This is a genomic window from Nostoc sp. UIC 10890, from assembly GCF_054786515.1.
Map to the genome: position 1 here is coordinate 1 of NZ_JBSGKF010000002.1, position 57,671 is coordinate 57,671.

The following is a 57,671-nucleotide window of genomic DNA, read 5'->3' on the forward strand; positions in this document are numbered from 1 at the left end:
ATACCATTGCGGATGACATCGCGGCGGCGCTGCTGTCTTGCCATGCTGTATCGGATATTGGGATGTTGTTCAAAGTACTGCCGCATTGAGGCAACAAATTCAGGAGCAATGCTGTTGTCATCGTCCAGGTATGAAACAATGTCACCACCAGCTGCATCTAGTCCCAGGTTACGAGCGTAGCACAAGCCAAAGCCACTGCTCGGTAATGGGTGTTCCATTTCAATGTAATTGATGGGGAAATCAGCTTTTGCCCTAATGCTAGAGATAATATCTCTGGTATCAGGATTAGCCCCATCATTGATGACGATCCACTCGAAATTGCGGTCAGTTTGACTTTGAATGCTTGGCAGTGCAGTAGATGCAAGCTGCATAGGTCTATTGTAGGTTGCAGTGATAATTGATAGTTTCAAAGCTCTATACCTCTATCAGTTGATTGCGTTATTGTTGAATCGATCGCAGTTTGAATTTGCTGCCATTTTGCTATATCCTCGTTTGTTATACCCCTGGCGGTTTCTATTTGATTACTTGCAAGAGTTAGCCGAATCAGCGTTAGCTTTTCATTGGTTCTGGCAACAGTTAAACTTTGCGTGGTGCTATTGAAGCTGATCTGGTAGTTACTGCCTTCCAAGACAAATAGGTTTTCTTTTTCTGTGCGAATGGATTGAGGATAGGCAGTTGCTTGCTGCCCAAAGAACACTCTAGCTATGGGGGCAATTATAGTAGCGCGTTGCATCTGTTCTTGCTGTAATTGCTGATAGTCCCATTTCCCAAGTTCTATGCCCAAATCCATTTTTACCAAACGTTCTGCTAAAATTGCCATTTCTATTGGGCCAACACCTCCAGGGACGGGCGTAATGTTCTGGGGGATTCTGTAAGCACTGCGGTCTACATCGCCAGCAGCACCAGAAGCAGTAGGTGTAAAGCCACCATCGACAACCAAGCGATGAGAGGGGAGTACATAGTCCGTGAAAATTCCTCGTCTTCCGGTGACTGATACTACAATGTCAGCATCTTGAGTTCTAGTCAGGTCATCGCCGTCTTCCAAACAGAAACAGCTGATTCTACTTGCTTCTAAATATTTGATGACACCATTGCCCACAAAGCCACCTCCGCCGACAACTGCAACATTGGAATCTCTTTGTGCGTAGGATTCAACAATTCTGGCGATTCCTTCAGCAGTAGCACAACTTTCAAAGAAATTGTTACTTTGTCTGCGGACGATATCTATATCTTTTTGTGGTTCTAATGCCTGAATTGAACTTGTAAACCTAGCTGGAATTGGGTATTGAACAATAGCAGCAGTTACCTTCCTATCTTCATTAATGGATTGGATAATGTTGTCAAATTGCTCTACTGCGATATTAGGTGACAGCACAATATAATTGGGAGTAATGCCAATAGCGTTGAACGTTGCTACTTTTTGTTCTGCTGAAATTCTGGCTGCTTCGTATCTAGCTCTTAATTCATTGCTGGCATTTTCTGAAGACTCAAATCTGATGATTGCTACTTCTTTTTGAGATGCTTGAAATATGGATTTGTATTTTTGACATTCTTGCTTTACATGTTCTCGTATTAACTGTCCATCTATGAGCGTCATTTAATATGGCGTTAAATTTGATGAAGAAAATTGTCTGGTACAAACAAGTTTCTGAATTTTTACTAGGATTTGTTGGAATTAGGTAGGGCGTTTGGTGATTTCACCAACTTCTTGGCCATTGCAGGAAACCCAGTTAGTGACATAGCGTTCAGTGTCATGGAAGCCACTAAATTCAATACTATTATCAGAACACTTCTCTTGGAACCATTGTTGTGCTTCTTGTTCTGTATTGAATGTTCTAGCGGCGACTTCTTCTACTGGAATATTCCAGTTTGTATTGCCATACAAATCGCAAACATAATGTGTCATATCTGTTACTCCTTTAACAATATTTAAAAACCACTATGACAATTTTAAATCAACAACAGCAGGCTGAATTAATTATCCAACAAGCTTGCAAGGAAAATTTTACTGATAGCGAGAAAGTTATTTACGATGACTTTATTCTGGAAGCGGGGGTAAAAAACCCAGCCAAGATGACTGAGGCTACCGCTGATGCTTTAATTAGATACCTTAATGGCTGTGAAGCATCTAACGAGTTTGTTGCTAATGTAGTAAATCGCCTCGCGCAAGTTGCCCCTGCTCATATCATGACCAAGATTCTTTTTAGTGATAATGACGGCGATGGTGTGCCTTTATACGAGGAATTAAAACTTGGAACAAAGGCTACCGAATTTGATACCTCTTTTGAAATAACGGCCGCAAGACAAAGGCAATATCAATTTTCTCCAACTCGGAATTGCGATATGGAGTTATAAGTATAACCCACTACTAAATAATCATCTGTAGTGGGTATGAGATTGTTATTCTATAAAACGACTGAAAATAGAAATTAACCAGTTGCTACACCGGCGTAGACGCTTACTCTTAGCTCGAAGTAAGTGTCTCAGCGGCTTTCCTCAAACATCGCCATCTTTCCCATACTCAAAATTAACCTTCGGGATACTGGGTGTAAAAAATGCGCTACTGTTAATCGTAAGCGCATTCCCGATCATGTACTGCGATCGCAATACTCCCAGCCCAAATAATCAGGCGATTCCCCTGTAAGTTTAACTTTGGAAAATTACCCCAGTGTCCTGATCTTCATCCCAAAACCACCAACCTTGGGATAGTTCAGAAAGAACGCGCATTAGTGCTAACTGTTGCTGTGTGATTTCCCCACCGCCGTAGCTGACGTTGCTAGTGCCATCCCATGATTTAAGAATTGATTCTAAATTGTATCCATTGCCCATAATCCAACTGGCATAGAAGCAGTCTTTGGATATTTCTTCCATGATGGCTAGCAGTTCAAGGGCTGCATCAGGATTGGGTGATTTTAGGGCTTCGAGTGCAAGGCGGAGGTTTTCTTCCCTGTCTGCAAGAAATTCCGAAAAAGCTGCTCTATTTGATGGTAAATTCTCCTTTTCAAGTGTAATTAATTTTCCATTTACAATCTTGACTGGAGTTATATTTGAGTAGTCAGTTCGGTCATCTTCACTTGCCTTTACTTTTATAGCTAAAGGATGCCAATGGATGCGTTCAATTTTATTGGTCTGAGGATTTGTCCATGTCCAGAATAGTTTGTGAGATGCAGCACCCTTAACTGTCAGATAAGTTCTTTTATGTCGAATGGGATAGTCTACACCTTCTTCTTTTTTGGCTTGCAAAAAGGCTTCTATTGATAGACATTCTTCATTAAGGTATGCCATTTTACGTGGTGCTGTCGCATATGTATAACCCGATATGCTGCTGCTATCACCATCTTTCAAGACTACCAAATTCCATTTGTCGTTTATTGGATTCTGTATCCAAAACTCAACTGATATTGTTTGTACAAACCGATCTAAAATTTGGACTACACAAGGATAGTAAAGTGTGAGTTGTTGGTTGCTATTAGTCATTACTATTCCATCCATTCGATTGGGGATATGGTTTCCTTTTTGGCGGGAAGTATTTTGACTTCGTAGCCATAAAGAATTAATTCATACAGAGTTTCTAATAGTTGCTTGGGTGATATACTGTCCCATTGCTTGCACTCTAAGATATGTTTCAATACTTGCTCTGGAGCATTAACTACCCAAAGACTGTGAATTTTTCTGTTACTAAATCCCGCACATAATTGAACAATTGGTTGTAGCTCAACTGTTGTTTTTGGTATGTGTATAATTGCTGAACTTATAGGGATTGTTGGTTTTACTTCTAGATTTTTGGGTGGTAAAAAATCGGGGTCACTGTACCACTGTCCGTCGATTTGGTATGCAATCATTAGGTATGGCAATGCTTTAATCGCATTTATAGTTCCCCATCTTGCAGTTTGTCCTGCGTGAAACCAGATGTAAGAGCCGTTGTGTATTATCATGTACAGTCTTTATGATTTTGACTTGAGGTTTTGCTTGCCTAGCTAGTTGATAATTTCGTCTATGGGAGAAAATCTAGCTAATTTTTCTAGCTAGAGAATAATTTCGTATTTGTATGAACACTTAGTTAAAACTCGCCCTTATTAGCCATGTGCAGTCAACTTCATGCTCAGGTAAAATACTTTGGATTTTATTGATTGCTGAATTACTCCTAATAACTACCTTGACAAGGTATGTAATAACTGTGGTGATTAATCTATGAACAGATTAATATTTATTTAAATAAAATATTAAATGAATTATTGAAAATAAAAAGTACGTCATCGATTAAAATGGCGCACTTTTATTAAAAATAAATTTATGATTTAAGCGTGGTGAAGGATAATATTTATTGCGTCTTGAGTGCTAATTTTATATTGTGTAGCAAGTTTATTCATATTGGCTTCACCATTTGCATGAGCTTTGACAATTGCGCGAATAATATTTGGTGAAACATTAATCTCATAATTTGTAACAACTGGTTTGGGTAAAGTTTGAGAAATGAAGAATTCTTTTCTTCTTAAGAAATGTATTTGACGGTAATGCTCTTTTCTAGGTATCCATTGACAATTTCCGGGAGCAAAGTCACTCTCTAGATCAATACGTGCTATGACTGTTCCTTCGGGTGCTACTCCCATATCTTTTAAGAACTGGGTAAAGTTATCGCGCCAGGATGCATCAACTTCAATTCCGCACCCGCCATGATACTTGTACTGATGGTGGTTCTTGTTATAGCAGATGCGCTTGATGTGTAACCACGAGTTATACTCGTGGCTTTTGCAGTGTCCGTGGACAGTTTTATCGCTCTTGAGGGTTTCGCGCTGCAAGCATCCGCAGCTTTGTGTAAGCCCTCTTTTTAAGCTATTTTTACTGATATACTTTTGGGTTCCGCAGCTGCATAGGGTAAGGAGTAGTAGTTCACCCCTTTTCCCCTTAACTTCTATATCGGATATAACTTTTAGTCTCCCGAAGTTTGCCCCAACTGGGATGGATTCTTTTCTTTTTTTACAACCGCAATTGGTTGACCGACCATTGGTGAGGGTGTGACTGTAGACAAGTTTTTGGGTTCCACAATCACACTGGCATAATACTTGCTTTCCTTGTTTGTCTAGTATAATCCAGCTACCGAATTTTTCACTTATATTAATTACTCGTTTTGTAGTATCCATAAATCATTTTTGTGCTATTACTGCTGGGTTATATATCTAAAACAAGCTGTTTTTCTTGCTCCAGTTCCTTCTTTATCCAGGCAAGTTGCTGTCCAATGGCTAGGTGCTGCATTGGTACTTTTGTCTCATATCCCTTTGCTTTTAAAATGGGCGTTACCTCCTGTCTGTAAAGCTTGCCCGTCAAGAATACAAACTCTATTTCCGGGGACGCAACTTGTATGAGGTTTTCTGCTACTTGTTGCGCCCATAGTATACGTTCCTGATGTGATAAGGAATAGGGGGATTTGTCGTAGGGTTTGATGATTGCTTCTGGGTTAATAACTTGATGTAAAGGTGAGAGGATATACCATCTTGACTCTTGTTCTTCTACGTAGCGACGGCACGCTTGAAAGTGCTGGGAATAATATAAGTCTTTGGCGGCAGCAGGGTAGGTAAGCTGCTTGCCACATCCAGCAACCAGGTAGACTTTTTCCTTGGGAGTGAACTTTCTGTAGGTGCTGATCACCAGATTGAGGTTGTGGGCGATTCTTCCCATAGTATGCGTCCGTCCTTTGTTTGTCAGCCGAGGGTCAATCCTATGTCGGTTGAGAACCCTGCAAACATGACAGTTGCACTTTGGCGCACAGTGGGTTGGTATCCGAATTAATTTTTCCTCCTGGCTGACGAACATCCCACCGCCTAGTCCTTCCCGGATAAAAGTTGAACCATCAAAGGATAGTCCCATCTGAATAAAAGCTTTGGCATACTGGGGCGAGCATAATCCAAAAACGTGTAGATGAGCATTTGGCTCGTGCAATGGTGCGATGGCTACGGCGGGCGTAGCCATCGCATCCGCTTTCGGCAATACTCGTTCCGAGTCAATTAGCGATGGCGAAACGCCCGCCTTCGGCGATCGCACAACTTGAGTGATTGTTTTGATAATGTGTAAGTTAATCGAATACTCTCTCGCCTGGGAAACAAGCCCACCGATGCCGAGATGACGGTATCCCAGTCCCAAAAGATATTTTGCTACTTCAAGGCGTTCACTGAGAGACTGCCCGTGGATGACTGCTAGGGGTATTCTGTTGGGAAGATAACTTTTAGCAAGTTGGATAAATGTTTCTGCTTGTTTAAGGTTGTATTCTTGCCGTTCCCTGATATTTTCTCCAACAAGTAAATGGTCGGGACAAACAATAATATCGCCGACCTTTGAGCGTTCTCGATATCTATGAATAGACCAGTAAGCATCAACATATTTACCGTTTAGAGTGGGGATATCTTGGTCACGGTAGTTAAATGATCCACAGTCATGAACAATGGGACTATCTGGAACAATTTCTGCTTTGATCGCGAGTGAGTATAGCCAGCCTACCGGCTGATACTCAAGCAACTGCCAGATTGGGATTTTTTTACCCTTGCTTCTAACAAAATCGCTCTTACCCAATACTGGATAGAAACCTAATTTCATAGTATTTAAACGAGCAGAAGTTGATTTACATTCGTTAAGTTAACCCTCTGCTTGGAAAGGGCTAACTAGTAGATGTCTGTATTTATTTGCAATATTTAGAAGATACTGCCGCCAACGGTTAGATACTCTTGTAGTAAGAGTGCTAATATCACTTGCTGGAATTTCTTATGCTTCAGTTTCAAAAGCATATCAAAGTGAATCTTGGCGTGATACTTCATACCATCGAAGTGGATATTGAAACTAGGATTGAGTTGAAAGTCTTGAATCATATTTTTATCCTTACTGGGGAAGATATAAACACTTGTTTTGTTCTGCTAGCCTATTTGTGTGATAGTTATCAAGAATCATTTTCTTAAATTCTTCTCTTGTTGCTTGCAAGTCGCGGAATATTTTGTCAGTAGGATAGAAGAATACCGACTGTTGGCGGCTGTAAAACCAGACCAGTTGATTGATACTATACGTATCATTACTATCAAGCAGGACGTAACTAATTTGTTGGTAAAAATTTTCTAGAGAGAAAGGACGCTTTTTGGCAGTTGTTCGTACATCGATGAGAGTATTTCCAGCAATTATCTGGCAATCAGCACCTCCAAGATATTCACTTAAAGGGTATGAAGCATTGCAGGTAATATTCCCACTTACTTGATTAGCTACTGTTTGCCAGGTACAGGGTACAATACCGATGATTTGAGATGTATCTTGGATACTAGGAAGCCATTTTTTGAAATATTCTGCTTCAAGCTGAAGGGATTTTTCTCCTTGTAGAAAAGGTTGAATAATTTCATGAATGTTGCGGCTACGAGCATAATTTTCTAATGCACCCAAGAGCATACACTTTAGAGCTTCTTCTTCAAGTGAATTGGAATTTGTAATGCAATAATCGAAGGCATATTCTATTTTGAGGGCTTTTGCTCCAATCTGGGCAAGACAATTAGTAAACCATGTTTTATCTTCATAGATGCTTCCTAAATACTTGGCAATGGCTTTGGCGATCGCACTTCCTACTAAGGGAAAATCTACCCCATCAATCGGTCTGATAATTTCTTGATTTTCTAATAGCTGGTTATGGTTAGCGATCATCTTGATGACTGTCTTGTTGAGTCTAGAGTCAAACCATCTCCTGATAGGTGAGTTTCTATTTTTTAGTTCGGATGTTAAGCTCACTTTTTGGTTTTCTGCTTGAGATACTACATTGAGTATCTGCGTGAGCTTTACGTAGTAATTTTTGTTTTAATCGCGTTACTGATTTAAGTAAAGAGACTAATCATTCAAAATAAGTTAAAAGCTTATAAGGTAAGCTTTTTAAATTTCGTAACTCGTACAAATTTGGATAAATTCTCAACCAAAGTTTTTATATTGTCAATGCGACTTTGTAAACTTGGTGCTAGACAATTTGGTAATAGCTAGTTTACAACTCAACCTCTCTAGACTTGGTATTAGACAACTTGGTGATAGTTAGTTTACAATTCAACTTCTCTCGACTTGGTTTTAGATGCAGCCGCAACAGTTTGCCGTTGAAGGGAGGGTATGTGTTCAGTTGGGGTATATTGCTGCCGAATTTCTTCCCCTCGCCATTGTTGTAAGTCGCTCATAATGTCTTTGAGGGGAACAAAATCGACGACTGTTTCTCCTTTCTTTTCAGCTTCATTTGTCTTATGGTTTAAAATCTTGAAGTACATTTCCCTCTGGTCGGCAATTGGTAACTTGCCGTCATTCTCATTTATCCGTTGAAGAATCTCTTCATTACCCTGGTTCATTGCCTTTCCCCAGTCAGGGCTACCATGCTTGACCATGTTCGCCCATTCCTCAGCGATATATGGGTGAACTTTCACAGGCAGATCGCCAGCTGCTTGTATTACTCGTTCTTTGGGTGCAGCTGCGGCTGTGGGTGTAGATTGTTCATTACCAAAGATTTGTTCCAAGTTGAGTTTGCTGGCGCTCTGGGCAATAAACTTGACTTGGTTGATGTCGTAGTCAGAGATGTTCATCTTGCTGACCTCTTTAGTAATCCCAGCTTCGGTTTTAGTTAGGTCAAACCGGACAAGTTCCTGAGTACCTTTCTCTTCAGTAGTTTTAAATAATTGCAGGCTGGCTCGATTATTTTCGGGTTCACGAGTCCGCTTGATAGTAAATTCACCTACTGTAAGTTCTTCCTTATCAGCCTGGATGAGGACGTTATTGAGGGTATGCAACATCTCGTTTTGTTTAAATACTTCCAGGGTTTTAATCGTGCCAGCGGGTGCAAGACTTCCCAAGCTATTTGCTACATCACGGATATCGGCATTGTTGAGGTCAGGGAGCTTGCCATTGTCGCCCAAGTACTCTGCCACTATCAGAAACTCCTGACGTTCAACAGGTAACATCTCTGTAGGTTTTTTCGTGATTTTGGGTTCCTCTTTTTTGTTGAGTTTAAAATCTATTAAGGAGTTTTCCCACCCAAAGAGTTCATCACTGCGACGGTGAATGCTAACAGTGTCTCCCTCTTGGCGAATCACAAATGTATCGCTACGGTAAATACGTGACCCATCTTGTTCAAGAGTGCCGTATTTTTTTAACATTGTCGTCGCGGTTTCAGCAATGTCTTTATTTTCCCCGTTGTAGCGTTCCTCCCGCGCTTGTTTATTATTAATTTGATAGATAGGTACTTCAACTTGACGCGTCCACTGCTGCGCTGCTGACTCTACACCTTGGGAGTTAGCTACTTCTTGATAGCTAAATTCAGGTGCATATTTGTTTCGATTATTAGTTTCTAGCTCCTCTGGCTCTTGTCCAAAAAACTGATTGCGAGTTCCATTTTGATTTACCTCTCCTTCAGTTTTATCTTGAGATTGGTAGTTACTAACAACTATCTCTCTGATTTGAAGAGTTTCTTTGGACTGTGCTATTTCTTCTTGAAGATTATTGACTACATCATCTCCAAAACTCTCATCTGCTTCTATTTCAACAGATGAGTTTATTTCTTGAGTTATGAGCGAACTATTTTCGCTGTTTTCATCTTGTAGTAACTTATTTATAGTCAGCTGACTCTCATCTAACAGTGGACTTTCTTCTATAGCAGTGAAATTCTCATTATTAGATAATAACTCTTTTGTCTCTTCAGAATTTTCAATAATTTCAGCAGATGGAGGTAATAGCTTAATCAGTGGTTCACTTGCTACATCTATTATTTCATCTGGGGTAAGTATTTCAGTGACGAGATTAGTTGTACATTTACCTTCGCTATCTTGTTCATAGATAACGATTTGTTTTTCTGAACCCTCTGACTCCAGATAAGCTGTAATTTTCAGAGCGATCTCACCTGTTTGCTGATAATCACTATTTAAATTGGGTATATCTTCTACTAATCTGGCAGCAATTGTTTGTGCTTGATAGTCTGTAAAAGGTTCAGTTTCTATTGTGTATTGACCTTCTATTAATACATCTGGGATGAACACAATATTAGTTTCTTGATTGCTTTTTATACTTTGGCTGGTTAAATCTACCTTTTCCCATTTATATGCACCAGGGGTAGATTCATCAGATACAAGATTGTAAATGTCTTTGCCAACTTCAACTGCAATTTTACTTGCTTCTTGAGCTTCTTTGAGTTTTTCGAGAATTACTTTAGTTATCTTAGTCAGTGCATTGATGAGGGTTTTACTTAATTCCCGACTTGTTTTAATTGCAGTATCAGCTGTATTTAAATATGATTCATTAATTTGAGTTTGTCTGGGGTCAAACATATCTTACTTTGAAATGGGTAATTTTTTATGGAATCTGACTGAAGGTGAGGTAGTTTTATTAAATAAAATTTTTAAACTCTTCAAGTGATAGAGAGGTTGAATTTCCATTTTGATGTTTGTTTTGACTTAGTTCTATTTGGCTATTTTTGAAATTTTGATTTATTTCGCTTAGTTGTTCGCTTTGGTTAGCAATAATTTTTAACATTGCTTCTAGCTTGTCATCTAGTCTGGATATTTTAACTTCCATTGATGTTAGTTTTTCTTTTGCTATAAATATTTCTTGATTGATTTGTTGGTGCTGTACATTAATATCCTCACAAGTTTTATGCCATTTTTCTAAGAATTTGGTTAATTCTATTAATAGCGTTGTCGAGTTGTATGTCGTAGTTTGTGACTTTTTCAGAATATTCAATAAGTCGTCTAACTTTCCGTTCAATATCTCTTCTATACTCAAGTTTTTGTTTTTCTGCTCTGTAATATTCATTGATAATTGCCTCGTAAGAGAGTTTAACTTTATATTCTGAATTCCACATACTATATTGAGGGAAACTAATGTCAATTAAGTTTCCTTGGGTTCCTGTGGCACGGTTGAAAATAATATGTATGTTTACTCTTTGATAAGGAAGTAGATATGCAACATATTGTTGTTGTTCAAAACCAATTAAATTTATATGATGTTTGATTAATTCACCATAGTTGTTAGCATTTATTTCAATTTCGATTTTATCGATTACAATCTGTCTATGTAGCCCATGAAGTTTTACTCTTGGTCGGAGGATAAACTGTTCCTCAAAAGAGCTAATAATTGAATGTGCATTCTTGCTATTTACTTGATGTGAACTAATTAATTGACCTTTTTGGTGATAATTATTTATTAGCTGAATTATTTTTGTCTGAGTGATATTTTCGTCTTTGACGCTACATTGTATCATTTTTAGAAAAAGCTCTTGTATGCATCAACAGGTAACGGTGCATTGCCTGCTTGTATGGGTGCTTGTGGGATAGGAAACTTCCGATCTACTTCCTTGACTCGCAAATCTAAATCTTCTTGTGTGGGTTTTTTCTGGGTACTTTTCCTAGCAAGCTCCTTAATGACTTTATCCCACTTAGTATCGTTTTCTTGTTCGAGTCCGATAATATATTTCGGAATTTTGATATTTTTTAATATTGGTACTGAACCCTCATTTTTATTACTGTAAGCAGGGTTAATAAGTAGACATTTACCAGGTGGTAATTTGAGGAATTGGGCAGGCTCGAACAGCTTCCGAGTCCGTTCTTGCTCACTGATAGACGTGCTAGCCCTACCCCCTCCAGTTGAGCGAGATTTTTGTTTATATTTAATTTCCTCTTCACCTAAATATGCAGAAAATAGTCGTGCTGATTCTTCTTCACCAGGATTAAAAACAAATTTTGTGCCGCACGCACCGAGGATGGCTTTAGAGATTTCCCTACCATAAATCTTTTCAAGCTGACCCATGTTTTGCCAACCCAGGATACCGCAGAATCCTTCGGAACGAGATTCGTTAAGCCATTTAAATAAATCTGGAAGGAAGATACTTGGCAACTCGTCAAGACATACTACTAATGGGCCATCTTCCTTGCGTTTTTTGGCGATACTGCGGGAAACTACCATGTGGAGAATGCTGGTCATCAGGGGGCTGACAGCATCGCGGCGTTCGCGGTCTAACCCGAAGATAATCATCTGTTTGCGTTTTACCTCCAGGGGGAGGGTTGTTTTACCGACAAAGCATCCCAATGTACCCCTTGCCATGAACCGGGTGAACATCAATGAAGCGCTACCAGCGATACCCGCCACGGTTTTTTCGGAGCCAGCTGAGCTAAATAATTGACCAAAAGCTATCTTAATCCAGGGGTTTAGTGCTGCTGCCATCAAGCGTTCGACCATCTTCTCGCTGGAAAGTATTGCCGCAGCCGTCATAATATCAGCGCGATCGCCAAACTCTTTGGTTAGCATTAAGATAGCCTGCGTCAACTGATCGCCCGCAGGGCCGAAGAATGCATCCTCAGACGCATTACCCAACAAGCGAAAGTTCTTGTTAATAACTGTAGCTAACTGCCGTGCAGTCTCAGCATCGCTACTGTCGCGTAAAAAATCGATTGGGTTACATACCTCCGATTCGGGGAATCCTGGTGCAAATACGTGTACGTCATACCCCTTTGATTTGGCATAACTGGCGATTTTGGCTTGACTGGCATACTTGAAGTCGTATAGTACTATACCAAAACCTTGGTCAATTGCTGAGTAAATCATCGGGTTGATAGCCGAGAATGATTTACCGCTACCAGGTGCGCCAATTACAGCAGTTCCGCGTTGGACATCGGGTACATAAACTGGTACTCCCCCACTCCCCTTGGGTAATTTTTGACCCTTGTATTTGTGTATTCCAATATATAAACTGGCACTATCACATTTAGGAGCGACGATTTGCTTGAGGGCTTTTTTCTTAGCTTGGGCGGTTTCCTTTGCTCCGCCCCAATAGCTAGTAGCAAGCTTGCCTTTTTTACCATTACTAAAAAGCTGTAAAAGCAACAATAAGCCAATTCCCCCTGCAAGTAGTAAACCTTGAGGTGACATGAGCTTATCTGTATATTTACTAAAGTCAGTATTACTATTTTTATGAGCAGCTTTTACTTCTCTAACAGTCTTAGTTTTAGCAGTTGCAAACAGATAATTATTCATATTAATCTGTGTTAATTTGGTATGAGGAAATCGAAGAAATATGCAACTTCACTTAATTGCATATTTCTTCATTAGTTATCTGGTGTGTCCTCTCCAAGTCAAAAATTAAAGAGGATAGATTCTTCTATGATTGCCTTTTTACTTATTACTTCTTCGGTACAGTGAGAGGTGTACCAAGAATAATTGGGTCTATTTCGCGGTAGGTGAAGAAGGGAACAGGGCCAATGAAGTAGGGCGAGCAGCCCAAGTCAACCCATCCCCGCTTGCAAATACGGAAGAACATCGCGGTGGTGATACTGCCGTCAGCTTCGTTAATATCCCAGATGACTTGTTTAAATGATTTCCCAAAGGGATGACGACCTGTGGGTTCTTTGCCACCGTTGAGGCTGCCCAAGATGCCGAATCCGCCTTTAACGTTTTGGTCTTTGCCGGACATCCATTGTGCGCCAGTAACGGTATCGCTACCCGAAACTTCGATGTGACCGCACTTTTTCTCGCACGGGACATTAAACCCAGCTTGATAGCTACCGCTTATTGACTTCCAGCGTCCGCTTTCAAGCGAACCGAGGGGTAAGTCTACTTTGCCGATAAAGCTAACATCGGGAATTGGTACACTGGGGAACTGGTCAAATGGAACATCAGCCAATCCCGGAACTTTACTAATTGTTGTGTTTTGCCAGTTAGTAAAGTCCTTTAGCTGTGCATCCTGAATACCAGGGATGCTGGTTAGTTTATACTTATCGAGTTTGACATACTTACCAAGTTCCACTTCTCCCAGTTCGGGATAATTGTCTAGCACTTCACCAACAGTTTGGTAGCTTCCGGTGCTGCCTGTTACTTTGGTCACTAGTTCTTGAATTGGTGGGATGGCTCCGACTTCTGAATCTTCAAGCTTGGGAATTGCTTCGGCGAGGTCTTCGAGTGTTTGCCACTCTAGTGTCTCAAAATCTGACAGTTTGAGATTTTTGAGGTTAATTCCCGTGATGCTGGCGATATCTTCAAGCGTAAAATCTTCAATATTGAACTCAGTTGCTTCAAAATCGCCCAGTTCCATGACTTCGGCAAGGCTTTGTCCGGTACTCCAGGTGCGTGTCTCCTTCATACCAGGGTTTTTGATATTAGGGAATTCGACGCTGCCAGCACCGCCAAATTTCATATTTCTGAACGTGATACTGCTCCAATCGGGTGTGGGTGCGCCATTGACGTATTTAGTTGCGACTGGCTGTTTGGTTTGTTTTGTTTTATCTATCGAAGTGTTCAAATTTGAATACTTCGATGGAACTGTTTGAGCTACTGCTTTCTCACCGAATAGGAGACTGCCGATATTGTAGCTACCTCCAAACCGGATTAACCCGTGTAGGGCAAGTCCTGCAATAAGTCCTGCTACCATCAGGTAGCGTAAGTTATTAAATTTTTCCATCCGATACTCAAGCGCTCGGTTGGTTTTTTTGTGAGTGGTTTCCTGACTTGCAGCTCTCACTGGTACAATCGCAGTTACCTCGGTTGTGATATCTAAAATTTGGTTGTTGGAGGCCAGATTTTCGTTATACATCACTGGTTATTTAAAAATTAATGATTTAAGAGAAAGTTTGTTTTACCTGTATTTGGTGTTATGGGAGGGTTATTGCGCTGTGGCGGTATTTCTAACAAGCGTTTTCCACCTAGCAGCATGAGTTTTTCAACCAACTGCATTGATACTCCGGTGGTGCTGGCGGCCACAACAAGTTCCTCTCCTTGCGATCGCAACTCAACAAGTTGGTTCAGACGCTTCCAAAGCTTGCTATCTGTAGTAACCCACTGATTTTTAAGGGCAACTTGCATCCCTTTAGCGATATGTCTGCTATCAGATAATGCGGTGTAACTGACTTTTGGTTTTACTTCTTCAGGTTTGCTGGGAGTATCGCCAATAATCTCAATTTGGCTGTACTCTGGTGTGCCACTGCCCGCTACAATCCGAAAGTGATAGCTTTTCCTTGTTGACCCAGATTCGGTAATTACTGTCATGTGCCCCCCGTAAGAAGCTTGTGGTAAACCGGGGATTTTGACTGTCTCGATGCGGCGAATGTGAATTAGTCCTGCGCCCGTACTGTTTCCAGAACACTTACCTAAACCTTCAAGACATCCGTCTACATCAAAAACAAACCTAGATGGGTCATCCAGCCAGATTTTCTTGATGACTTCTCTGGTGTTGTAGAACGATATTGATACCCCATGTCCGGGCCAGACCTTAACTGTCTGCAATTGGGCATTTTCCCCTGACACCTGGGACGCTGCAACTTGACGGATAGTATTTGCCAGTACAAGTTGGTTTGGTGCAAGCACAGAGGCGATGGTGAGGCACCCGCCAAAGGCGATCGCGCAGGGCATCATTAAACTAAAGTCGGCTATATATCTGAATTTCACAGTTTGATTGACCTATCGACTTTGATAGTGATTTTGGTGTCTTTAGGCACATACCAGACATTGGGACGGCGGTTGATTTCGTCAGTGGCACGTTCTGTCCGCTTGCTGACTGTTTCGCCAAGTTTGCCAAAGGCACCTTCAAGAAAGGCAGCTCCCAGGTTGCGGTTGTTATTGCGGCTGCGGGTTCTTGTCCCACCTAAAGGCAAATCTTCTGTAACTTGTTCATCTGGCTGGTTGATAATTTCCCCTACCTTGGCAATACCAGCTATTGTTCCTAAAGTGGTATCGTATTTGGCAATTTCAGATCCCTTGTTGTCGTAGGGTCTGGCGGCTAGGGGGGAACCTGCTTCTCCCAGGACTGATATCGTTCCGGGTGATAGGGGGTATTCGGTTCCGTCTTTGAGGATGGCCGTGACTTCGGCACGCACGCCTGATGTGCTATCAACCGAAATCATGGCGATAGTTACCTGTGTTCCTGCTGGAATGGCTATTTCGCCAGTATTGCTGTAAAGCGGCTCGTTCAACTGGGCGACAAACCGTAACGTATTTGTCTGCTCTTGGGAACGACCGTTATTGTTGATTTGGGGCATCACGAGCGGAGTTACGAGGGTTGCACTTGCAAACGAACCGACAACTAGATACTGTGGTTGTGTTTCTTGAAGTATCTGTGCTTCTTCTGGCAAGTAGTTATTTGCAAGTCGTTCGACTTGCTGAGTGGGGTTGTTTTCTTTATTACCAGCAAAACTGGATTCTAAGGTTTTTTCTTTGCCAAGTTCTGAGCTAGTTTGTGGTTCTTTTACCGAGAAGCTATAAATAACTGGTACGGCTTGATTGTTCTCTTCGTCACCAGTATTGCTATACTCTGGAGTACTGTCGTTTGTGTTTACAGGTTCCCAACGCGGCCGTAGTTCTTCAATTTGACTGGGAGTGTTGGTAACTGTTTCGGTATTCTCGCTGCGGCGGTTACGGCGACGACGGGAGCGACTGGTATTTTGTTCTGCTGGGCGTAATGTTTCTTCAGTTTTAGCTGTAACTTCTTGTGCTGTTGTGCTTGTAGGTTCACTGACAGTGGTACTGGCTAACATATAATCAACCCGACCAACTGAACCCAGGCTACGCAGGCGTTCGAGTTCGGCTATTGGGTCTTTGGCGACACTCTGGTTGCTGGCAACTATTTGTTTGGCAAATTTTGGCAGAGGAGCGCTAGGACGCAGGGGTGGTATTGGCTGTGAAGCGACTTCTCTAGGTCTTGGTCTAACAGTTTCGGGTGCTTCTCGGTATACACGTCTTCTGGAAGTAGGGGGAGTTTCTTGAGAGACTACCCTTCGTTGTCGAATAGAACGTGTTTTCTCTTTGTTTTTGGATTGTTCTTCTTCAGTACCTTCCTTTTTCTCTTCTTTGTCTTCCGTCTTGCCTTTACCGTTTAGTGCATCAAGTTCTTCCTGTTGCTTGGCAAGGGCAAGCTTGGCATAAACATCCCCATCTTTTTTCTCAGATGCCGCAACTGTGGGAGTGGGCGTAGGGGTTACTTCTGGTTTTTTGGCATTTTTACCACCCCCATTCATCATGCCGTTGAGGACAACAAATATAACTAAAAACCCAGCACCGAATGCACCACCAATAATTCCTAATCTTGACCAGGGGGATGTGACAAAATCGTGTTTAGTTTGTATTAATGCGGGGTCTTCTACTTCCAGTTCATCTTCTTCAGCCACCTCATATTGTGAACCTTCCAGTTCATCTTCTACAGGTTTTATATCTTTACTCTCGATTGGTAAAAGACTATCTACGGAAGATAATTCATGCTTATTTGAAGCCTCATATTGTAGCTGTAACATATTTTGGTATCTAATTACTAATTATTTTCTTTTTTGCCGAGATTATAATCAACAATTTGAGTAATTTCTAAACCTGGCTCTCGTACTAAATAAATTTTTTTATCAAGTTCAGTTGGCTTGGCTGGTAACTTGGGAGTATCGATAGCTTCGACAGTAATTGTTTTGTTAAAGGCGATTCCTTTACCTTGATTTTCATTTCTATCAAAGCTTACGAGCGTACCGATATAATCAACCTCCCACTTTCCATCCTTGATTTTTCTGGGTTCAGAGATATGGCGGGTGACGAGTGAGACTTGAACCTCACCGTTAAATACGCCATTTGGGACAATTTCTGCTAACTTTTTGAGGAAGTTTGCCCGAAAATCTTGATTTTCAGATAGTGCAAATGCAGCTTCCCAAGCTCTAGTTGGAATTCTTTTTCTACTATTTTTTGTTGTTTGAACATCTATTCCTTTATCAGGTTTGGTAACGTTTTCGCCATTCTCTGTTGCTTCGATTATTCCGTTCCAACCGAACATTTTAATCATGCTATCTGAGATAAAGCGTTTGATAGTTTCATCTTCGCGTTCGTTAGGAGCAGCAAATTTACCAGGTGAAATAGAGCCATCTTGGAGTTGAACAACCGTCATGCCTTTGACATGACGATTTGTACTAGAACTCATACCAATATTTACAATTTGTAATAGTATAGATAAGATAGTTCCTCCTGCTGTTATGGTGATTGCCATTGCAATAGGTGTAGAGGTAGATTGACCGTAACTGAGGAGGCGGGCTGGTTGAGATTTAGACTTAGGTTTAAGCATATATTTCCGATTTAGGGAACTTACTAGTAAATTGATATACTAATAAAACAAACTGATGTGCTTTTTGCCAAACTATCAAATCTTGAAATGTCTTAGCTGACTCCTGAATTCTGACTTCTGAATTCTGACTAATTACTTTTTAACTTTAATTTTGGAACTAACAAATTTGGTGGCATTGACAGCAACCGTTGCAGTTGTACTTGCTCCACCAGTAGCGATTCCTGCTGCAATTTCAGATCCAAATGCTACTGTTTTACCTAATCCTGTCCAAACAGCTATTCCACCACCTGCGGCTAATGCAGATGAAAGGATAGGAGAAACCAACCCAACAAAAAGGAGAAATATCATCGGTTGGTTTTGTTCGGAATTAGCAATAAGTTGTCCGCACAAACCAATAATCATGTTGAAGCAAAGTTTTGCCATTCCAACGGTGAAATAACCAGTTAGCCAAGCGAAAATAGGTTTTGCGCCAAAGGGGAGTAGTGAACCGCCTATTGCCAATGGGCCAAGTAGGGCAGTTAAAAGCATCGTGAATTCGATACCCCACTGGTAGGCGTTATTGAGGGCGAGGAGGATGACTGCGACAAATCCGGTAATCATTGAACCGATTGTGCTGGTGATAGAATTACCAATCTTTTCGGCAATTTGACCGGGGGAGAGGTCGTCGAGCGCATCTTTGGCATCAGATAAAGCCTGAAGTGGGTTAAACTCCCAACTACCGCTATCGGGGGCTTCTCCTTTAAATAGATCGGGCGCAGAGGTTTTGAGTTCTGCTTCTGCTTGTTGCAAGCAAGTGATTGAATCTTGCGTGTTACCTGGGATTGAGCGGCATCTTTCCATTGCCGCCCCTACTTGCTGCTGGAGGGCAATATTACCGACTGCTCGGTTGAATGCTACTTCTAGGTTGGCTCCGGCAGCAGTAAACTCAAGAATGTCATTATTGACAGTATTAATGTATCCTCGTATGGCGAGTGTTCCACTTCTGAGTAAAGTGCCATTGTTAGCTAGTAGCCCGATAACCAGGATGGGCCATATCCAACTGGAGAGGGCTTTCATATCCTCTTGATTTATCCAGTTTTTGCCTAACTCAACCATAAAAAGGGTGAGAGTTGCGATCGCAAAAAACTGACCAACTTTGCACATTGAGCCATATAAGCTGCCGTTGAGGGTTTCTTGCCAAAGTTCATTGAAACCTTCAGCTACTAATTGCGCTCCGGCGGCGGCATTTTCTAAAATGTCTTGTCCAAAAAATGGGTCGGTTGCAATTATGAGGTGTTCTAACATAGCACTTGGTTAACAGGCGTGAAGGTTTGGTCATCTCTGCAATTGAGATGACCAATTGATTAGGGTGAATTATTCACCTGCTGTAGTTTTTAGACTACTAAACCCACTGATTTCGATATACTGGGCGCTGATACCGTCCATCATCAGGTTTTGACGACGGCGATCGCTTGCCCCCTGTTCGGCAAGTTGACTTAGCATCAGGTTAGTTTGCTGGACATCGTGCCGTGCTTGCAGTCCGTCGGTGCGGGATTGCCCCAACATTGAGACAATTTGCGAGTTTTGGGCAGCAATTACCTTGAGAATGTTTTGTGAAGCATCCATTGCCTGTGCAGATTCCGCGAGTTCTTTGGCCTCGGCTACAGTTTGTTCAGTTGCTTCTATTTCATTTTTGGTACGTTCCTGACCGACTTCCCCTAAGACGCTGGCGATCGTAGCGCGGGTGGTTTCTCTCTCCAGTTCGTTAGCTGCACCTACAGCACCTTCAACTGTGTTACTTTCATTCCAGTTACCCTTTTCCTTGAGTTGCTCTTTGAGCTTTTCGGCTGAATTTACTGGGTCTGGCATATCCATACTGCCAGTCTGAATAGCAGTTTTAGCTTCGCCTTTCATCCCACCCCATTCATTAGCTGCTGCGGTGAGTTCGTTTTTGGTTTCCTCAAAATAGTTATTGAATTTGCCTAAAACCTTGAAAAAATCGTCAATTGAAAAGGCATAACTGGGTGCTGTACCGAGTAAAGTAACCAGACCAATGATTGACCCGATTATTACCCCTTTCTTAGTAAACTTGAACTTTTGCTTCATACTTTTTGTGGATAAAATAACCAATGTGGCAATTAAACTTAAGCCACTTTTTTATGATTTATTGATTCTTCTTTTTCCCAGTCCAGATTATTTGTTAGTTTGTCTTATATAATTTATGCTGACTTTAATTGCTTATTGTTATTGTTATCCAGTAATTGTTGTGCTTCTTGGCTTAACTCATCTCCCCGAAGCATTTGTATGTATGCCTCAGAAAATCTCACCATACCCAGCATTGGGTTATCGGCATATTTATTGAGAAATAGAGTGCGTAATTCTTGCTCATTCGGGTTATTTGCTACAGCTGCAAGTAAGCAATAAGCAGGATAATACCTACAGAAAGTAAGTTTGCCATTATCGTCAAGTAACCACTGTGAATAAATATTTTCGCGTTTTGGAAAGAATGCTTCGGTACTATTACGCGAAATAATTTCATAAGGGTATTTAAACCTGTTCACAAATGGGTCAACTGCCGATGTTTGAATCCGACCAATCAGGCGGGTCGTGATGTTAGCAAATATTTTGGAGGCAGACTTACTTTGGAAAATACTTTCTGGTTCTTGGGCAGATAAAATTACACGTATACCTGCTTTTGCTCCGTTGGCACAGAGTCTACCAATTAACTCGGCTATGCTGTCAAAACTGAATAAAATCGGCGCTTCGTCTAAGAAAAATATTGATACTTTGGATGATAAAGCTCTACGTAATGCTGCGGAATAGGCACTAAGGGCAAGGACTGCTGCATCAGCTTCACTCCCAAGCGATCGCAGTGCGAATACCAGTAGTCGCGCATCAGTTTTAAAGCTAGATGGATTGGCAATTGATTGTCCAACTCGTGAGTTTAACCAGAACTTTAATCGCAATCTGATTTGGTCAAGAGCATCAAGAATTTCTTTACTATTATTGGTGATTGAATCGAGTTTGATAAACCCAGGCGAACAATAATTATAGAAATCTTTAAGTGTGGGAATATCTGCCCATTCAGGTGTTCCTAATCCATTTTCTAGTGCTAGCTTGTACCGCAGCTTGATATCCTCATCGTTGTAGAAAGTTTCAATTGTGATTGTAATGATACTCTCGATATTTGATATCATTGTCGGACTTACCCCGACAGGATTTGTCCCAAGTACCATTATCATTAATGTTGATTTCAAGAATTCCTTAAAATCGGTCATCCTCTCCTTAATAACTTCCGGCTCATACCCCCTTAAATCAGGTAATTCAAATAGATTGTTCGATTCTTTACTAATATCGAAATACGCCCCTTCTTCTCCCATAAATTTGGTATAGTCGGTAAACGTGCTAGTACCATCGGGTTTAGGATAATCAAGTGCAATTACGGGAATGTCTTGAGCCAAAGCAGGTGTTAATAGACCTGCTACTAAGACAGATTTACCAGCACGGGTAGTACCAAAAATGGCGAGATTTTTGTGCTGCTTGTACAAGTCGAGATGTACTGGGGTTCCTCCCTCTTCAGCAATTAGCTCAAACCCGGATTTATCTCCCGTAGCCGTTCTAACTATCGGCATGAGTCCGGGAACTTCTGATGAGAAATAGGGGAGGCGACGGTTAAAGGGTCTTGTAAGTAGGTTTTCCCAGACAATAGGTACACATTGTAACCATGTTTTCCAGGCATACTCGATTTCTCTATCAACTACAGCAGGTCGCAAGAAGCAGCTAGAAAGGTATTGGCAAGCTTCATCGAGTTTTTGACGACTATGACGATGAACACAAAAAACAACAGCAGTGTGGATGGGGAGACTGCCTCTGAGGATAGTTTCTTGTGCCTTAACTGCCTCCTCGATGTTCATATTGGCTTTTACGTCAATTGATCCCTTCTCAGAAGACATCGCGCTGGAAGTAATTGACTGTTTCGTAATCCGTTGAAGGGCAGTTTTAGCGAGTCCCTGGTTGGCTTTAGATAGCTGGCAGATAATCTCAGTATCAGAGATTTTTTCTTTGGATATTACCTCCCAGAGGTATCGAAGCTGGGCGTATTCGTCTACCCAGCCTTGGGGCTTTTCGCTAAACTGAAGAACGCCGATATACTTGTCTTGCAGTCTTACCCAGCTGCGATCGAGAAAGGGGACAGATTTTTCGTTCTCCAGCATCAGGTGGCGAATATGGAAATCGCTGGTTTGAACTTCTCGAAGCCCCTCTTCATCTAATATGAGGGGATTGGGAACTTTGGGTGCATCGCTACGGTTAAACTGACTCCAAAGAATCGACCATACTTCCTCACTTGTGACTGCTCGTACTGAAAGCCCCATTGAGTTTGTAAAAAGTTGTTCCCACCGTTGAAACCCAGAGGTAAAACTATCCCGTAAAATTGTTTCGATTCGTTCTTGCCGAACACCGTGAATTTGACCAGTAAATTGGAACCAGGCATTTTGCAATTGTTTGATAGTTTTTTCAATTGCATCATTTGAGCGACTGTCTTCAGAAGCCAGGACACTATAGGTACACCAGAAACGTAAAAACTTATTTTTACGAGTTCCTGCTTCGGTGAGTTCTCTTGCTCGCAGACGTTCCGATCGCACTAATAAAGTTAATTGCTCTAAATCGCATTTATCCTCTATCTTTTTTAATTCCTGCTGCCGGAGAAAATCATCAGTGAACGAACCAAGGTGAATTGTTAAGGTTTCTCGTTCGGGAAGTTCTTTGAGTCCGCCTTCAATATTTTCAAAAATGGGGAGAATCTGTTCTTCCGGTAAAGACGGGTGGATTCCTTGTACGTCGAAGCAGAACTTGATTTGAATATCCTCTTTTTTCTGGAGGATGAGTGCGCCGATATCTCTACGACCAGCAAGCGAGATACTTGCAATCCCGGCTAAATGGGTAATATCCTCAAACGGTGTCAGGTTTTTGACAACACCTAATTGTTCGGTGTCGAGAGATTTTTTACCAATTTTGTGCTTTATTTTCGTTGAGGTGGTCGAACTCATAGCCTGTAGTTTTGTTCGCTGGTATTAATTGAGAAGCTTTATCTGCGTTTTTTCAGCTGGCGCTTTTTCTTGGGTTGAGGTTGTAGAGGATTAACGAGGGAGACAAAAGGTTTGTAACCACGGGTGATGCGGGGCGTGCCGACAAACTTACCGAAAAAGGCTTTGTTGGAACTTACTGTCCACCAGGTTGCCCATCCCCAGGCGGTTACAATTCCGGTTGCAAGCCAGGAAGCTTGCATAAAACCCTTGACTACCATGTAGGAGATGAGAGCGATCGCACTCCAGGGAACAATTTGGTCGGCGGGGAATGGCCCGAGGCGTGGTTGGTCTCCTAATACGCGGTTGACAGTACGAAATTCCCGAACTCTTGTCATTATTACGAAAGGCAAAAGTCAGCTTTTGAAATCTTGATGAGTGGCACTTTGAAGTGTGCCACTCGTGGTGGCTTTTTTGACGAGTGGCTCCTCAGCCTGTTACCAGTCCTGCAAGCAAGTCTCCGACTACAACTGTGAGGGCAACGATAATTGGTGTACGGGCGATCGTTTGCCAATCTTCGTCATTGCGGGCTGCTTGAACGACGCGGATAAGACCAATTCCGAGGTAAATTAGGAACAAACCGCGCAGTACTGCGAATACGTATCGAATGATTGTTTCGTCAATACCTTCAAAGTATTCGGTAAAGAAGTCCTCTGCGTTTTGCATAAACTGGGCGTTTGCAGGTGCAGCGGCGATATCCAACATAAATACTACACCTACTAAGCAGAACAAGACGGTATAGATATTGATGCCATACTTGCGCTGCCATTTCTCGAAGTTGGAAAGTAGCAAGTTTGCTTCCTTGGGTAGTAACGCTACAATGCCAGTTCCAAAGGCCAGCGATGCCATTACCATGTGATGAATCGAGATATCTGCAATCATCAAGCCAGTACCAACTGCCATTAGTCCGGCAATGCTGGCGTTTTCTTTCCAGTTGCGACGGCGACGGGTGGGAGCGGGGTATCCGTATTCTTCGTAGGAAGGAATGCGATCGCGGTCATTGCTAAAATTAGATTCGTAGTCTGTTCTCATAAAAAAAGTAGATGATTTTGTAAATTACTGGATGAAACTTTGTAGGGGTAATTACGACTGAATTACTGCTTTATTCTGTTGGCAGAGTCTGCCCCTAGTACATAGTTTGGATTGGAGTAAATCTCTGCTCCAACTTCTCGCTTGTAAACCTATTTTATGAGACTAATATCCGTAAAAGCATCTAAGAATTTTCCATTTTTAAACACTATGATTTTCAGTAAATCATTAGTAAAAAATTAGAAAAATTTGCTTGACAACTTCCAATATTTAAATCAGTGGTTGATTTCATAATGTTTGACCCCCGATATAGACTATATCGGGGGTCAGTAATTGATATGTGAGGTAGTGTAATTACGGTAGCTTACCGTTAATTTACCCAGTGAAATAAATTGTCCGTCAACTAATTCTGCGTTTGATTTGGGTTGAAGTCGAGATGGAGCTTCTTGCCTACTTTGAGGTTGAGGGTTTTGGTACTGTTAGCAGGTAGTTCGATAACTTGGTTAACAGGATAGACTGAATCGTACTTAGGACAGATTTTGGTATTACAAGGAGGAGCCGCTTCTACGATTGATTTAATAACTCCGTCTTGGAGAAATATCATATCTAAAGGAATATACGTATCCTGCATCCAAAGTTTAACTTTTTCAGGTTTGTTAAGGACAAATAGCATTCCGTTATTTTCGGGAATAGAGTCACGAAATTTGAGTCCGTGGGCATATTCTTTTCTATCATCTGCTAGTTCTAGTTGAACTGTTTGATTATTACTGGTAAAGGTTGCACCAATAGGTAGATACTGGGGCTGGTGAGTCCAAAAGTATAGTGGTAGGGGTGATAGAGCAGCAGTAAAACCAGCAATTGGCCCAACGATATTGAGAATTTTGAAAAATAAGCTTTTTTCTGGATTTTGTGCTTGTTTAGTTTGAATGTTGGTTTGAGCGGTTTGTCTTGTAACTTCCATAGTTTTAGATAAATAAAGTAGTAGAGTGGTTAGAAATGGCAAGCATTACGATCTGTTGAAATGTTTTGGCTACATTTGCTTTCGTTCAAACATGATGAAACTTTGAATTGATTTATGATGTTTACAAAGAAGTAGTCAGAACTCAGAACTCAGGAGAAAGCTTGCGTAAGGCTTGAGGACTTTGTACGAATGACTCTTAACTGTTGGTTTAAAGCCTCATCAGAGTTGTTAAGCAAAACAAAAAAGTTTTTAACCACCAGCGCGAAACTCCTTGCTTTATGGCTGGAGTTCTTCTGACTCCTGAATTCTGTATTCTGGCTCCTTTCATTAGCTAAAAATCTCGATGTTGCCAACAGCAAACTTGCTTTCATCGAGGGGACTACTAGGTAAAGCTTGTTGGTCAGCTTTGTTACGCATCGACTCGACTTTATCGGCTTCGCGGATGGCAAGCGGGTTAATCTGTCGGCGTTCTTCTAGTAATGCCTCGATTGTTAGTTCGAGTGCGGGGAGTTTGCTTGATGCGTAGGTATCTTCTATTACTGTTTCGCAGAATATGGTACTAGCGGCGCGTTCTACAATTGTCTGGATTTCTGCACCTACACACCGATTGGTGGCTTTCAGAATTCTGCGCCACTGTTCCTCGCTCCAGGGGTCGCCGCCATTGCGAAAACGTTCGTCAAATCGGGCAGCGTGCAGTTTGAAGATACTATATCTTTCCCCATTATTGGGCAGGTCTACCTTAAATAAATAGTCAAACCGTCCGGCACGGGTGAGTTCGGGTGGCAGCCATTCCATTCGGTTGACTGAGGCGATGACCAGTACATCTGACGTGCGCTCTTGCATCCACGTCAACAGCTGGCCAGCAAGCCGTTTGGCGAGGTCATCCTCCCCGGCGAAGCCTTTATCAAAGTCGTCAAAGTACAAAATTACTTGGTTGAGCCTATCTGCCAGTCGCAACAAGCGTTTAAGCTTCATTTCTGCTTGGTTGCCAAAACTTCTAAAGTTGCCCCAATCGACCATGATCAGGGGAATACCCATATTCTGGGAACAGGCTTTTGCTGAGTGTGATTTTCCTGTCCCCGGTGGCCCCACGAGCATAATCCCTTTGGGTACACGCAGATTATATTGTTTGGCACGCGGGGTAAGCAATCGCTTGAACTTTTTGAATGACTGCTGCATGAGTTCCAATCCACCAAGTTGGACTTTTGGCGGAGGTAAGAATTCGATGTCATACAAGCGGTTGAGCAGTTGAATTTTTTTTGATAGCAGAAGCTTGGCTATCTCACTGGAATTTCCTAAATCATGATTTTTACTAATATCGTTTAGGCAATACATAATATCAGAAATATACAAACCAGCACTAGCGTTAGCAATTTCTAAATAGTCTTGTTCCGTATATGTGAAAGAAAAATTTTTGCTTTTAATTAAACTATCAATAATTTCTTGTGCATCTGGTAGTTCTTGACTCCATAGGGGAATTTCTGCCGCTATTTCGCTTGCTATCTCGGCGTTGGCTCCTAGTAATATAGTAGTTTTACCACTATCTTTGGTATAAAATTTGAGATTGATTAACGACGACTTCATCCATTCTGATATAATAAAATCGGTTTCTTTCGGTGTATCTTCTTTTATCCAAGGGAAGATATTCTCAACGATTAATACTCCAGTGCCAGAATAAACCTTCCAGAAATTGAGTACTTGAAAATAGTCTTCTTTATTTTGTTTTATGGAAGGTTTATAGTCGTCAAACTCTCGAAGAACCAGATTTTCTTCGGCGCTGACGGCTAGTTCTTTAATACTGTCCTCGCTGAGATTCCAGATGTAGACTTTTTTGCCTGCTTGCTGACAGTAAGTGGTGATCCGGGTGAGGAGGCGGTGACGTTCTTGGAGGGGAGATTCGCAGGCGATGATTGGATAGTTGTCCGCAAGAAGGTCTTCTAGATAGTCAAAGCTAGACTTCATAAAGACCTCCGAGAAACTGCATCCCCTTGTGGGTGCAGAGGGATAGAAGCACTTGCTGAGTGGGGTTCTTGAAGTGTACCCCTTTGGGGAACGATGCCCTCGAAGCAAGCAATAGGTTGTTGGCTCACTATCAATCCCTTCGCTCTGGCAAGAAGCTGAACTTTGGAGGCAGTAAACTGACCTAAGCGTTTCCAGTTCACATCGCTAACAGAAATCTGTTTTTGGGTGTCGCCACTCACCCACCCAATACAAACCCGACCTGCCATTTCAGCGCGAACAACATCACCTTTTCTGACTCCATGACGAGTCGTTGTGCCGCCATATTTGCGGCGTACTCCCCCCTTGGCTGGAACCATCAAGTGAAGCTGTCTGCGAGAAATAGGAGGTCTGCGAATGACTCGAAAGAGTGAAGGCGTTAATTGTACAGAACCCGTCCAGGTATGACCGCGAGTGTTCGCAGTGTGGAATGATTCGTATCTGACGAACTCAGAACACGCCAAAGTCAAACCATCAACGGCATGACTTTCGGGTGTTTGAGCCGATTTGTTTTTGGACTTAATCAATCCGAGTTGATTTCTAAGATTGGCGGTTTCGTAGCCAAACTGCGTTTCGACTGGGGCAAGTTTTGATAACCAGTTCAGCATTACTCGCTGCCCTACCATCACAGGAGAGAAGGATTTTGACCCTCTTGCCTCCACGTATTCATAGACAATCTTGCTGACTGGGAACAGTCTGCATAGTTCGGTTACGACCCGCAACTCAAGCTGACGATTAGCCCGAATACTGGGAGGTAGCTTGTTTTGCCTGCGGTTGTCAAACCGCTTTTGACGATGGGCGCGTTTGGAGTAGGCAACCTTGCGGTTAATCCGTCTCCCCCTACGTCCACGCCGCATGATTCGACGCTGTTCCATCCGGTCTTTGACCGTCTGAAAGGGCAGAATTAGGTGAGCCAGAAATAGAGTTGCTTTTGGCGATTGCACACCAATCCCGGAATACAGTTTGCCAGGGTCAATCCCAACCGCTACGGGTTGAGTCTTTTCCCCAGATGGTTGGTGAATTAGTTGGACATAGAAGATGCCCAAATCTGACCACTTGCCCACTGCCAGTCCATTCCGCATCCAACGACGGGCGCGGCTTGCTTTGGTGGGCATTAATGGCTTGCTATCAGGCGATAGAACTGGAACTTTAATCATTGAGATAATCCTCTTTCGAGTTATTTGTCCCTTCGGGCAGTTAGTTCAAGATGTCTTGGCTTTCCCAACGCCTCTAACCAGGAGGCTTGCAGATAATCCGAACTAGGGAGACATTCGGAAGTGCGTGCCAGAACTAACCTCAATGCCCTAGTCAACTCTTAGATGGTTCCTGGCTGTTCCAAGCCCCGTCCTTGTGGGCGGGGTAGTTGACCTTAGTTGCTTGTAGCGTACTCAGAAGTAATCTTATCCAGAAGGGATGCTGTACGAGAACTGATAATTTTCTAATTCTTGCGTCCATAAATTAGAAAAAAGTTGGTTGATTTTCAGTATTTTGTTGATTGTGTAATCGCGTTATTAATTTAGATAATTGCAGTATGAAGAGTTAGTGCAAGTATGGCAAAGACACCAGAATATCCAATTGTTGTTATCCCAGAGTTAGTTAAAGAAAAAAAACAGTTTACCCCTTTAGTTTTTCCTTCTGGACAGGGAGATGCACCAATCGGGGCAAGTGAGGGGCTGTTTGAAAATGTTCTCAAACACTATTTTGGTGAAATTGTTTCTCCCCAGCAGGTGATGCTTCCTCCAGGGCATCGACTACCATTTACGGCTGATTTTCTGATTATTGAACCAAATACTGGCTTACACATAGATTTGGAGGTCGATGAGCCAATTTCGTTTGCAACTCTTAAGCCTACCCACTGTATCGGGGAGGATGACTACAGGAACAAGTGTTTTGCCGATGCCAACTGGCTTGTCATTCGGTTTGCAGAGGAACAAGTCTCGTCTCAGCCAGAACGCTGCGCTCGATTTATTGCTGGTGCGATCGCTCAACTGACAGATAATAATACTTATCGCCAGAAGCTACTTCATGTAGAGAAAGTTACTCCTATGCGTCAGTGGTCTGCACGTCAAGCTTCCAAATTAAAGAAGAGTGATTACCGCCAAGGCTATCTTGTCCAAAGGAGGAACTAAGGATGTGAATATTCGATACAACAATACTAGTGAGAGCGATTAGCATTCTGTAACTTACACTATAAAAAGCGATCGCCCCTTGAAGTCACAAATCCCACGCCCGGATAAGAAAATGTTTTAAAACCTTCTGCCTCCTGCCTTCTGCCTTAAAGTGCGTAACCTTTCATCATCACCAAAATCTGACAAGAACCATTTTATGCTTCACTACTAATGCAACAGAGTAATTAACCTTGAGAAAGTCGAAGTTTAGGGTGAAGATGTTAAGGGTGGGGAAACTCAGTTAAGGTGTCCCTAATGTGGTGGTGAGTTGACAGCAAAAAAGAGCTATGAATTTATCAAACTTATCATTAGAATTAGAGTTGGCTGTTTGCGCGATTGCAGCGCAAGCCTATGCACATACTAGATACAAGCTGATTGTTAAAATATCTGAGGATTTTATTACCATTGAATTTCAAGGATATTTTACTGAACAATTTAACCCCAAAAATCGCCCTGACCCAAATCCTAATAGCAATTTATACCGAAATCCGAGAGTGGATTTTTCTCTTAATTACTTTAAAGATGAACTAATTCTTGGAGGATGGTGGCGTGGAGCAATATTATCCTTGTATTATTCTCCAAATCAGCATTTTTGGCTGAATGAAGATGGAAATGAGATTGCCAGACCCTATCCAGATGGGGATAAATTTGAATCTATGGCTGCACAACTTTACCCACTTCTCAAGCAGCATTTTAATTAGGCTCAACTTAGATTTCTGCAATGCTTTAGCTACTAAAAATCAATTAAAATCCTTACTTATCCTTTAGTTTAGTTGAGAAAAAATCTGGCTTTCAAATACAAATTAATTCCCCAATCAAATTCGCCGCTCGCTCTCCATATTTTTGCTTAACAGCACTGCTATATGGCAATTTAGCTTCGCTCAAAAAGTCGCGGATAAATAGAGAAAAGTTAAATCCTCTCTTCGAGTCAACATATTCTACTAGTTCAATATTAAATAATGCTTTGAATTCGTCTTCTCTTTGTTTGAGCGCTGAATATTTAGTTAAATTGTTTGAAGAGAAGATTGGGCTGACTGCCTCATTAAACAGTTTTTCCATTAAGCGATCGCTCATATTTTTCTCTACACTTCTTTCCTAAGTTTTACTTCAACATAACTTCAAGTTGTGTAACTGTGCTTTGAACTAAAAAATGAGAAAATTTTTAAACCATAAACAGAGCAAGAGGCAACGTAATTTCGTACTTGAGCGCCAATAATGACATAAAACTTTGCATCTATGCTCTCTTAAAAATAACCGCAAGCTAACTTAAAATCTACTGTTTATTCCTATTGTCCAGTAATACCTTAATCTAAGTCTATTATCCACAATCCATTATCCCATTTCCAACCCCAAGAATTCATATTATAACGTTCAAGCTCTGACATATTAGTATAAGTTTTCAAAGATTTATCTTCTACATAAATGATACCCGGCTCGTTTATCTCTGAGCCAATACCAACATTGGCTGATTCATCGTACTTAACAATTAGGTTTAATCCGTTTGATAAGCGTTGGATTGTTGACATAATTTACTACTGTTTATCTAACTCAACCATTTCTTCAGTATATGGTTGCATTTGCTCCATTCTAAGGGAACAGGTAAGTTTTTTGGTATCATCACCGGGGCGAATGCACTTCAACTGACATTTAGAACAATGCCAGCCCACAGATTGTTTGACATCAAGAGTGATAGCTGACCAGTTTTCTGGATAACGTGACTGGGATTTAGAAGGCATTTCTGATTCTCAAAATGCGTAGCGATTTAATTACCAGTACTTGGATTACGATTAATCTACTATAATTAGTCGATTTATTAATTTTTCTCACTCGGAATTCTTCAACATTCCCGTCAACAATTTCGACATTTCCCAGAGGTCTTTATTTCGGTCCAAAGCGATGGCATAACATTTCAATAACCGCTTTGGGACATGATTAACCCAAAGCGGTTGCTACCGTATATTCGTTTCTTCTATAAAAAGAGCCAGTGATTTACGAGATATGACTCACTCTCGATCTGTTTCACAGAGATGCTTTCGCCAAAGAGTCGAAACCATTACAGACCCTAACTTTATTGTGCATAATGCCGAACCCCATGACTGTACGGCAGACTCGACATCACAAGTAGAGGTTTCCGTGAACGGCTTGTTATCAACTGGGGGTATAGAAATTTGATTTTGGGAATACTAAAAATAGTACTACTTAATAAAGTACAGTCTTGATGCTTCAAATAGTTGGTTATACAGTTGAAATTCCTCTTATAGGATTAGGAATTAGCCAACAACTAGCTTGGTTTAGTAATTCTACGTCTAATTGAAGTATAACGACTCTGGCACACTTGACCGCATAATCACTTAATAGTATCATTGTACTACTTAGACATACTTCCTTAGCTGACCATTATCCCTACCAATTCTGTGGGGTTATTTTTGATTTTCAATTCCATGTTTTCTAGTAATAGTACGGGAATTATTAAAGTTGAAAATTTATAAAATGGTACGTTGACCTCGAAACTTGATCTACCATAAGCAATCCCAACTCATGAATGAAGAAATAGAAAATAACGAAAGCGGTGAAATAGGTACTCCACGAGAAAGCTGGTTTGAGAGAAGAAAGGCTTTGGAGTATATAAGCCACTACTTCCAAACAGCTAAAAAAGAGATTCGCATCGCTTCTGGATTCTTTACCATCAGAGGTTGGGGGCTAGTTCGACGATACACAAAAGGCAAGCGCGTTTATATTTTAGTTGGTCTTGACGACCCCGGAGAGGAACGAGCGCGACAAGCTCTAATTGATGAAATATTACGCGACCTGCGAACAGGTCTGGACAGAGAGCGGCGACAGACAGTACTGGATTTAATAGAAAAAATGCAACAAGGTAGATTACACCTTGTAGATGCTAGAGCTACAGACCATCATGCCAAGCTATATATTGTTGATCGCAAAGTCGCAATTATGGCTTCGTCAAATCTTACCCAACGTGGTTTGAGGGAGCAAGTTGAGGCAGGGAATATAATAACTAAACACCGCGAGGTTGTGGCACTGGTAGACGAGTTTGATACATATTTTGCTGAAGCGAAAGACATTACCCAAGAATTATTAGAAGTCTTGCAGCGCTGGCTTAACTTTGTGCCACCGTGGGATGTATACCTAAAGACTATGTTAGCGCTGGAAGACATACAACCAATCAAAAGTAATTATAATAAACAACCTGTTTCATACCAGGTGGATATGATTGCTCAAACACTGCGGCAGATAAAAGAGTTTGGCGGTTCAATGCTAGTAGCTTCTACTGGACTTGGCAAAACAGTCGTAGCAGTTCACGTAGCTTTACACCTTCGCAATGATGACCTAATTGATAATATTATGGTTATTGGGCCAAAGGCAGTCCGCAGTAGTTGGACACGCGAAATGCGTGATGCTGGTCTACCTTGCGAGTATTTTGTTTATCAGGCTTTAGATAAGAGTGGTTCGGAGCAGGATGGGAGCTTAGAATTGTTTGAAGAAATTCAAAGAAATCTTCATGAGCAACGATGGTTAATTATTTTTGATGAAAGTCATTATTTTAGAAACCGTTTCAAACAAGATTTATTTAATATGAAGAAAAACCCCGCAGAGCGTCGGGCTTTTCTCCGTTTAAAAAAATTCTTGAAAAAGAGCAGCAATACGAAGGTCTTATTGTTGACTGGTTCCCCTTATGCTAGAGATGAAAGTAATTTAAATAATCAGTTATATTTATTACCACATACTGCCGAACTTCATACTTTGCTGGATGAAGATTACGACGATAACGCCCGTGCATGGCATATAGAGCAAACCGAAGATTTTGTTAATCTATCCGTAGCTTCTCAACTAACTACACCTCACGTAGCTAAATATTACAGTCAATCAGAAAATCAAGAGAATTATATTCTTTTTGGAACAGAGAAGAGATATATTCCCAAAATTGTACTATACAGTGTCAATTTTCCTCTCTTACTAGATAAGGAACTGATAGATGCAATTAAAAAAAGATATTTTGATTTAGATTCACGTAATCCTATGTTTCGAGAATGTATCAGGAGATTGGTAAAAATTGCTTGGGCAAGTTCTCCATTGGCTCTTCGTGGAGTTCTTGAAAGCGTTGTTGATACTCCTGGAGGAAAGAACGAGTACAAACTTGGGAAATTAAAGTTTGTGTCGGAGCAACAAGAAAGACAATCTCTTTTAAATCCTCTAATTGAAACGTTGACTAATTTGGATTTTGAAAGTGACTTGAAGCTTAAAGCACTTTACATAATTATTCAAGAACTTAAGCAGAATTCCGAAAAAGCAATTATATTTTGCGAACGCCGCGCTACTGTTGTTTACTTGGCACAGGCATTCAAACAAATGTTCCCTGCATTAAAAGTAGTTGCAACTATCGAAGCGAGTGAGAATGAAGATAAATATCAGATGAAAGAAACCAATGAAATAGAAAAACTTATCAAAAAGTTTGCACCGATTTCTAATAATGCTGAAACCATTTCTGAAGAAAGCTATGATGTGTTTATTTCCACAGATGCTCATGGAGTTGGGGTTAATATGCAAGATGCATCTGCTGTTATAAATTATGATATTGATTGGACTCCTATTGGCCCTGTTCAACGAGCTGGACGCATATTGCGTTTTTGGCATTCTCCACGAACAGTCAAAGTATATACCTTTGTTCCTAACCTGACACAAGAGACAGACCTTAAGTATGATTTAGTCAGAATTAGACAACGTTGGGAAAATCTCATGTTGCGTCATGGAGAATCTAGAAAGCTGACGGACTTACCCGTTTTAACAATTGCCAATTCCCAAGAAATTAATCTGCCTGAACTAGCGTCTCAAGTAACAATAAAATCAGGTCAATTAGACTTAGACGCGTTAGCAGATTTGGACATTTCTCCCTTCTATCAACATACAGCAAAATTACAAATGCATCGGGATTATGCTAAGACTATTCTTAGTGATATTGTCAGTGCAAAAATAACTCAGGACTCGGAACCATCAATTTATGTTTTACTAAATCATAATAAAAAGTATCATGCTCTTGTATATACTCCCAAAAATCAACAAGTACGTGAGCCGGATATTATCAAACTTCTCAATTTAATTGCGTGTAATGAAGATACTGAAATTGCTGTAGTTGATTATGGCTTGGTTGAAGAATTGAGCGATGCTTGCATCAAAGCTTGGTGCAACAAGCAGAGTATATCACCAGAAGAAGTGGAAAGAATTTGTACTTTGTATCTCAAGCCAGAAAGTGAACCTGATGAACTTGAAAGTTTGTTGAATGCACAATAAATAAAAAGTGATTGGTCAGTTCTTTATGAGTGCCAAGTAATCGATTGAACAACTGAATTTGCAAGCCTCTGTACACACCCCCTGACCGACGGTTCAGGAATAGTAATATCGCAAACTTGCTTGTGAACTACTTCTTTTATGGTTCGTCAATATCAGTTGGAAGAAATTGATAAGAATTTTCCAGTGAAAATAGCTTGGCAAGCATGGAATGAGTCAGGCTTAGGCGAAGCAGAAAAATACTTAATCAATAATTTTCAACCTTTATTAAATGGAACAAGAGTTGAATTACCTGCTGTTATTCCATCAGAAGTTATCCTGAGAGATTTTTTGAAAGCTTTCTCCAGGCGTTTAATTATCATTGGGAGAAAATCTCAAACAGCCTCGGAATTAACAAACGTTTATTTAAAGTATGATTGGACAGATTGTTCGCCAAAAGGTACAGCCGCAAAGATAAAAATTTTTATTCGAGAAAACAAATATAAAAATACAAGTTTAAAATTTAAATGGCAGAAATATGTAATAATGCGTGGCATACTTTTTCGCCCAGGAAGTAGAGAACAAAAAGCTAATGCTCGCCAAAATCGTTCGTACAATAATCATTGGCAAGTTGCTTGTAATGGAGTTATTCTCCATATCACACCAAGTAATAACTATAAAGAATTAAAGCTAAGTACGGATTCTAAAGAGCTTGCTGGTATTAAACTGCAAACGCTCACTAAAGTTGCTTTATCTGAAATGAGTAGCAAATATCCTTATGAATATTCTGGGATATCCTATTTAGAAACCGATCCAATTCCATTACTTTGGGTTATTAAAAACTGCGCTCGTTAACGTGTATCAGTAAATCAAATGTACAATACTGAGCACGTCGTATTTGTTGGAGATAACACACCTACTAAAGCATCATTTGGGAATATATATCGATTGCATCTACCCAGGAATCCTACAAACCAATCATGATTCAAGAAATTTTAACTACATTTACTGAAATAGTTGCCTTAAGTGGGCTAGGTCTTATCTTTGTATCAGCTTTTTTAACTGATATCCAAAAATCCCAAAAAATTGTAAATTCTTTACAGGATGGAATAGCCAATGATTCACCTAATGTGGATCAAGAATTTGAGCTAGAAGAAGAATTTACCCAGCTACCTTTTCTTACTGCTTATGAAATGGCTGAAAGATTTGGGGTGAAAGTTGACACAATAGTTGCTCATGCAAAGCAATGGCGAAATGGGCAACGTTACGACTACAGCTTTGAAGAATGGGCATCTGATTTTGACACCAAGTATCGCTGGCATTTCTTTTGGAACGCTGACTATGAGCCAGTGTTTTACCCAGTTTCATCTAAGTTGTTCACCAAGCACTTACTGAGTTATTGCAATAAACAATAGTTAAATGGGTTCTAAATTTTGACCAAAATAGTACAGATAAACTATATGGTGTTCGCGTTTATCCTTATTATCTAGCATTCCTTGTCATAATTATTAAAATGACCAAGTATTAGTGCCAGAGAAATCTACTTCTGTGACCTGAAGCGTGATTTTATCGGCTACGGCATTGCTCACTCCCAGACTTAATAAGTTTCTGAGGTTGTATGAAGAGCAGGCTTTATCAAAGTACCAGGGAGCGAGATTGTCAATCGGATAGGTGGAGTATCGTTTAGTATGGTGTGCGAGTTGGAGTAAAGTCGCCAAATCATCGGTTTCGGCGGTAGCCTAAAGATGATCTGTTAGTGTTGATTGACTGGCAAAACCAGATGATTTACCAGACTTACCAACCGCGATCGCCACTCTCGCAATTTGTTGAACTGCTCTGGAGTCGAGAAGGTGAGAACTTACCTAAAGCGCAGTCTCGATTATTGCCGATCGGTTCGATGGAGTTGGTTATCAATCTACATGAAGATAGGATTCCACTATTCGATAGCTCTAGTCGATCGCAAATCGGCAGCACCAACGGCATGATGATTTGCGGTACCCATTCTGAAAGCTTCATTATCAACAATGACAGCAAGATATCGATGATGGGCGTACATTTCAAACCTGGCGGCAATACCCCATTTTTTACGTTGCCTGCTGGGGAATTGCACAACCAGAGAATTTCATTAAATGAATTATGGCAGGGTCGGGCGGTTGAACTACGCGAGCGCCTTCTAGAATCGCCAACAGTAGCAAGCCGCTTTTGGGTTTTGGAGCAATTTTTGCTGATGGTAATGAAACCGCTAGATCGATATGCCGCCATCGCTATGGCATTGCAAGAGTTTAGGAGATATCCAACCACCAGAGTGAGCGAAGTAACAGATAAAATTGGCTTCAGTGCCCGCCATTTCAACCAACTATTCCGAGATCAAGTGGGGCTAACCCCCAAGCTATTTTGTCGGGTTCGACGCTTACAGCAAGCCCTTGACCTAGTATCCGGTAAAGATCGGGTTGATTGGGCGGACATTGCGATCGCCTGTGGTTATTTCGACCAGGCACATTTTATTCACGATTTTCGGTCGCTGGCCGATTGCACGCCCACTGAATATCTAGCACAACGCGGCTTTCACCCCTGCCATGTTGTTCTGCTCGATTAAGGTCAATTTTTTACAATCCTTGCCAATCAATACTGCATCATAATTTATTAGTTTGTACCATGGTAATTTATGCAGATTACTGCTTCCGCCATCTCACTCAATGTCGATGATGTCACCGCATCAGCTACCTTCATTAAGCAACATTTTGGTTTCCATGAAGAGATGTCCGCCGATGGCTTTGTATCGCTCTCTAGACCGGATGCTGGCTTTAATCTTATCTTTCTTCAAACTGGACTGGCAAGCTTCAAACCTATCCAGATGCGAGGACATCGAGCGGACGGTTTACTTATTGTCCTTGTGGTAGATGACATCGATCGAGAATATATGCGAATCCAAACAGAAGGTGTACCCATTACAACTGCGATCGAAACAGAACCTTGGGGAGAGAGATTCTTTCAGGTGACAGATCCGAATGGTGTCGTCATTCAACTCGTCCAGTGGGTTACGGAAAACACAGGAGAACTAAGATGAAAGTACCTTTTACAGGTGGTTGTTTATGTGGAAATATCCGCTACGAATGTTCGGCAGAGCCAATTGTCATGGGCAATTGCCATTGTCGCGATTGCCAGCGGGCAACTGGTAGCGCATTTGCGTCGGCACTTCTGGTCCCGCGCGATGCCGTCATGATCGCTGGAGAGGTTAAATATTACGAGGTCATTGGCGATAGTGGAGCCACAGTCGGTCGGGGATTTTGTCCCAACTGTGGTTCTCGATTATTTAGTAAACCGCCGAATCCCGAACTGATAGGCATTCTTGCAGGCAGCCTTGACGATCCAAGCTGGTTTCAACCTGGAATGGATTTTTATACCGCTAGTGCCCAGCCGTGGGATTATATGAACCCAGATTTACCCAAGTTTACCAAAATGCCGTCAGCCAATAATTGAAGTCTAGCCGACTAGATCGCTAATTTTTTAGAGGAGAATTTATATGTACAACAAAGGTTCATGTCAATGCGGCTCGATCGCATTTGAGTTTGAGGGATCATCTTTTTTGACGTTCTGCCATTGTCGAATCTGTCAGAAGCTACATGGGTCTGCATTTGCACCGATCCTTCATGCAGAATCGAAGACGTTTAAATGGTTGAAGGGTGAAGAGTTTCTGAGTTATTTCAACTCTTCGCCACAGCTAAAAAGAGCATTCTGTAGCAAATGTGGTTCCAATCTGCCCATAGTCAGTCACCAGCTAAATCACATTGCTGTGCCAGCCAGTGCGATGGATACACCTGTTGAGCAGCAGCCAGTGGCACATTTTTATACGCGATCAAAAGCAAGTTGGTTTTGTATTAACGATGACACGCTGCAATATGAAACTATCCCGAAGGGAGGGATTGGCGAAGTCTATGAACATTGGCATCCTGAAAACGCGATCGCATCGCGGTAGCGGCAGCTAGCGAGCAATGGCGCAGAGCGCCCAGCATAGCTTCGCCGCATAAAAACGCCCATGCACACCGAGCGTCGAGAGTCGATCGGTTATGATGCAAAGGTGATCTGCGTCGGGTGATGGGCAGTGTTAGACGCTTAAAGTCATATTTAGGAGTTGCATACAAAAATGAAAACTCAGTATTTCACAGCGACAAGTCTTGATGGCTTCATTGCTACTGAGAATGACTCACTAGATTGGCTGTTTCCGCTTGGTGACCTGAATGACTCCAGCTATCCAGAGTTCATTTCAGATGTGGGTGCGTTGGCAATGGGATCAGCAACTTACGAGTGGATGGTACGCAACGCAAAAAAGGTTGCCGCTGAGACTGGCTTTACGTGGCCATACACTCAGCCAGCCTGGATATTCTCTAGTCGCAAGCTGACAATGATCGAAGGTGCGAACATCCGATTCGTCAATGGAGATGTACACCACGCCTACGCCCAAATGCGAGTTGCTGCTGGCACCAAAAACATCTGGATAGTTGGAGGCGGAGATCTGGCTGGTCAGTTCTACGATGCTGGTTTACTAGATGAGCTTATCATCCAGATTGGCTCGGCCACCCTCGGCAAGGGTAAGCCGCTATTCCCTCGCAGAGTGCTAAGTCCAGTTCTGCGCCTAGTGTCTGTTCATCAGATGGGTGCTGGCATGGCTGAGTTGCGCTATGAAGTACACAAAGGCGGTGTGAGTGGAGCCGCCTAACAATTGTAATGCAGCGGACTGTTGAAGATCCTGGTTGTGATGCAGAGGCTGTTTGCCGCCGCTGATTGCAAGCATAGTATGAATTGCCAAAGGGGGGAAACTGATGAGTTCATTTGTGCTTTGTTTTCAAGATATTGATAAAACAAAACTCAAGCTTGTTGGGGGTAAAGGCGCGAACCTGGGGGAACTTACCAAGATTGAAGGAATCCGCGTACCGAATGGCTTCTGTGTTTCTACTGAAGCTTTTAAAAGAATCATTGGAGAAACGTCGTCGATTAACGAATTACTTGCTCAGTTATCGCTTCTAAAAGTGGAAGACCGGGATAAAATCGGTGAACTTAGCGGTGAGATTCGCTCTTTCATTGAAGGGATAACCATTCCTCAAGATATTAATGAAGAGATCGCCCGCCTCCTCTCCCAGCTTGGAGAAAAAAATGCCTATGCAGTACGATCCAGCGCAACAGCAGAGGATTTACCAACGGCCTCTTTTGCAGGCCAGCACGATACGTATTTGAACATTATCGGAAAGGAAGCAATTTATCAGCATATCAGCAAGTGCTGGGCATCGCTATTTACTCAGAGGGCAGTAATTTACCGCCTTCAAAATGGCTTCGACCACCGTAAAGTCCACCTGTCTGTGGTTGTTCAGAAGATGGTCTTTCCACAGGTGGCAGGAATTTTGTTTACTGCCGATCCCGTCACTTCTAATAGGAAGGTGTTATCCATTGATGCCAGCTTTGGACTTGGTGAGGCTATAGTTTCCGGCTTTGTGAATGCTGATATCTATAAAGTGTGTAACGGCAAGGTTATTGATAAAAAGATATCCACTAAGAAACTGGCTATTTACGCCTTAAAAGATGGCGGTACAAAAGAACAGGAGATCGAGCAACAGAGACAGAACAGGCAAGCGCTGACGGATCAGCAGATTGTACAGCTTGAGCGCATAGGCAGAAAGATCGAAGAACATTTCGGCCGCCCCCAGGACATCGAATGGTGTTTGGTTGATGATACATTTTATATTGTCCAGAGTCGGCCAATCACTACTTTATACCCGATCCCGGAAGCGAGCGATCGGGAAAATCACGTCTTTGTTTCTGTCGGTCACAACCAAATGATGACCGATGCCATGAAACCATTGGGATTGTCTTTTTTCCTGTTAATGACCCATGCACCCATGCACACTGCTGGTGGAAGGTTGTTTGTAGATGTTACAGCGACGCTGGCTTCACCTGTCAGTAGAGAAACGGTATTAAACGTCACGTTGGGGAAATCCGATCCGCTCATGAAAGACGCACTTACAACCATCCTAGAGCGGGGAGATTTTATAAAATCGTTACCCGACGATCAGAGTTCCGGCAAAAGCGGTAAAGGTCGATCGCCTGCGGATTTTCAAACCCTAAACGACTACGATCCGTCGATTGTTGCTGATTTGATTCAACAGAGTCAAACCTCGACCGACGCGTTAAAACAAACCATCCAAACAAAATCAGGAGCGGATCTGTTTGATTTTATCCTGGAAGATATCCAGCAATTAAAGAAGACCAACGCTGATTCACAGAGTTTTGGTGTGCTTATGACTGGGATGAATGCTTCCTCCTGGATCAATGAAAAAATGAACAAGTGGTTAGGCGAAAAAAACGCAGCGGATACACTTTCTCAATCAGCACCCAACAATATTACGTCGGAAATGGGTCTGGCACTATTGGATGTTGCGGATGCGATTCGTCCTTACCCGGAAGTCATTGAGTATTTGCAACAGGTAAAAGAGGATAACTTTCTAGGTGAATTGGTGAAGCTTGAGGGTGGACAGGAAGCCCAGAACGCGATCGCTACTTTTCTTCACAAATACGGAATGCGATGTGTTGGAGAAATCGATCTTACGAGAACTCGTTGGAGCGAAAACCCAACCACACTTGTTCCGATGATTCTCAGTAACATCAAAAATTTTGAGCCTGGTGAAAGCGAGCGTAAATTTGAGCAAGGGCAACGGTCAGCTTTAAAGAAAGAACAAGAGTTATTAGAGCGATTGAAGCAATTACCGGATGGTGAACAAAAGTCCGAAGAGACAAAACGAATGATCCGCCTAATTCGGAATTTCATCGGTTATCGTGAATATCCAAAATACGGCATAGTTAATCGCTACTTCGTTTATAAGAAAGCTTTACTCAAAGAAGCCGAACAACTCACACAAGCGGGCGTTATTCATGAAAAAGAAGATATATACTATCTCACTTTTGAAGAACTTCGCTCAGTTGTACGCACAAATCAACTTGATTACCAGATTATCAGCAAACGAAAAGACGAGTACAAATTATTTGAAAAACTAACTCCCCCACGTGTTATCACGTCTGACGGTGAAATTATTGCAGGTCGGTACAAACGAGAAAATCTCCCTGCCGAAGCTATTGTAGGTCTGGCTGTTTCCTCTGGAGTTATAGAGGGACGAGCGCGTGTCATCTTAAACATGGAAGATGCCGATCTAGAAGATGGAGATATATTAGTCACCTCCTTTACTGACCCTAGCTGGACACCATTGTTTGTATCCATAAAAGGCCTAGTCACCGAAGTTGGTGGACTGATGACACATGGAGCAGTTATCGCACGTGAATATGGCTTACCAGCAGTTGTCGGAGTGGAGAATGCTACCAAGCTGATCGAAGACGGACAGAGAATCCGGGTGAATGGAACACAAGGGTATGTAGAAATCCTATATTAAAGCGAAAATTTCAAAATTGGATTTTAAATATTGAGGATTAATCTTTCTGTTAACGTGGTAGCCTAACATGGTCAAAGGTAATAGTTATTAGGTCTCTGTGTTGGTAGTGAAAAACTTATTGTTTACTTTACTTGATAAAAGAGGTAATAGATTAATTAATTAACCAATCAAGCGTTGAATAATCAGAAACTTCTGTCCGTTGTAACTCCCTTAAAAAGCCAGTTAATGCAAATGGACATTTACAATTTAGTTCTTTTTCTATCAACTCAGCATTTAGATGATATTCTTGACACACAGCATCAAAAATATCTTCAGTGGTTAATTCGAGATTTTGATCTAATTCCCAAACTCGCTCTTCTATTAAGTGGATGTCATCTCTTTCTGGGTAGGAAATTTCTGTTTTATAAGCGATTATTAGATCAGTTATTTTGGAAACCGCCATTTTTAAATCTCCTCTGACTTCACAATATAATCATCAAAAGCCTGCAAGTTTATTAGACACCAGCCATTAGGTTGGGTTTCAACGTAAAAATGATCCGACTCGCAGACCGTATACCATGTGACTTTGAAGCCGGAATTGAGAAACTCCATTGGTCTGCTAGTTAAATACCAGCTTTGCGGTTCTTCATGATTAATACCAAAGTCTTGATGCTCCTTATAACCATGATTTTCTAAATACGTGAACAAAGTTCCAAGGATGATGTATGCCTCACTTAAACTCATTTGTTTAATCTTGTTAACAGATTTTTTGTAGATCCATGAAATGATCAGCAAGTTTAGAATGGATGTGCAATTAGATGCGATAAGCCCTTGATATAGGGATTTCTAGAAAATAAAATCCACAGATTTCCAGATACTCTTTAGAAATCTGCTCTGGGCGATTAGCAATAAAACTGCAAACATCATCTAGGGAACTATAAACATTTGTGCAGATAGTTGGGTGCTTGTAATCCCCAACCCCTACTAAATATTGTTCCTCTCCATCTTCCTTGTAAGAAGAAAGAAAAATTCTAACCACATTATCTGGATAGCAATGCCAGTTTTGTGGATCAGAAACTACAGATATTGCATCTGTAGGCATAGGCAATTCATGGTGAATTTTCCCATCTGGAAATTCACCCTTGTGTTTCGCTATATATTCTTGAATTTTTAGTTTTGTCATTTCTGCCCCCAATCAGTTTTCTTATATTTTATTGCCTGAAAGCAAAGGCGATCACTTCTATTTCGGTGGGGGCGATCGCCTTGCTCATCAGTTGGTATTCCTGAAGCGTGAAGTACGTAAAATTTAGCTGACTTTTCCCGTTTAGTCTCTCAAGATCGCTACCAACCCTCTCTACGTTCGCGCAGCGTGTCGCAGACAGACGCTACGCGAACACAGAGGTCGTTCAATTTTAACCAGCCTCGCCACAAAACCTGGATGCCAATTGGTGTTTTGCTTCGATGTTATAGCTAGCCTCCAAGATGAGCGATCGCCCAGATCACAGGTTTATATAAACTGATAGTAGAATAAATTACTATCAGTTTATATTTTTATTATGCTGACTGTTTAATCTGGGTTAAGGCTATTAACATTTCTTCTCGATTGAGATGTCGTTTCTTACCTGTTTTGGATTCTTGGATAGCATAACTCCATTTTATTCCAGCTTGTGAGCATCTTTTTCTTAAGTGTTGAACAGTCATATTTTTGGTTGTAGATAGTTGATTTTTGTTTTTGGTAGATATATTAATTTTGGATTTTTCAGTTAAGGTATCGGTTTTAATTACACTGTGTTTTATAGATGTAGTGCAGTTACAGTGTTTTTCAAAAGCGATAGATATATCTAGCAAGAATTGGAAAATAAAGAAAGTAGAAAATCCGTAAATAATAACGTAGAGAAGTCCTGTTAGGATATACTGTGCTAATTCCATTGTTTTAACTCCTGTTGATATAACTAGTAACTGGCTATTTTATGAAGCGATATGCCACCAGCTTTCTATTTAAGCGTTAGCTCGTGTGGTATTAAAAATATTTTTTTTACAACTCTATCGGTTTTGATGTTATCCCAAAACCAGAAATTTTTAATATTGGTAAATGAATTTTAATTATTTAGTTGTGGTTGCTGTCGGGAGTGTTGATAACTTTCCCATTAAGCAAAGTTTCAGCATCAAGCCAAGTTTTGATACAGAAAGTATCAAACTGAAGCAGGAATAGTGATAAGATAACTTTTGAGTTTGATTTGGTTAGATGAACTTGTTCATCTATATGTACTTAATAACTGTTCTGATATTATCTACTAACTGTACTACCATACCCCAAATAGCTTTCCAGCCAAGTATTATCCCCCAAAAGCCGCTAACAAATAGACCAAATACTGACTTGAAGAAGATAACTCCCCTGTAATTTATCTCGACATTTGATTCGGCTCTGGCATAGATAACACTATCCCCAATTTTATTTTCCAACTTCCTCATTTTTTGTTCTTCTTCTCTATCTCTTCTTTCTTCTTGTACCTTCCAACCCCAAGGGGCAAATCCCAAAATAATCGAAATTGGAAGATAGAATGGCCAGCTATATATGTAGCCAAGGGAAGCATAGATGATAAAAAAGGTTAGCCCCAAACCAGTGCGCCAAACTAAACACCAGAGGATAAAAAAACTGTCGATAATAGCGTTACGGATAACTATACTTCGGTTTTTGTGATATGACATTTTAAGCTTGCTCCCGATAACTAATATTTAAGTTTTTATTTAGGGTGATTGCATCCCTTCAGATTAAACTTAAACTTAGCAGTAGTTTGGATTATCATATTGATAGTTGAAAATAGAAACTACCTAATCAATTGCAATTACCTATTTAGCCACACTAAATAAGGTTAAATCTACCAACCTATCGTAACGATGTTTGTACCTAATCCGACATAGTTACTGTTGCTGTCATTGATATCTACAATTTCATCGATTATATCTTCACGGAGTTTAAATTCAGGCAAAGTTTTGATGATTTTTTTAATAAGTTTAAAATTGAGCTATAGTTTTTAGAAAAAATAAAAATGATTAAGGTTTGACCCTTAACCATTTGATGATATTTTTGTAAAATGATGGGATATACCTATGTTTGATTCACATGGTTGGGGCGTATGCCATTAGTTGTGGTTTTTCTTGTTGCGAGACTTACTACCTGATTGCACCTTAAACCGCACCTGCTTCCCGATAGTTACCTCGGCAAGATTGCTAATATCTTTACCAGATTTATAGGCTTCAATAATTGCCTTGTTATTAGCTTGGTACTTAATAACTCTAAATTCATCAGGAAAATCTTCATCATCTACTTCTACTAGTAAGTTAGCGACTTTTGGTGGGTTATCCCTGATTTCAATTACCCTTTCTTTACCGATGTTTTTGTCATTGATTAATCCAATCTCGTGTAGGTGGATGAGGGTGCGCTTGATTTGTTCAAGTTGAGTTTTGCGACGTGAAATTACCCGGTCGTGGAGTTCGGCTACTCGCGCTTTTCTTTCCTCCCAGGTTTCAAGGTCAAGATTTAACTGGTCAACTACCCAGGCGATCGCATCGATTTTGGTTTCGATACCATCTTGAACACCCATAAGTTCTTGTAAGAGTTGTTCTACATTACCCTGTTCGCCTAACTCGCCTGCTTCTTCTATCTGTGACCAAAGTTTAGCAGCATCTAGGCTTAATTCTTTGAGAGTGAGTTGGTTGATTTCGCGTTCAATTGCTGAAGTCATAATTTACTTTTGATATAAAAAACAACTAGCAGTTAGTTGCTACTAGTTGTTGACTAAGAAGAGTTGATGCTTGAAGGGAGATTGAATTTAGTATCCGTACTGCAAGTGATAGTAGTCTGATTTTTCTTGTGCTAATTCTGCTTCGTAGTCGTAGTAATCCGCTTCGCTTATGAAGGTGCTTGTTTGTTGAATTTGCTGTGCAGATTTTACTAATTTTTGGTTAGTTTTTGGGTTAGAACTCGTAGTAGTTTTCATGTCTATACAACTTCAATTTTTCAACGAAGTTGTTGCGTCAGCAAATGTTGTGATGTTGACTTATAAAGATAATATTTATCTTTTACTTTTATCATAACTATCTACTATTAATTTGTCTTAAACTACTAGTTTTTCTACCACAAAGATAGTTGTCCTGGTGATACATTTCCCCGTCTGCGTGTATGAAACAGCATATGACAGCCACTTTATATATACAACAACAACCAATTCTACAACGTGGAAAGAACAACAACAACAGCCCTAATTTTTACGTTAGGGTAGAAACAAATTAATTTCCACAACGTAGAAAATGACCAAGGTAGAATGGGCGATATCGCCTCACACAGAGTCACGATTTAGCTGTGTCTTCGACCCTGAAACTTGCCTACCCATAGAGCCAATCCAAAGATTTTTGAACTACTGTAGAAAGCGACAATTAGCACCGAATACAGTAAGTACATACGCTTATCGACTGGTAGACTTTTGGCGCTGGTTAGAATCGAAATCCCTCAACTGGTATGACGTTGGGTTAAATGAATTAGCAGACTTTGTGAATTGGTACTTGCTAGGTGGTGAAGTTGAAGAATCTGGTGAAAATGTTAGAGAAATTGTTGCCAAAAGGAGTCCTCGCACTGTCAATCAAGCAGTCACCGCCATCCAAGAATTTTATACCTATCACACAATTGAAGGCAGGATTGAAGAAAAACATTTCACTCTACTAGCGCATGGTTGGGGAAAACGAGGAGGCTTTCTTAGAGGAATTGCTAAAAGCAATCCTGATAAACGCAAACGCATCAAAATAAAAGAACCGAAACTCTTCAGTGGTTGTCTACTAGATGAAGAAGTCGCAACCTTAGCCAACGCCTGTACAACTTATAGAGACAGGTTAATTATCATGCTGCTGCGCTCAACAGGAGTGCGGCGTGGAGAACTGTTAGGATTACATTTGGAAGATGTCAAGGACTTAGATTTCAGCGGACGCATTCGGATTGTACGCAGAGAAGACAATCCTAATCGCGCAATGGCTAAAGGAAGAGAACGAGAAATCCCCATTATTTACCATCGTTCAGCTATTCAAGAGACCTTTCATGCCTACTTACTAGAAGAATATCCGCCTCAAGCCGAAACTTTGGGAGGCGGGATGTTATTCGTCAATTTATCAAGTAAATGGGTAGGGCAAGCGATGTCCTTAGTTCGCTTAAATAAATTATTTGACCAACTCCACAAACGAACAGGAATTAAAGCACATCCGCACTTATTTCGCCATACCTTCGCTACTAGAATGCTGCAAGACAATTATCTTGACCAATATGTACAACAGCTTTTAGGACATCGTTCAATTGCCACAACGAAAGACATTTACAGTCATGTTCTCGATGAAATGACCCTAGACCAATACTTAAGAGAAGAAGAAAATTAATGGCAGAAGCATTTGCACCGCAAGCATTACAGGAGCGAATCACACTCTCTGAGTTAGGGAAACAGTGGATTAATGATCCTTTGATGAATCAAGATGTTTGGTCACTGTTAGAATTGGGTTATAGCCAAGAAGAATGCCGAATTAATGGACATTATCATCTTTACTTTCACAAGTTTTCACTACCTTGGTTAAAACGGCTGACTCAACTAACCATTAAAGCCAGCGTTCGAGAGCGATATTCGCTCGGTCGGATTATTCATCGAGTTGGCTGTTTAAACCATTTAGATCGTTTTTTGTGTAATTATGGATATACACAACCCCAATCTTTGACAGAAGCACTCCTCCATCAATTTATTAGCGAAATTAATAGCGGTAATCGTCAGAATGCGATTGCTTACGCCCTCAATCTTTGGAAAGAAGAACAATGGTTGGAAATTGCCTTTACCCCCATTAAACTCAAAAAAAAATCTCCTAAAATTGAAACAATTCCAGAGGAAGTACTTTACCAAATCTACGAGAAATTCGATTTATTCCCCCCGACACTTGAAAGACTTTTTCGCTTGCAATTGGTGTTAGGCTGCCGCATTGGAGAAATTCTCACTATGCCACGCCATAGCCTGAAACAGGAAGGTGACAAATGGTTCTTACTACGTTGGGTTGAAAAACGCAAACACTGGAGGTTTGTTCAGATTCATCCTCTAGTAGCTGAATTAGTTCAAGAACAGCAGAGATTTCTTGATGCTCAATTTGGGAGAGATTCTGAATTCGATAAACTATTTTGTACCGTTTATACTCATCATCAAAGTATTCCTTGGGCTGATAGAGAACTAGACACAACACTGTTCTATAAACCCCAAACAATTACCAGATTGAGAATTAGTAACTGGCTAATTAATTTTCGAGAAGTAGCAGACTTAAAAGACAAACATGGCAACAGATTTAAACTAACTAGCCACATGTTTCGCCGTACCAAAGCCAGCATTATGGCTCACTGTGAGGTAGAGGATGAATATATCGCCGCCGTACTAGGTCACGGTTCCTTAGATATGCTACCTCATTATCGTCAGCGTTCGCTTATCAGGTTAGAAAAAGAAGCTAATCTCAAAGGTTATGTGGATATGTATGGTCGAGTTACTTCTTTTAAACCAAGAAAAACTAGGTATGAAAAATTAGCTAATCTCCTCAAAGTTAGTATCCCCCTGGGAGAATGTCATCGTCCAACCATGTTAGGAGATTGTCAACATCGCTATGCCTGTTTAAGCTGTCCTCATCATCGGATAACGCCCGAAGATAAATCCCAGTTAGAAGCTGACGTGAACTGCTTACAGCAAGACCTAATTCAAGCTCAAAAAAACGGACAAGAAAGACGAGTGACTGAGATTGCTAACTTATTAGCTTTAATCAAAAATCGTTTTGATGGCTTGTCAGAATTGCAAAATCTTCAAGAACATAAAACTAATGGGTAAACGCAAGCATCCACCGATTTCAATTCACCAGACTCTTAACGGGACTTTACCAGTAAATTGGTCAGAGAACTATAGTCATGAGTTCGTTTGTCCTCTTTGTAATTGCGGACGATTGAGCCATTTGGCTTACGATAATAAAACACTTTGTCAAATTCAATTAGGTTGTGAGGTTTGCCACAGATACACTCCCCTCTCCTGCCAACTGAGAAAGTCTGCACCCATCTCAATTCATCAAACGCTTGACGGTACTTTGTCAGTCAATTGGCAGACAGATTATGCTGGCGAGTTTATCTGTCCTCAGTGCAATCAGGGAAAAATTAACAATTTTCATCACTCTCAAAAACCAATTTGTAAACTTAGACTTAAATGTGATTCATGCTCTCAGATAACCAACTTAACTTGTGAAGTTCCTCAACACCCACCTATCTCAATTCACCAGACTCTTGACGGTACTTTACAAGTCAATTGGAAGACAGATTATGCTGGTGAGTTTATCTGTCCTCAGTGCAATCAGGGACAATTAAACAGATTTTCTTACTCAAAAGGGTCTGTTTGTAAACTGAGATTGGGATGTGATTTTTGTCATCAAGTAACGTACCTAACTGGTCAACTTCAACACTTACCTATTTCCATTCATCAAACTCTTCAAGGAACTCTGTCAGTCAATTGGGCAGAAAAGTATTCTGGAGAATTTATCTGTCCTCAGTGTAATCAAGGACAAATCAGCAAATTTCATTATGCTGATTGGCAAAGTCATAAACTCAAATTAGGATGTAATTATTGCTCCCTTAAAACCCTGCTTTGTTGTCAAGTTCCACCTCAGTTTCACGGTTATCGCCAGCATTTAGTTTGCCCTAATCCCCTGTGCCATCAAATTGGCCCTGATGGACAGAAAGGGTGGATTTACGAGACCTTTCAAACAACTAGCAGCCAGAGTAATTGTCGCTGTTACTTCTGCCACATAAATTTTCACCCTAACGCCACAAGTTATGGCAGTTGGGTTGGGTATCAACAAGAAGAAACTTTATTGAATTTCTGTTTTGATGATGATGTTTGGGATTTTCGCCATTTTATCAATAACTCACCCGTGAGAATCCTTAACTTTAACTCAATTAAACCTGAGTGGTTTCGCGTCCTAGTCAAGCAATATCTATATTCTTTACTCAAATCTGGGAGGTTTTCTGCTAGTGCAAAACCGATGAATTCTCTGGTGGCTTTGCGTCAGTTTAGTCAAATTTTGAAGCCAAATAATATCCACCACCTCCCTGAGATTAGCCGGGAACTAATCTTAGCCTTTCTCGACCTTAACCAAAGTAACTGTAGTCGAACGATTCGAGAAAAGCTATATAACCTCAAAGATTTTTTTGATTTTTTCGGATTAGAATCTCAAAACTTAGTTCGTCATCGAGATATTCCCAAACAGATAATTCAGGACGTGGATTGGTTGGATGAAATCACCCGTCAAGGAATTAAACAGCATCTTGACAAAATCCCTGCTCCTGTTGCTCGTCACTACTTGGTGCAAGAATATACGGCTGCTCGTCCAGCAGATATCTGTCAGATAGCTTTTGATTGTTTAGTTGAAGAAAATGGTCAATGGTATATCAAGTTTTATCAGCATAAAGTGGAACGATGGCACAGACTACCTGCCCCTCGTGAAATTAGACAAGTCATTGAACAACAACAGCAATGGATTAGAAAAACCTTTGACTCTGATTACCCCTATCTGTTTTGTCATTTTAGAAGTATTAAACAGAGTTCTTACCCCTCGTTTTCTAGTCTCAAACCATTGCCCAATCCCCCTCAAGTAACAGCAAGTGGAAATCCAATGGTTCGTCTTATTCGTCTGTTGATAGAGCAAGAAGACATTCGTGATAGCAATGGTCAAAAACCCTATTTTACTGGTAAGATTACCCGTTCTAGTCGCCTCCAAGAAGTAAGGGCTAAACACGGAATGGAAGCAGCTCAACTCTATGCTGACCACCTCAGTAGTGAAACGACATTTCAGCACTATGCACCTCCCACTAAGGAGCAAGTAGCGGTAGTAGATTTACCTTTTCAGGAGCTGCTGCTGAATTCGCAAAACCGCTTCCTCCCCTGGCAAACCTTACCTGAAAGCCTCCTCAAAAACCCTTCATCTCACGAACTCGACCTGGAAATTTCACCTCGTCTGGTGGTCTATGGTCATTGCACCCTTGACCCCAAAACAAACTGTATCTACAACCTCTATCCCAAATGTTACGGCTGTGGTAGTTTCCGCCCCAGTACAAGCAAATTATCCCTTTATGAACGGCAATATGCTGGAGAACACAAACGCATGGAGTCAGCTAAACAAGCTGGGGCAGCCCTGGCCTATGAAGAATCCAAGGCTACCCTAGAAGCAATGGATAAATGGCTATCAGATTTGAGGAAAGTTGCTAATGGCGAAGCAACTTAATCGAGAAAAACAGACTGCTGTCCTTCTCTCAGCCCAACAAAAGCGAAAAGAGCAGAAACGTGAACAAGTGTTTCGCGCTATTGAAGAGATTAAAAAAAGCGGTAAACCCTTGACCTTCCCTAACATTGCTCAAGTCGCTGGCTGTTCCATTTCCTACCTCTACAAATGGACGGAATTAACTGAATACATTCATGATTTACAGTCGCAAAAAACACAGCAACTAAATTCATTAGAGTCGAAACAACCTGGACCTCATAGCCTCAAAACTCTAAGCGAAGTATTCAAGCAACGGATTCGAGAACTGTCAGATGAAAATAGAGAATTAAAGCGACAGAATCAGAACTTGAGGGGTCATGTCGCTGAAATCTTCGAGTTGAAGTCCGAATGTGAACGTCTGCGAACACAAATTAAGCAGTTGACCACACCTGAGTCATCTCCAAAAGTTGTTTCTTTGAACTCGGTTCCTAAGAAGTCTGATAATGGCGAACTCAAGAATATATCTCAAGAAATTACTCATTTAATTACCGAAATGGGCATCAAAATCGGTGTTAGATTAAAACAGGAAATAGCCAAACACGATGTCACTAGGGTGAAGTTGGCAATATCCGCCTTTGAGCAATACCGAAGCCATAATAGCATTGAGAATCCTGGTGCTTGCTTACTGGCAATGATTCGTGATGAGGCTGAACCTAATGTTCCTCTCAAAGCGATGACTCCTCTTGAGGATGAGTTTGAACGTTGGTATTGTCAGGCTATTGAAAGTGGTTTCTGTCAGGATGTTCCGAAAAAATATTTACCCATACAGCAAGGAGAAATTCAGGTTAGAGTAAACAATGATAAATTTTCATCAGGTTATGAACTACTATCCTGGCAAATAGCTAAAGCGAAAATGGAATTAGATAAAGATTCATCAATATCTTGACTCAGGGTCAACTCTTTTATACCCTCGCTTTTCCCTTCGCTCTTGCAGCTTGTAGTAAGTTATTAACGCGGCTTGGTAATCAGGGCAATCTAAATCTTTTGACTTGCCAAACCCCCGATAGATGGCACTGCCCCAAGTTTTGGTGATCGTCCACTCTCCAAATAGGTTTTGGCAAAGGGTTAAGGTGTAGAATCGCGTATCTCTTTGCCACTTCGATTGAAGCCATTTGTCAAGTTCGTAGGCAATTTTTACAGTCATCTCAACCATGTTTTTGCTTCGCTGGGAGCAAGACTCTATTAACCAACACAGTGATTTTAATAATTAGGCACTGAAAAGTGCGGTAATGAGTCAAAAAAAACTAGTTACATTTTGTAAATTTTTCTGCTTTGTAAAAAGGGAGTTATCAGGGGTTACGTTGTAGAATAATTTAACAAAAGTCAGTGACATCAAGGTTTCTACGACGTGGATTCTACATAAAGCACTGCATAAAGCCGCGAGATTTTCTGCTCGGTTGTCCTCGGGCGTATAATTGCGGTGGTGAACCACTAACGTTTTAATGCTGCGTTCTCTACGATTTAATCCATCCCTTTTATCAGTTGGACGTAAGCATTGCATACCGCAGCGCGTGCATTTCCAGTCTGATTTGGATTTGACCTCAAGTGCGATAGTATCCCAGTTTGAAGAATAGCGACTGCGGTTTTTACCAGTCATCAATCAGTTCCTTTTGGGTTGCAGAAAACTAATTTTGATTTAATTTGACCCGATATTATTGTGATTATATTTACGCAGAAAGTTTTCCGGAAAAATTCACCTGTGACATAACTTGTGTGCGTATTGAATTAGCAGCCTTCTCTGCAATTTCTTCTCTATCAGAATCAGTAAGAACTACTGCAAGTAGCGATTTGAGGACTTCGCGGTTAGATATAAACTCTTCACCGTATAAATCATCTTGCAACAAAGTAGCTTCCAAGTGAGGTATTAACTCAGGCGTAGGAGATAGCAACCGCTCTTTAATGCGTGCCCTTGCAGTTTCTGTCGCAGAAGTTGTACCTATACCTAAATCCCATGTTTCAATTATTAGCCTGACTTCGCGGTTAAGAGATACACGCAGCGTTGATAGACGACCAAATAAAGGAAGGTTGAGCATTAAAGGTGGTAATGCATTACCCCAATCCAAACCAGCGCCAATCGTGCAATTTGCTTCATCTTCGATGCAAACAGCCTCTTCGAGCCATCCTTCACCAAAAAGTAAATCTATAGCTTCTTGGGTTGTTATTGACTCGTTTGCCTCAGAATTATCCTTTTGCTGTTGATGATTCATAAAATTTTACCCGGATCAGCCCTTATCTTCGTCTCAATACACCATACTCAAAGTAGACTAAATTATCATATTCTTCTTCCGAACCGCAGTTCAACATGTTTTGTTTTTCGTAAAATCCTTCAGACCTTGGTAAGGAATGCAACCCAATTCTACCTTCATACCCTAACTCAACACTTCTAATTCTTGCGAAATTTAATAGTGCTTGACCAACACCTTTGAATTGAGGCGGACGCTGAATTTCTATTCGGTTAGTAGGGGCAGTGGCAATGCCATCAACATAAACTAGCCTCTTACCAACATTTAACCGAGAACCGTGCATTTGTGTTTCTATTATCATTAATCCTTGAGTTTTGTTTTCGCACTCAATTGCGTAACCTTCAAGATTTTCTTGATTGTCAATATATCTTAATTTGAATATCCAATCCCAGTATTTATCTGATTGACTAAATAACCTTAAGCTTTCTACCCAATAATTGACATAATCATCAACATGTCTTTGGACTAAATCTACCAAATAGGCTTCAACAGATGTATTATCAACACCTCTTTTTAACTCGATTTTTCGCTGCACCTAAAGCTCCTAATTGTCAACTGATTATTAAAGCTTGTGACTGCTATTTGACTGGTAGATAAAAGAGTAAAGTCTAATGCGTATATCAATAGCTTTATGCCAACCAGCAAGCACAGCATCATCTGAAATGTCTCCAAGAACTACCAAACCATCTTCTTTGTCCATATAGTAAGGTAAAGGTTCAGCGCTCAACCAACCATAAACAATGGCTTCTTTGTCTCGCTCAAAAATTAAAACTTCTAAACTTTGTTCATACCTTGAATAGTAGTAAGGTAAATAGCAGGCTGGATACTCTCTTAGAGATTCACGATTAACTGTGTATGATTGCCAACGCAGTTGCTCTCCCTTGATTTCTTTTGGATTAGCTTCTAGCCAATCATAGAGCTTTTTAGCTTGCCGCAATGCGTGGTCTTTGCCTGCAAAAACAACGCTGGGAAGAAAAATATCGCCGTCAAAATGCACCGCAACTTCAAATAAATCTTCATCTTCATCTTCTGCTTCTGTTACCTCAATGATTCCAGCCTTATATAGTTCGGTCATTTCCCTACATTGCTTCGTCAAATGTACCCCTACATGATTCAAATTTTAGCTTTCAGTTACAGAATAATCAGAACACTCTGTTGGCTCTAGTACAGCACAGGGGAAGTAAATCACCCATTTCAAATCAATACAACTCTTAGAGAGGCTGCGCCCTAAGCGTAGCTATGCCGCAGGCTTTACGGCTTTGCTCAGTAACCATGAAACGCTTACGCTGTTTTAATTTTTAATTCCGTTTTGCGGTACTAGTCCCTTGTCTGGAATCCAGGATCGGTAACTTTTGTTTGTGTAGACGAGCCAGCGCCGTGGGCGAGTTTCCCACGCCAGTCCGCACGGGCTGGCTCGACTTGTTCGCGCAGCGTCTCCGATAGGAGAGGCGACTGGCGTGCGGTTTCTAACCGCCTTTCTAAGGTTAAGTTGATACCAATTAGCATCGCTGTGTCAATACCATGTGTTGCATCCAAATGAGAACTGCTATAGTTTCTGCTTTTTGCAACGCAATCAAAAATTCTGCGTCATTTTTTAGTACTGCCCTGTTAAACAAGTGAACACCTTCAAACCTTGATACTCAGGCAGTTAAATTATGGCTAATATGTCTCCAACCTCTAGGCGTAGCAAGAGACACCAATTATTACAAATGTATGGAAACCGCTGTTGCTGGTGTAGCAAGCAAATGACCAAATCTGAAAGAACCATTGAACACTTAGTTCCCAAGAGTCTGGGCGGCTCTAATAGTCTCTCAAATTTGCGTTTGGCTTGTTTCACTTGTAATAATTCCCGTGGGAACAGTCTATTACCTCCACAAAATAGAAAGACTTTTGAACTTACAAATAGAACTTATGAATAGCATTTAGTTGAATTTTATCAAAAGATACTTCCGATAAATTCTGGATATCGTTGGTGTAAGCATCTGGCTAAATGAGATAATGTCCATCATAAAAACCACACATTAAAAAAAATGTATGGATGATTTAGATCAACGGTTGAATATTTTAATTGCAGAGATACGTCAACAACCACCTAACAGCCGAAAATGGCGATTGTCCATGCACCGACTACTACTGGAAATTCAGCAACTCCCAGGATTAGCCAAATCTAGTCATCAAAACTACCCAGAAATCCTAAACCGTACTTTAGAGAAGGTTAGCAATAATATTTCTGAATTTCAGCCTTATTCTAACTCGGTTGCCAAAAGTTTGGTGAAATGGGTCAACGCCTACCTTCGCTTGCGAATGAAAGATTTGTATTGTCCTGATAAAAATGCTCCACTCAGTTTAGATGCTCCCATAGCCTTAGACTTTGGGGAAATAACTCTGCTGGATAATCTACCCAATTTTACTTTGAGTGGTTTGGATAGTTTAATTGAAAATTCTCAACGGGAAACTACTCAACGGATTGGTCTAGAATTAGAGCTTTACATTGAGCAAGATCCCGAAGGTAAGCTCAAAAATAGTTATTCTGGTTCTTCTGTTGGGTGTAATTGTCAATTCCTCAGCCAGAGACGTGTACTCAAAGAACCACCTGACAAAATTGCAGATATAGCACGAGATTTGAGCATTCCTTATACAACCGTCAATTCGCATTGGAAGAGAAAATGCGAACCAATACTTCAAAAAATTGCCGAAGATTTGGGATATAAAAAGGAGCAATCGTTATGAACAGCACAACTTCACCCTTGTTAATGGTTCCCATAGATTTAGAAATTAATTCTAGAGCAAGACATTTAGCCGCTAAACAAAGCACAGTAGAAAAAGGTAAGCGAGTTTATTTGAATGCGTTAGCAGTTTACGCAGTTCATAGCTATTTAAAATGGTTGCAAATACCAACAGATTTCAATTCATCAGATTGCTGGAATCCAGTAAAAGCAGCTTTATCAAATGTAGCTGATTTGGTAATTCCAAATGTAGGAACATTAGAATGTCGTCCAGTTTTACCCCAAGAAACTGTCATTTTATTACCAGATACTATAGAAAATAAGATTGGCTATGTAGCTATACAGTTTCAGGAAAGCCTAGATTCAGTGCAGCTATTAGGATTTGCACCAGCCGTTGATGAAGTGAATCCACCTGCACAGCTAGCAGTGTCAGAACTCCAGCCGATTGAGTCTCTCCTTGAGCAAATTACTCGTCTTGAAGTTGCGATCGCTTTTCTGCAAACTGATGACTCGGTGGCAGTACAAGTACGCTCTGTATTAGACAACAAACCTTTATCAGAGATTGTGGCACAGTTTGAGCTTCTTTACCGAACTGGCGATGAATTTGAGTGGCGCTACGCTGGAGGGGAAATATTAGCTGGAGATACTCGCGCTGTTGGTGCTACTCGTGAGGCAATTCAGCAAGATGATAGCGAATTACAAGATTTAGCCGAAATGCTATTGGAAAAGTTAGTAGAAATTTGGGGAGATGTTGCGTAGTTTGATCGGTTGGGAATGATGTATATAACTACCCAAAACATCCAATTGTCATGGCTAAAGGATTCGGTTATCAAAAATCACCAGATTTTACTCAACGCCAAAAAGCTTATTTCAAGCTGATTAAACAGCTACTCAACTGTCCTAGTGGCAGGGAAATGAAGATTCTCAGGAAATACGCACACTTGGTTGATGCTGGGTTTGTAGAAACTTTGGAAATGGTAGCTCAAATCCGGATAAACCAAGGAGATATTCGTTCTGCTTACTTTTTGAGAAATTTAGCTCATTGGCTAGGTGAGGAACTGGAATTATATAGAGATGAGCCTTCAGCAACAGATAATCTTATCAGACCTCCTGCTTTTTTGGGTGAAATATTGTGGGCGATCGCTCAACATAAAAACAATCCACAAGCCGTTTATCCTCTACTTCAAGCTAACTTAGATCAACTCAATGATAATTTTTATGAACAGTTTAATTACTGGATAAACTTTAGACTACTGAACAACGACTCAATAACAGAACAAGCAAGATTAGTAGGCTTGGGTATCGTTGATTTCTGCACGTTGCTTTGGCAGTTTCCCTTGGGTAACAGGGCAATTAACCTAGAAATTGTAATT

Annotated in this window: 60 protein-coding genes and 1 pseudogene (1 of these 61 running past the window's edge); 21 read left to right on the forward strand and 40 right to left on the reverse strand. The window is 40.9% G+C overall.

Annotated features, from left to right (window positions below):
- From ACWATR_RS29950 to ACWATR_RS29960, 3 genes are all read right to left on the reverse strand, one after another.
- Positions 1-371, reverse strand: a 371-nt coding sequence (locus ACWATR_RS29950) for a glycosyltransferase family 2 protein (protein WP_460340878.1), incomplete at its 3' end; no start/stop codon positions are given.
- A gap of 35 nt (positions 372-406) precedes the next feature.
- Positions 407-1,597 carry a tetrahydrofolate dehydrogenase/cyclohydrolase catalytic domain-containing protein gene (locus ACWATR_RS29955; protein WP_460340881.1) on the reverse strand — a complete coding sequence of 397 codons (1,191 nt, stop codon included), beginning with the start codon at positions 1,595-1,597 and terminating at the stop codon, positions 407-409.
- Between the two features lie 78 nt (positions 1,598-1,675).
- Positions 1,676-1,906, reverse strand: coding sequence for a hypothetical protein (locus ACWATR_RS29960; protein ID WP_460340884.1), 231 nt, complete (start codon positions 1,904-1,906; stop codon positions 1,676-1,678).
- A gap of 35 nt (positions 1,907-1,941) precedes the next feature.
- Here ACWATR_RS29960 and ACWATR_RS29965 point away from each other — a divergent pair, with 35 nt between their 5' ends.
- Positions 1,942-2,355 (forward strand): hypothetical protein, encoded by a 414-nt coding sequence (locus ACWATR_RS29965; RefSeq protein ID WP_334765568.1) that lies wholly within the window; start codon positions 1,942-1,944, stop codon positions 2,353-2,355.
- 291 nt (positions 2,356-2,646) lie between these two features.
- Here ACWATR_RS29965 and ACWATR_RS29970 read toward each other — a convergent pair whose 3' ends face one another.
- The 22 genes and pseudogenes from ACWATR_RS29970 to ACWATR_RS30075 all read right to left on the reverse strand — a co-directional run bounded on the left by ACWATR_RS29970 (position 2,647) and on the right by ACWATR_RS30075 (position 28,263).
- Positions 2,647-3,477 (reverse strand): hypothetical protein, encoded by an 831-nt coding sequence (locus ACWATR_RS29970; RefSeq protein WP_460340887.1) that lies wholly within the window; start codon positions 3,475-3,477, stop codon positions 2,647-2,649.
- 2 nt (positions 3,478-3,479) lie between these two features.
- The gene (locus ACWATR_RS29975; RefSeq protein WP_460340890.1) at positions 3,480-3,935 is read right to left on the reverse strand and encodes a hypothetical protein; all 456 of its coding nucleotides are present in this window, start codon (positions 3,933-3,935) and stop codon (positions 3,480-3,482) included.
- A gap of 363 nt (positions 3,936-4,298) precedes the next feature.
- Positions 4,299-5,141, reverse strand: a complete 843-nt coding sequence (locus ACWATR_RS29980) for a hypothetical protein (RefSeq protein WP_460340893.1) — start codon at positions 5,139-5,141, stop codon at positions 4,299-4,301.
- A gap of 28 nt (positions 5,142-5,169) precedes the next feature.
- A complete protein-coding gene (locus ACWATR_RS29985; protein ID WP_460340896.1) occupies positions 5,170-6,588 on the reverse strand; it encodes a DUF6884 domain-containing protein in 1,419 nt (472 codons plus the stop codon).
- 95 nt (positions 6,589-6,683) lie between these two features.
- Positions 6,684-6,857: a hypothetical protein gene (locus ACWATR_RS29990; RefSeq protein ID WP_460340898.1), complete on the reverse strand. Its 174-nt coding sequence runs from the start codon at positions 6,855-6,857 to the stop codon at positions 6,684-6,686.
- Between the two features lie 10 nt (positions 6,858-6,867).
- Positions 6,868-7,752, reverse strand: coding sequence for a hypothetical protein (locus ACWATR_RS29995; protein ID WP_460340901.1), 885 nt, complete (start codon positions 7,750-7,752; stop codon positions 6,868-6,870).
- Between the two features lie 296 nt (positions 7,753-8,048).
- A complete protein-coding gene (locus ACWATR_RS30000; protein WP_460340904.1) occupies positions 8,049-10,310 on the reverse strand; it encodes a hypothetical protein in 2,262 nt (753 codons plus the stop codon).
- 58 nt (positions 10,311-10,368) lie between these two features.
- Positions 10,369-10,794, reverse strand: coding sequence for a hypothetical protein (locus ACWATR_RS30005; RefSeq protein WP_460340907.1), 426 nt, complete (start codon positions 10,792-10,794; stop codon positions 10,369-10,371).
- A 450-nt stretch (positions 10,795-11,244) separates the two neighbouring features.
- On the reverse strand, positions 11,245-13,011 hold the full coding sequence (locus ACWATR_RS30010; protein WP_460340910.1) for a type IV secretory system conjugative DNA transfer family protein: 1,767 nt from the start codon (positions 13,009-13,011) through the stop codon (positions 11,245-11,247).
- Positions 13,012-13,156: 145 nt separating this feature from the next.
- Positions 13,157-14,563: a hypothetical protein gene (locus ACWATR_RS30015; protein ID WP_460340913.1), complete on the reverse strand. Its 1,407-nt coding sequence runs from the start codon at positions 14,561-14,563 to the stop codon at positions 13,157-13,159.
- A 17-nt stretch (positions 14,564-14,580) separates the two neighbouring features.
- Positions 14,581-15,414, reverse strand: coding sequence for a hypothetical protein (locus tag ACWATR_RS30020; RefSeq protein WP_460340916.1), 834 nt, complete (start codon positions 15,412-15,414; stop codon positions 14,581-14,583).
- Positions 15,411-17,252 carry a TrbI/VirB10 family protein gene (locus tag ACWATR_RS30025; RefSeq protein WP_460340919.1) on the reverse strand — a complete coding sequence of 614 codons (1,842 nt, stop codon included), beginning with the start codon at positions 17,250-17,252 and terminating at the stop codon, positions 15,411-15,413. Before ACWATR_RS30025 ends, ACWATR_RS30020 begins: the two co-directional genes overlap by 4 nt.
- Before the next feature lie 17 nt (positions 17,253-17,269).
- Positions 17,270-18,055, reverse strand: a complete 786-nt coding sequence (locus ACWATR_RS30030) for a hypothetical protein (RefSeq protein WP_094345814.1) — start codon at positions 18,053-18,055, stop codon at positions 17,270-17,272.
- A pseudogene (locus ACWATR_RS30035) lies at positions 18,054-18,164 on the reverse strand (four helix bundle protein); the annotation flags it as partial. The gene ACWATR_RS30030 and the pseudogene ACWATR_RS30035, both read right to left, overlap by 2 nt.
- Positions 18,165-18,187: 23 nt before the next feature.
- Positions 18,188-19,339 (reverse strand): hypothetical protein, encoded by a 1,152-nt coding sequence (locus tag ACWATR_RS30040; RefSeq protein WP_322641955.1) that lies wholly within the window; start codon positions 19,337-19,339, stop codon positions 18,188-18,190.
- 69 nt (positions 19,340-19,408) lie between these two features.
- Entirely contained in the window at positions 19,409-20,140 is a 732-nt protein-coding gene (locus ACWATR_RS30045; protein WP_460340923.1) for a hypothetical protein, read from the reverse strand.
- 113 nt (positions 20,141-20,253) lie between these two features.
- The gene (locus tag ACWATR_RS30050) at positions 20,254-23,082 is read right to left on the reverse strand and encodes a hypothetical protein (RefSeq protein ID WP_460340926.1); all 2,829 of its coding nucleotides are present in this window, start codon (positions 23,080-23,082) and stop codon (positions 20,254-20,256) included.
- A gap of 38 nt (positions 23,083-23,120) precedes the next feature.
- Positions 23,121-23,456 (reverse strand): hypothetical protein, encoded by a 336-nt coding sequence (locus ACWATR_RS30055; protein WP_069072332.1) that lies wholly within the window; start codon positions 23,454-23,456, stop codon positions 23,121-23,123.
- A gap of 91 nt (positions 23,457-23,547) precedes the next feature.
- Positions 23,548-24,150: a hypothetical protein gene (locus ACWATR_RS30060; protein ID WP_460340930.1), complete on the reverse strand. Its 603-nt coding sequence runs from the start codon at positions 24,148-24,150 to the stop codon at positions 23,548-23,550.
- Positions 24,151-24,550: 400 nt separating this feature from the next.
- A complete protein-coding gene (locus ACWATR_RS30065; protein ID WP_460340932.1) occupies positions 24,551-25,108 on the reverse strand; it encodes a DUF192 domain-containing protein in 558 nt (185 codons plus the stop codon).
- 327 nt (positions 25,109-25,435) lie between these two features.
- Positions 25,436-27,070, reverse strand: coding sequence for an ATP-binding protein (locus tag ACWATR_RS30070; RefSeq protein WP_460340935.1), 1,635 nt, complete (start codon positions 27,068-27,070; stop codon positions 25,436-25,438).
- Positions 27,067-28,263, reverse strand: coding sequence for an RRXRR domain-containing protein (locus tag ACWATR_RS30075; protein ID WP_460340938.1), 1,197 nt, complete (start codon positions 28,261-28,263; stop codon positions 27,067-27,069). The genes ACWATR_RS30070 and ACWATR_RS30075 overlap by 4 nt, the downstream gene beginning before the upstream one ends.
- 393 nt (positions 28,264-28,656) lie before the next feature.
- Between ACWATR_RS30075 and ACWATR_RS30080 the strand changes: the two genes are divergently transcribed.
- Positions 28,657-29,235, forward strand: coding sequence for a hypothetical protein (locus ACWATR_RS30080; protein ID WP_460340939.1), 579 nt, complete (start codon positions 28,657-28,659; stop codon positions 29,233-29,235).
- A 326-nt stretch (positions 29,236-29,561) separates the two neighbouring features.
- Complete coding sequence (locus ACWATR_RS30085) at positions 29,562-29,975, forward strand: hypothetical protein (protein WP_460340941.1); 414 nt, start codon at positions 29,562-29,564, stop codon at positions 29,973-29,975.
- A gap of 91 nt (positions 29,976-30,066) precedes the next feature.
- Here the strand turns inward: ACWATR_RS30085 and ACWATR_RS30090 are convergent, their stop codons facing one another.
- The 3 genes from ACWATR_RS30090 to ACWATR_RS30100 form a co-directional block, all read right to left on the reverse strand.
- Positions 30,067-30,348, reverse strand: coding sequence for a hypothetical protein (locus ACWATR_RS30090; protein ID WP_190897617.1), 282 nt, complete (start codon positions 30,346-30,348; stop codon positions 30,067-30,069).
- Between the two features lie 230 nt (positions 30,349-30,578).
- A complete protein-coding gene (locus tag ACWATR_RS30095; RefSeq protein ID WP_190897615.1) occupies positions 30,579-30,800 on the reverse strand; it encodes a hypothetical protein in 222 nt (73 codons plus the stop codon).
- A 6-nt stretch (positions 30,801-30,806) separates the two neighbouring features.
- Complete coding sequence (locus ACWATR_RS30100; protein ID WP_460340945.1) at positions 30,807-31,010, reverse strand: hypothetical protein; 204 nt, start codon at positions 31,008-31,010, stop codon at positions 30,807-30,809.
- 262 nt (positions 31,011-31,272) lie between these two features.
- Between ACWATR_RS30100 and ACWATR_RS30105 the strand changes: the two genes are divergently transcribed.
- The 10 genes from ACWATR_RS30105 to ppsA all read left to right on the forward strand — a co-directional run bounded on the left by ACWATR_RS30105 (position 31,273) and on the right by ppsA (position 41,990).
- Complete coding sequence (locus ACWATR_RS30105) at positions 31,273-31,446, forward strand: hypothetical protein (protein WP_460340948.1); 174 nt, start codon at positions 31,273-31,275, stop codon at positions 31,444-31,446.
- A gap of 366 nt (positions 31,447-31,812) precedes the next feature.
- On the forward strand, positions 31,813-34,581 hold the full coding sequence (locus ACWATR_RS30110) for a helicase-related protein (protein ID WP_460340951.1): 2,769 nt from the start codon (positions 31,813-31,815) through the stop codon (positions 34,579-34,581).
- 138 nt (positions 34,582-34,719) lie between these two features.
- On the forward strand, positions 34,720-35,412 hold the full coding sequence (locus tag ACWATR_RS30115) for a GIY-YIG nuclease family protein (RefSeq protein WP_460340954.1): 693 nt from the start codon (positions 34,720-34,722) through the stop codon (positions 35,410-35,412).
- Positions 35,413-35,537: 125 nt separating this feature from the next.
- Positions 35,538-35,972, forward strand: a complete 435-nt coding sequence (locus ACWATR_RS30120) for a hypothetical protein (protein ID WP_104899412.1) — start codon at positions 35,538-35,540, stop codon at positions 35,970-35,972.
- 344 nt (positions 35,973-36,316) lie between these two features.
- Entirely contained in the window at positions 36,317-37,153 is an 837-nt protein-coding gene (locus ACWATR_RS30125; RefSeq protein ID WP_460340958.1) for a DUF6597 domain-containing transcriptional factor, read from the forward strand.
- Between the two features lie 69 nt (positions 37,154-37,222).
- A complete protein-coding gene (locus ACWATR_RS30130) occupies positions 37,223-37,624 on the forward strand; it encodes a VOC family protein (RefSeq protein ID WP_104899414.1) in 402 nt (133 codons plus the stop codon).
- Positions 37,621-38,037: a GFA family protein gene (locus ACWATR_RS30135; protein ID WP_460340961.1), complete on the forward strand. Its 417-nt coding sequence runs from the start codon at positions 37,621-37,623 to the stop codon at positions 38,035-38,037. The genes ACWATR_RS30130 and ACWATR_RS30135 overlap by 4 nt, the downstream gene beginning before the upstream one ends.
- Before the next feature lie 43 nt (positions 38,038-38,080).
- Entirely contained in the window at positions 38,081-38,533 is a 453-nt protein-coding gene (locus tag ACWATR_RS30140) for a GFA family protein (RefSeq protein ID WP_460340964.1), read from the forward strand.
- Positions 38,534-38,701: 168 nt separating this feature from the next.
- Entirely contained in the window at positions 38,702-39,274 is a 573-nt protein-coding gene (locus ACWATR_RS30145; protein ID WP_104899418.1) for a dihydrofolate reductase family protein, read from the forward strand.
- Positions 39,275-39,377: 103 nt separating this feature from the next.
- A complete protein-coding gene (gene ppsA / locus ACWATR_RS30150; protein WP_460340968.1) occupies positions 39,378-41,990 on the forward strand; it encodes a phosphoenolpyruvate synthase in 2,613 nt (870 codons plus the stop codon).
- Positions 41,991-42,141: 151 nt separating this feature from the next.
- Here the strand turns inward: ppsA and ACWATR_RS30155 are convergent, their stop codons facing one another.
- From ACWATR_RS30155 to ACWATR_RS30185, 7 genes are all read right to left on the reverse strand, one after another.
- The gene (locus ACWATR_RS30155; RefSeq protein WP_334986411.1) at positions 42,142-42,432 is read right to left on the reverse strand and encodes a hypothetical protein; all 291 of its coding nucleotides are present in this window, start codon (positions 42,430-42,432) and stop codon (positions 42,142-42,144) included.
- 2 nt (positions 42,433-42,434) lie between these two features.
- A complete protein-coding gene (locus tag ACWATR_RS30160) occupies positions 42,435-42,713 on the reverse strand; it encodes a hypothetical protein (RefSeq protein ID WP_190895136.1) in 279 nt (92 codons plus the stop codon).
- A gap of 70 nt (positions 42,714-42,783) precedes the next feature.
- A complete protein-coding gene (locus tag ACWATR_RS30165) occupies positions 42,784-43,152 on the reverse strand; it encodes a hypothetical protein (protein WP_190895137.1) in 369 nt (122 codons plus the stop codon).
- 371 nt (positions 43,153-43,523) lie between these two features.
- The gene (locus tag ACWATR_RS30170; protein ID WP_104899419.1) at positions 43,524-43,898 is read right to left on the reverse strand and encodes a hypothetical protein; all 375 of its coding nucleotides are present in this window, start codon (positions 43,896-43,898) and stop codon (positions 43,524-43,526) included.
- Between the two features lie 330 nt (positions 43,899-44,228).
- Positions 44,229-44,678, reverse strand: coding sequence for a hypothetical protein (locus ACWATR_RS30175; RefSeq protein ID WP_104899420.1), 450 nt, complete (start codon positions 44,676-44,678; stop codon positions 44,229-44,231).
- Positions 44,679-45,112: 434 nt separating this feature from the next.
- Entirely contained in the window at positions 45,113-45,715 is a 603-nt protein-coding gene (locus ACWATR_RS30180) for a siphovirus Gp157 family protein (protein ID WP_104899421.1), read from the reverse strand.
- Between the two features lie 87 nt (positions 45,716-45,802).
- Complete coding sequence (locus tag ACWATR_RS30185) at positions 45,803-45,970, reverse strand: hypothetical protein (protein ID WP_181154401.1); 168 nt, start codon at positions 45,968-45,970, stop codon at positions 45,803-45,805.
- 310 nt (positions 45,971-46,280) lie between these two features.
- Between ACWATR_RS30185 and ACWATR_RS30190 the strand changes: the two genes are divergently transcribed.
- Genes ACWATR_RS30190 through ACWATR_RS30205 form a run of 4 tightly spaced genes read left to right on the forward strand, consistent with a single transcriptional unit; the run spans position 46,281 to position 52,215 of the window.
- Entirely contained in the window at positions 46,281-47,390 is a 1,110-nt protein-coding gene (locus ACWATR_RS30190) for a tyrosine-type recombinase/integrase (RefSeq protein WP_460340977.1), read from the forward strand.
- On the forward strand, positions 47,390-48,856 hold the full coding sequence (locus ACWATR_RS30195; protein ID WP_460340980.1) for a tyrosine-type recombinase/integrase: 1,467 nt from the start codon (positions 47,390-47,392) through the stop codon (positions 48,854-48,856). Before ACWATR_RS30190 ends, ACWATR_RS30195 begins: the two co-directional genes overlap by 1 nt.
- Positions 48,849-51,293 (forward strand): integrase, encoded by a 2,445-nt coding sequence (locus ACWATR_RS30200; protein ID WP_460340983.1) that lies wholly within the window; start codon positions 48,849-48,851, stop codon positions 51,291-51,293. Before ACWATR_RS30195 ends, ACWATR_RS30200 begins: the two co-directional genes overlap by 8 nt.
- Positions 51,277-52,215, forward strand: a complete 939-nt coding sequence (locus ACWATR_RS30205; RefSeq protein ID WP_460340986.1) for a DUF6262 family protein — start codon at positions 51,277-51,279, stop codon at positions 52,213-52,215. The genes ACWATR_RS30200 and ACWATR_RS30205 overlap by 17 nt, the downstream gene beginning before the upstream one ends.
- Here the strand turns inward: ACWATR_RS30205 and ACWATR_RS30210 are convergent.
- The 5 genes from ACWATR_RS30210 to ACWATR_RS30230 form a co-directional block, all read right to left on the reverse strand.
- A complete protein-coding gene (locus ACWATR_RS30210) occupies positions 52,204-52,482 on the reverse strand; it encodes a WGR domain-containing protein (RefSeq protein ID WP_414571635.1) in 279 nt (92 codons plus the stop codon). The two genes, ACWATR_RS30205 and ACWATR_RS30210, sit on opposite strands and share 12 nt — an antisense overlap.
- 514 nt (positions 52,483-52,996) lie before the next feature.
- On the reverse strand, positions 52,997-53,536 hold the full coding sequence (locus tag ACWATR_RS30215) for a hypothetical protein (protein ID WP_069072339.1): 540 nt from the start codon (positions 53,534-53,536) through the stop codon (positions 52,997-52,999).
- A gap of 22 nt (positions 53,537-53,558) precedes the next feature.
- A complete protein-coding gene (locus tag ACWATR_RS30220) occupies positions 53,559-54,107 on the reverse strand; it encodes a GNAT family N-acetyltransferase (protein WP_335151562.1) in 549 nt (182 codons plus the stop codon).
- Between the two features lie 27 nt (positions 54,108-54,134).
- Positions 54,135-54,647, reverse strand: coding sequence for a hypothetical protein (locus tag ACWATR_RS30225; protein ID WP_460340992.1), 513 nt, complete (start codon positions 54,645-54,647; stop codon positions 54,135-54,137).
- Positions 54,648-54,889: 242 nt separating this feature from the next.
- Positions 54,890-55,108, reverse strand: coding sequence for a hypothetical protein (locus ACWATR_RS30230; protein ID WP_460340995.1), 219 nt, complete (start codon positions 55,106-55,108; stop codon positions 54,890-54,892).
- A gap of 173 nt (positions 55,109-55,281) precedes the next feature.
- Here ACWATR_RS30230 and ACWATR_RS30235 point away from each other — a divergent pair, with 173 nt between their 5' ends.
- The 4 genes from ACWATR_RS30235 to ACWATR_RS30250 form a co-directional block, all read left to right on the forward strand.
- Positions 55,282-55,491 carry an HNH endonuclease gene (locus tag ACWATR_RS30235; RefSeq protein ID WP_334986541.1) on the forward strand — a complete coding sequence of 70 codons (210 nt, stop codon included), beginning with the start codon at positions 55,282-55,284 and terminating at the stop codon, positions 55,489-55,491.
- Positions 55,492-55,606: 115 nt separating this feature from the next.
- Positions 55,607-56,302, forward strand: a complete 696-nt coding sequence (locus tag ACWATR_RS30240; RefSeq protein ID WP_460340998.1) for a hypothetical protein — start codon at positions 55,607-55,609, stop codon at positions 56,300-56,302.
- A complete protein-coding gene (locus ACWATR_RS30245) occupies positions 56,299-57,057 on the forward strand; it encodes a DUF1822 family protein (protein ID WP_460341001.1) in 759 nt (252 codons plus the stop codon). Before ACWATR_RS30240 ends, ACWATR_RS30245 begins: the two co-directional genes overlap by 4 nt.
- Before the next feature lie 50 nt (positions 57,058-57,107).
- A protein-coding gene (locus ACWATR_RS30250; protein WP_460341004.1) for a CHAT domain-containing protein crosses the window boundary here: on the forward strand, positions 57,108-57,671 show its beginning. 4,305 nt of this gene lie beyond the right edge of the window; 564 of the gene's 4,869 nt are visible here — the first part of the coding sequence; it begins with the start codon at positions 57,108-57,110; the stop codon falls past the right edge of the window.

Excerpts from the sequence above, each read along its gene's own strand:
- ACWATR_RS29955 (WP_460340881.1), bottom strand. The coding sequence starts at position 1,597 with ATGACGCTCATAGATGGACAGTTAATACGAGAACATGTAAAGCAAGAA.
- ACWATR_RS29960 (WP_460340884.1), bottom strand. The coding sequence starts at position 1,906 with ATGACACATTATGTTTGCGATTTGTATGGCAATACAAACTGGAATATT.
- ACWATR_RS29965 (WP_334765568.1), top strand. The coding sequence starts at position 1,942 with ATGACAATTTTAAATCAACAACAGCAGGCTGAATTAATTATCCAACAA.
- ACWATR_RS29970 (WP_460340887.1), bottom strand. The coding sequence starts at position 3,477 with ATGACTAATAGCAACCAACAACTCACACTTTACTATCCTTGTGTAGTC.
- ACWATR_RS29975 (WP_460340890.1), bottom strand. The coding sequence starts at position 3,935 with ATGATAATACACAACGGCTCTTACATCTGGTTTCACGCAGGACAAACT.
- ACWATR_RS29980 (WP_460340893.1), bottom strand. The coding sequence starts at position 5,141 with ATGGATACTACAAAACGAGTAATTAATATAAGTGAAAAATTCGGTAGC.
- ACWATR_RS29985 (WP_460340896.1), bottom strand. The coding sequence starts at position 6,588 with ATGAAATTAGGTTTCTATCCAGTATTGGGTAAGAGCGATTTTGTTAGA.
- ACWATR_RS29990 (WP_460340898.1), bottom strand. The coding sequence starts at position 6,857 with ATGATTCAAGACTTTCAACTCAATCCTAGTTTCAATATCCACTTCGAT.
- ACWATR_RS30000 (WP_460340904.1), bottom strand. The coding sequence starts at position 10,310 with ATGTTTGACCCCAGACAAACTCAAATTAATGAATCATATTTAAATACA.
- ACWATR_RS30005 (WP_460340907.1), bottom strand. The coding sequence starts at position 10,794 with ATGAATATTACAGAGCAGAAAAACAAAAACTTGAGTATAGAAGAGATA.
- ACWATR_RS30010 (WP_460340910.1), bottom strand. The coding sequence starts at position 13,011 with ATGAATAATTATCTGTTTGCAACTGCTAAAACTAAGACTGTTAGAGAA.
- ACWATR_RS30015 (WP_460340913.1), bottom strand. The coding sequence starts at position 14,563 with ATGTATAACGAAAATCTGGCCTCCAACAACCAAATTTTAGATATCACA.
- ACWATR_RS30025 (WP_460340919.1), bottom strand. The coding sequence starts at position 17,252 with ATGTTACAGCTACAATATGAGGCTTCAAATAAGCATGAATTATCTTCC.
- ACWATR_RS30030 (WP_094345814.1), bottom strand. The coding sequence starts at position 18,055 with ATGCTTAAACCTAAGTCTAAATCTCAACCAGCCCGCCTCCTCAGTTAC.
- ACWATR_RS30040 (WP_322641955.1), bottom strand. The coding sequence starts at position 19,339 with ATGTTAGAACACCTCATAATTGCAACCGACCCATTTTTTGGACAAGAC.
- ACWATR_RS30045 (WP_460340923.1), bottom strand. The coding sequence starts at position 20,140 with ATGAAGCAAAAGTTCAAGTTTACTAAGAAAGGGGTAATAATCGGGTCA.
- ACWATR_RS30050 (WP_460340926.1), bottom strand. The coding sequence starts at position 23,082 with ATGAGTTCGACCACCTCAACGAAAATAAAGCACAAAATTGGTAAAAAA.
- ACWATR_RS30055 (WP_069072332.1), bottom strand. The coding sequence starts at position 23,456 with ATGACAAGAGTTCGGGAATTTCGTACTGTCAACCGCGTATTAGGAGAC.
- ACWATR_RS30060 (WP_460340930.1), bottom strand. The coding sequence starts at position 24,150 with ATGAGAACAGACTACGAATCTAATTTTAGCAATGACCGCGATCGCATT.
- ACWATR_RS30065 (WP_460340932.1), bottom strand. The coding sequence starts at position 25,108 with ATGGAAGTTACAAGACAAACCGCTCAAACCAACATTCAAACTAAACAA.
- ACWATR_RS30070 (WP_460340935.1), bottom strand. The coding sequence starts at position 27,070 with ATGAAGTCTAGCTTTGACTATCTAGAAGACCTTCTTGCGGACAACTAT.
- ACWATR_RS30075 (WP_460340938.1), bottom strand. The coding sequence starts at position 28,263 with ATGATTAAAGTTCCAGTTCTATCGCCTGATAGCAAGCCATTAATGCCC.
- ACWATR_RS30080 (WP_460340939.1), top strand. The coding sequence starts at position 28,657 with ATGGCAAAGACACCAGAATATCCAATTGTTGTTATCCCAGAGTTAGTT.
- ACWATR_RS30085 (WP_460340941.1), top strand. The coding sequence starts at position 29,562 with ATGAATTTATCAAACTTATCATTAGAATTAGAGTTGGCTGTTTGCGCG.
- ACWATR_RS30090 (WP_190897617.1), bottom strand. The coding sequence starts at position 30,348 with ATGAGCGATCGCTTAATGGAAAAACTGTTTAATGAGGCAGTCAGCCCA.
- ACWATR_RS30095 (WP_190897615.1), bottom strand. The coding sequence starts at position 30,800 with ATGTCAACAATCCAACGCTTATCAAACGGATTAAACCTAATTGTTAAG.
- ACWATR_RS30100 (WP_460340945.1), bottom strand. The coding sequence starts at position 31,010 with ATGCCTTCTAAATCCCAGTCACGTTATCCAGAAAACTGGTCAGCTATC.
- ACWATR_RS30105 (WP_460340948.1), top strand. The coding sequence starts at position 31,273 with ATGACTCACTCTCGATCTGTTTCACAGAGATGCTTTCGCCAAAGAGTC.
- ACWATR_RS30110 (WP_460340951.1), top strand. The coding sequence starts at position 31,813 with ATGAATGAAGAAATAGAAAATAACGAAAGCGGTGAAATAGGTACTCCA.
- ACWATR_RS30115 (WP_460340954.1), top strand. The coding sequence starts at position 34,720 with ATGGTTCGTCAATATCAGTTGGAAGAAATTGATAAGAATTTTCCAGTG.
- ACWATR_RS30120 (WP_104899412.1), top strand. The coding sequence starts at position 35,538 with ATGATTCAAGAAATTTTAACTACATTTACTGAAATAGTTGCCTTAAGT.
- ACWATR_RS30130 (WP_104899414.1), top strand. The coding sequence starts at position 37,223 with ATGCAGATTACTGCTTCCGCCATCTCACTCAATGTCGATGATGTCACC.
- ACWATR_RS30135 (WP_460340961.1), top strand. The coding sequence starts at position 37,621 with ATGAAAGTACCTTTTACAGGTGGTTGTTTATGTGGAAATATCCGCTAC.
- ACWATR_RS30140 (WP_460340964.1), top strand. The coding sequence starts at position 38,081 with ATGTACAACAAAGGTTCATGTCAATGCGGCTCGATCGCATTTGAGTTT.
- ACWATR_RS30145 (WP_104899418.1), top strand. The coding sequence starts at position 38,702 with ATGAAAACTCAGTATTTCACAGCGACAAGTCTTGATGGCTTCATTGCT.
- ppsA (WP_460340968.1), top strand. The coding sequence starts at position 39,378 with ATGAGTTCATTTGTGCTTTGTTTTCAAGATATTGATAAAACAAAACTC.
- ACWATR_RS30155 (WP_334986411.1), bottom strand. The coding sequence starts at position 42,432 with ATGGCGGTTTCCAAAATAACTGATCTAATAATCGCTTATAAAACAGAA.
- ACWATR_RS30160 (WP_190895136.1), bottom strand. The coding sequence starts at position 42,713 with ATGAGTTTAAGTGAGGCATACATCATCCTTGGAACTTTGTTCACGTAT.
- ACWATR_RS30165 (WP_190895137.1), bottom strand. The coding sequence starts at position 43,152 with ATGACAAAACTAAAAATTCAAGAATATATAGCGAAACACAAGGGTGAA.
- ACWATR_RS30170 (WP_104899419.1), bottom strand. The coding sequence starts at position 43,898 with ATGGAATTAGCACAGTATATCCTAACAGGACTTCTCTACGTTATTATT.
- ACWATR_RS30175 (WP_104899420.1), bottom strand. The coding sequence starts at position 44,678 with ATGTCATATCACAAAAACCGAAGTATAGTTATCCGTAACGCTATTATC.
- ACWATR_RS30180 (WP_104899421.1), bottom strand. The coding sequence starts at position 45,715 with ATGACTTCAGCAATTGAACGCGAAATCAACCAACTCACTCTCAAAGAA.
- ACWATR_RS30185 (WP_181154401.1), bottom strand. The coding sequence starts at position 45,970 with ATGAAAACTACTACGAGTTCTAACCCAAAAACTAACCAAAAATTAGTA.
- ACWATR_RS30190 (WP_460340977.1), top strand. The coding sequence starts at position 46,281 with ATGACCAAGGTAGAATGGGCGATATCGCCTCACACAGAGTCACGATTT.
- ACWATR_RS30195 (WP_460340980.1), top strand. The coding sequence starts at position 47,390 with ATGGCAGAAGCATTTGCACCGCAAGCATTACAGGAGCGAATCACACTC.
- ACWATR_RS30200 (WP_460340983.1), top strand. The coding sequence starts at position 48,849 with ATGGGTAAACGCAAGCATCCACCGATTTCAATTCACCAGACTCTTAAC.
- ACWATR_RS30205 (WP_460340986.1), top strand. The coding sequence starts at position 51,277 with ATGGCGAAGCAACTTAATCGAGAAAAACAGACTGCTGTCCTTCTCTCA.
- ACWATR_RS30210 (WP_414571635.1), bottom strand. The coding sequence starts at position 52,482 with ATGGTTGAGATGACTGTAAAAATTGCCTACGAACTTGACAAATGGCTT.
- ACWATR_RS30215 (WP_069072339.1), bottom strand. The coding sequence starts at position 53,536 with ATGAATCATCAACAGCAAAAGGATAATTCTGAGGCAAACGAGTCAATA.
- ACWATR_RS30225 (WP_460340992.1), bottom strand. The coding sequence starts at position 54,647 with ATGACCGAACTATATAAGGCTGGAATCATTGAGGTAACAGAAGCAGAA.
- ACWATR_RS30235 (WP_334986541.1), top strand. The coding sequence starts at position 55,282 with ATGTATGGAAACCGCTGTTGCTGGTGTAGCAAGCAAATGACCAAATCT.
- ACWATR_RS30240 (WP_460340998.1), top strand. The coding sequence starts at position 55,607 with ATGGATGATTTAGATCAACGGTTGAATATTTTAATTGCAGAGATACGT.
- ACWATR_RS30245 (WP_460341001.1), top strand. The coding sequence starts at position 56,299 with ATGAACAGCACAACTTCACCCTTGTTAATGGTTCCCATAGATTTAGAA.